Annotated in this window: 50 protein-coding genes (2 of these 50 cut by a window edge); 16 read left to right on the forward strand and 34 right to left on the reverse strand. The window is 51.0% G+C overall.

Annotation, left to right across the window (positions count from 1 at the left end):
* On the forward strand, positions 1-1,254 hold the 3' portion of the coding sequence (locus tag JWZ98_RS01315) for a YifB family Mg chelatase-like AAA ATPase (protein ID WP_205452722.1). 255 nt of this gene lie to the left of the window's left edge; the window shows 1,254 of its 1,509 coding nt (coding positions 256-1,509); the start codon falls outside the window, past its left edge; the stop codon is at positions 1,252-1,254.
* Positions 1,255-1,273: 19 nt separating this feature from the next.
* Here the strand turns inward: JWZ98_RS01315 and JWZ98_RS01320 are convergent, their stop codons facing one another.
* The 4 genes from JWZ98_RS01320 to JWZ98_RS01335 form a co-directional block, all read right to left on the reverse strand.
* Positions 1,274-2,557 carry a TolC family protein gene (locus JWZ98_RS01320; RefSeq protein WP_205452723.1) on the reverse strand — a complete coding sequence of 428 codons (1,284 nt, stop codon included), beginning with the start codon at positions 2,555-2,557 and terminating at the stop codon, positions 1,274-1,276.
* Complete coding sequence (locus tag JWZ98_RS01325; protein WP_205452724.1) at positions 2,554-5,661, reverse strand: CusA/CzcA family heavy metal efflux RND transporter; 3,108 nt, start codon at positions 5,659-5,661, stop codon at positions 2,554-2,556. The genes JWZ98_RS01320 and JWZ98_RS01325 overlap by 4 nt, the downstream gene beginning before the upstream one ends.
* A gap of 12 nt (positions 5,662-5,673) precedes the next feature.
* On the reverse strand, positions 5,674-6,813 hold the full coding sequence (locus tag JWZ98_RS01330; RefSeq protein WP_205452725.1) for an efflux RND transporter periplasmic adaptor subunit: 1,140 nt from the start codon (positions 6,811-6,813) through the stop codon (positions 5,674-5,676).
* A 546-nt stretch (positions 6,814-7,359) separates the two neighbouring features.
* Positions 7,360-7,962: a peroxiredoxin C gene (locus tag JWZ98_RS01335; RefSeq protein ID WP_205454368.1), complete on the reverse strand. Its 603-nt coding sequence runs from the start codon at positions 7,960-7,962 to the stop codon at positions 7,360-7,362.
* 251 nt (positions 7,963-8,213) lie between these two features.
* Between JWZ98_RS01335 and JWZ98_RS01340 the strand changes: the two genes are divergently transcribed.
* Complete coding sequence (locus tag JWZ98_RS01340; RefSeq protein ID WP_020484362.1) at positions 8,214-8,726, forward strand: hypothetical protein; 513 nt, start codon at positions 8,214-8,216, stop codon at positions 8,724-8,726.
* A gap of 16 nt (positions 8,727-8,742) precedes the next feature.
* Here the strand turns inward: JWZ98_RS01340 and nadC are convergent, their stop codons facing one another.
* Positions 8,743-9,570 (reverse strand): carboxylating nicotinate-nucleotide diphosphorylase, encoded by an 828-nt coding sequence (nadC, locus tag JWZ98_RS01345; protein ID WP_205452726.1) that lies wholly within the window; start codon positions 9,568-9,570, stop codon positions 8,743-8,745.
* A gap of 151 nt (positions 9,571-9,721) precedes the next feature.
* Between nadC and ampD the strand changes: the two genes are divergently transcribed.
* On the forward strand, positions 9,722-10,273 hold the full coding sequence (ampD, locus tag JWZ98_RS01350) for a 1,6-anhydro-N-acetylmuramyl-L-alanine amidase AmpD (protein WP_205452727.1): 552 nt from the start codon (positions 9,722-9,724) through the stop codon (positions 10,271-10,273).
* A 63-nt stretch (positions 10,274-10,336) separates the two neighbouring features.
* On the opposite strand, the gene JWZ98_RS01355 is transcribed toward ampD, so the two are convergent.
* The 12 genes from JWZ98_RS01355 to JWZ98_RS23335 form a co-directional block, all read right to left on the reverse strand.
* A complete protein-coding gene (locus tag JWZ98_RS01355; protein ID WP_205452730.1) occupies positions 10,337-12,268 on the reverse strand; it encodes a dynamin family protein in 1,932 nt (643 codons plus the stop codon).
* Between the two features lie 102 nt (positions 12,269-12,370).
* Positions 12,371-13,009: an orotate phosphoribosyltransferase gene (pyrE, locus tag JWZ98_RS01360; protein ID WP_205452731.1), complete on the reverse strand. Its 639-nt coding sequence runs from the start codon at positions 13,007-13,009 to the stop codon at positions 12,371-12,373.
* Between the two features lie 48 nt (positions 13,010-13,057).
* Positions 13,058-14,233 carry a radical SAM family heme chaperone HemW gene (gene hemW, locus JWZ98_RS01365; RefSeq protein ID WP_240348171.1) on the reverse strand — a complete coding sequence of 392 codons (1,176 nt, stop codon included), beginning with the start codon at positions 14,231-14,233 and terminating at the stop codon, positions 13,058-13,060.
* The gene (locus JWZ98_RS01370) at positions 14,200-14,640 is read right to left on the reverse strand and encodes a VOC family protein (protein ID WP_205452732.1); all 441 of its coding nucleotides are present in this window, start codon (positions 14,638-14,640) and stop codon (positions 14,200-14,202) included. The genes hemW and JWZ98_RS01370 overlap by 34 nt, the downstream gene beginning before the upstream one ends.
* Before the next feature lie 276 nt (positions 14,641-14,916).
* Positions 14,917-15,747, reverse strand: coding sequence for a protein-glutamate O-methyltransferase CheR (locus tag JWZ98_RS01375; protein ID WP_205452733.1), 831 nt, complete (start codon positions 15,745-15,747; stop codon positions 14,917-14,919).
* A gap of 66 nt (positions 15,748-15,813) precedes the next feature.
* Positions 15,814-16,380: a chemotaxis protein CheW gene (locus tag JWZ98_RS01380; protein ID WP_033158168.1), complete on the reverse strand. Its 567-nt coding sequence runs from the start codon at positions 16,378-16,380 to the stop codon at positions 15,814-15,816.
* Positions 16,381-16,389: 9 nt separating this feature from the next.
* Positions 16,390-20,193, reverse strand: a complete 3,804-nt coding sequence (locus JWZ98_RS01385; RefSeq protein ID WP_205452738.1) for a methyl-accepting chemotaxis protein — start codon at positions 20,191-20,193, stop codon at positions 16,390-16,392.
* 296 nt (positions 20,194-20,489) lie between these two features.
* Entirely contained in the window at positions 20,490-25,427 is a 4,938-nt protein-coding gene (locus JWZ98_RS23095; protein ID WP_240348172.1) for a methyl-accepting chemotaxis protein, read from the reverse strand.
* A 43-nt stretch (positions 25,428-25,470) separates the two neighbouring features.
* Complete coding sequence (locus tag JWZ98_RS01405; protein WP_205452741.1) at positions 25,471-27,645, reverse strand: chemotaxis protein CheA; 2,175 nt, start codon at positions 27,643-27,645, stop codon at positions 25,471-25,473.
* 12 nt (positions 27,646-27,657) lie between these two features.
* Positions 27,658-27,945, reverse strand: coding sequence for an STAS domain-containing protein (locus JWZ98_RS01410; protein WP_033158482.1), 288 nt, complete (start codon positions 27,943-27,945; stop codon positions 27,658-27,660).
* A gap of 80 nt (positions 27,946-28,025) precedes the next feature.
* A complete protein-coding gene (locus JWZ98_RS01415) occupies positions 28,026-28,394 on the reverse strand; it encodes a response regulator (protein WP_020484376.1) in 369 nt (122 codons plus the stop codon).
* Between the two features lie 12 nt (positions 28,395-28,406).
* Positions 28,407-29,489 carry a methyl-accepting chemotaxis protein gene (locus JWZ98_RS23335; protein ID WP_275899159.1) on the reverse strand — a complete coding sequence of 361 codons (1,083 nt, stop codon included), beginning with the start codon at positions 29,487-29,489 and terminating at the stop codon, positions 28,407-28,409.
* A gap of 264 nt (positions 29,490-29,753) precedes the next feature.
* Here JWZ98_RS23335 and JWZ98_RS01425 point away from each other — a divergent pair, with 264 nt between their 5' ends.
* Positions 29,754-30,089: an ASCH domain-containing protein gene (locus JWZ98_RS01425; protein WP_205452743.1), complete on the forward strand. Its 336-nt coding sequence runs from the start codon at positions 29,754-29,756 to the stop codon at positions 30,087-30,089.
* Here JWZ98_RS01425 and JWZ98_RS01430 read toward each other — a convergent pair.
* The 5 genes from JWZ98_RS01430 to nth form a co-directional block, all read right to left on the reverse strand.
* A complete protein-coding gene (locus tag JWZ98_RS01430; protein ID WP_033158485.1) occupies positions 30,067-30,825 on the reverse strand; it encodes a putative DNA-binding domain-containing protein in 759 nt (252 codons plus the stop codon). The two genes, JWZ98_RS01425 and JWZ98_RS01430, sit on opposite strands and share 23 nt — an antisense overlap.
* Positions 30,825-31,676, reverse strand: a complete 852-nt coding sequence (locus JWZ98_RS01435) for a DUF692 domain-containing protein (protein WP_205452745.1) — start codon at positions 31,674-31,676, stop codon at positions 30,825-30,827. Before JWZ98_RS01435 ends, JWZ98_RS01430 begins: the two co-directional genes overlap by 1 nt.
* Before the next feature lie 3 nt (positions 31,677-31,679).
* The gene (locus JWZ98_RS01440) at positions 31,680-32,261 is read right to left on the reverse strand and encodes a DedA family protein (RefSeq protein ID WP_101051455.1); all 582 of its coding nucleotides are present in this window, start codon (positions 32,259-32,261) and stop codon (positions 31,680-31,682) included.
* 29 nt (positions 32,262-32,290) lie between these two features.
* Entirely contained in the window at positions 32,291-32,872 is a 582-nt protein-coding gene (locus JWZ98_RS01445; protein WP_205452747.1) for a hypothetical protein, read from the reverse strand.
* 106 nt (positions 32,873-32,978) lie between these two features.
* On the reverse strand, positions 32,979-33,614 hold the full coding sequence (gene nth / locus JWZ98_RS01450) for an endonuclease III (protein WP_205454371.1): 636 nt from the start codon (positions 33,612-33,614) through the stop codon (positions 32,979-32,981).
* Positions 33,615-33,825: 211 nt separating this feature from the next.
* On the opposite strand from nth, the gene smbP reads away from it, so the two are divergent.
* Entirely contained in the window at positions 33,826-34,161 is a 336-nt protein-coding gene (smbP, locus tag JWZ98_RS01455) for a small metal-binding protein SmbP (protein WP_205452749.1), read from the forward strand.
* Between the two features lie 77 nt (positions 34,162-34,238).
* On the opposite strand, the gene JWZ98_RS01460 is transcribed toward smbP, so the two are convergent.
* Positions 34,239-35,072 carry a thymidylate synthase gene (locus JWZ98_RS01460; protein WP_205452751.1) on the reverse strand — a complete coding sequence of 278 codons (834 nt, stop codon included), beginning with the start codon at positions 35,070-35,072 and terminating at the stop codon, positions 34,239-34,241.
* Between the two features lie 186 nt (positions 35,073-35,258).
* On the opposite strand from JWZ98_RS01460, the gene JWZ98_RS01465 reads away from it, so the two are divergent.
* From JWZ98_RS01465 to JWZ98_RS01480, 4 genes are all read left to right on the forward strand, one after another.
* Positions 35,259-35,474 carry a hypothetical protein gene (locus JWZ98_RS01465; protein WP_205452752.1) on the forward strand — a complete coding sequence of 72 codons (216 nt, stop codon included), beginning with the start codon at positions 35,259-35,261 and terminating at the stop codon, positions 35,472-35,474.
* Positions 35,475-35,600: 126 nt separating this feature from the next.
* Positions 35,601-36,191: a DUF4124 domain-containing protein gene (locus JWZ98_RS01470; RefSeq protein WP_205452754.1), complete on the forward strand. Its 591-nt coding sequence runs from the start codon at positions 35,601-35,603 to the stop codon at positions 36,189-36,191.
* Positions 36,188-37,021 carry an SDR family oxidoreductase gene (locus JWZ98_RS01475; RefSeq protein ID WP_205452756.1) on the forward strand — a complete coding sequence of 278 codons (834 nt, stop codon included), beginning with the start codon at positions 36,188-36,190 and terminating at the stop codon, positions 37,019-37,021. The genes JWZ98_RS01470 and JWZ98_RS01475 overlap by 4 nt, the downstream gene beginning before the upstream one ends.
* Positions 36,988-37,572: a hypothetical protein gene (locus JWZ98_RS01480; RefSeq protein ID WP_240348174.1), complete on the forward strand. Its 585-nt coding sequence runs from the start codon at positions 36,988-36,990 to the stop codon at positions 37,570-37,572. The genes JWZ98_RS01475 and JWZ98_RS01480 overlap by 34 nt, the downstream gene beginning before the upstream one ends.
* Before the next feature lie 75 nt (positions 37,573-37,647).
* Here the strand turns inward: JWZ98_RS01480 and JWZ98_RS01485 are convergent, their stop codons facing one another.
* Positions 37,648-38,469: a hypothetical protein gene (locus JWZ98_RS01485; RefSeq protein ID WP_205452758.1), complete on the reverse strand. Its 822-nt coding sequence runs from the start codon at positions 38,467-38,469 to the stop codon at positions 37,648-37,650.
* 109 nt (positions 38,470-38,578) lie between these two features.
* Here JWZ98_RS01485 and JWZ98_RS01490 point away from each other — a divergent pair, with 109 nt between their 5' ends.
* Entirely contained in the window at positions 38,579-39,016 is a 438-nt protein-coding gene (locus JWZ98_RS01490) for an Rsd/AlgQ family anti-sigma factor (protein ID WP_205454372.1), read from the forward strand.
* A gap of 34 nt (positions 39,017-39,050) precedes the next feature.
* On the opposite strand, the gene JWZ98_RS01495 is transcribed toward JWZ98_RS01490, so the two are convergent.
* Together JWZ98_RS01495 and JWZ98_RS01500 are read right to left on the reverse strand one after the other, a co-directional pair.
* Positions 39,051-41,687 (reverse strand): UPF0182 family protein, encoded by a 2,637-nt coding sequence (locus tag JWZ98_RS01495; protein ID WP_205452759.1) that lies wholly within the window; start codon positions 41,685-41,687, stop codon positions 39,051-39,053.
* A 462-nt stretch (positions 41,688-42,149) separates the two neighbouring features.
* Positions 42,150-43,880: a multicopper oxidase domain-containing protein gene (locus JWZ98_RS01500; protein ID WP_033158601.1), complete on the reverse strand. Its 1,731-nt coding sequence runs from the start codon at positions 43,878-43,880 to the stop codon at positions 42,150-42,152.
* Between the two features lie 255 nt (positions 43,881-44,135).
* Here JWZ98_RS01500 and JWZ98_RS01505 point away from each other — a divergent pair, with 255 nt between their 5' ends.
* Both JWZ98_RS01505 and JWZ98_RS01510 read left to right on the forward strand, forming a co-directional pair.
* Positions 44,136-45,836, forward strand: a complete 1,701-nt coding sequence (locus JWZ98_RS01505; RefSeq protein WP_033158499.1) for an exo-beta-1,3-glucanase — start codon at positions 44,136-44,138, stop codon at positions 45,834-45,836.
* Between the two features lie 237 nt (positions 45,837-46,073).
* Complete coding sequence (locus JWZ98_RS01510) at positions 46,074-46,760, forward strand: hypothetical protein (RefSeq protein ID WP_033158500.1); 687 nt, start codon at positions 46,074-46,076, stop codon at positions 46,758-46,760.
* Positions 46,761-46,886: 126 nt separating this feature from the next.
* Here JWZ98_RS01510 and JWZ98_RS01515 read toward each other — a convergent pair whose 3' ends face one another.
* The 4 genes from JWZ98_RS01515 to JWZ98_RS01530 all read right to left on the reverse strand — a co-directional run bounded on the left by JWZ98_RS01515 (position 46,887) and on the right by JWZ98_RS01530 (position 51,503).
* Positions 46,887-48,197 (reverse strand): GGDEF domain-containing protein, encoded by a 1,311-nt coding sequence (locus JWZ98_RS01515; protein WP_033158501.1) that lies wholly within the window; start codon positions 48,195-48,197, stop codon positions 46,887-46,889.
* 13 nt (positions 48,198-48,210) lie between these two features.
* Positions 48,211-49,737, reverse strand: coding sequence for a GGDEF domain-containing protein (locus JWZ98_RS01520; protein ID WP_205452762.1), 1,527 nt, complete (start codon positions 49,735-49,737; stop codon positions 48,211-48,213).
* Positions 49,738-49,862: 125 nt separating this feature from the next.
* Positions 49,863-50,468, reverse strand: coding sequence for a thiol:disulfide interchange protein DsbA/DsbL (locus JWZ98_RS01525; protein WP_033158503.1), 606 nt, complete (start codon positions 50,466-50,468; stop codon positions 49,863-49,865).
* 351 nt (positions 50,469-50,819) lie between these two features.
* A complete protein-coding gene (locus tag JWZ98_RS01530; protein ID WP_205452763.1) occupies positions 50,820-51,503 on the reverse strand; it encodes a c-type cytochrome in 684 nt (227 codons plus the stop codon).
* Positions 51,504-51,614: 111 nt separating this feature from the next.
* Here JWZ98_RS01530 and yihA point away from each other — a divergent pair, with 111 nt between their 5' ends.
* From yihA to JWZ98_RS01550, 4 genes are all read left to right on the forward strand, one after another.
* The gene (yihA, locus tag JWZ98_RS01535; RefSeq protein WP_033158506.1) at positions 51,615-52,235 is read left to right on the forward strand and encodes a ribosome biogenesis GTP-binding protein YihA/YsxC; all 621 of its coding nucleotides are present in this window, start codon (positions 51,615-51,617) and stop codon (positions 52,233-52,235) included.
* A 318-nt stretch (positions 52,236-52,553) separates the two neighbouring features.
* Positions 52,554-52,937 (forward strand): hypothetical protein, encoded by a 384-nt coding sequence (locus JWZ98_RS01540; protein WP_033158507.1) that lies wholly within the window; start codon positions 52,554-52,556, stop codon positions 52,935-52,937.
* Positions 52,937-53,332, forward strand: coding sequence for a glycine zipper family protein (locus tag JWZ98_RS01545; protein WP_205452765.1), 396 nt, complete (start codon positions 52,937-52,939; stop codon positions 53,330-53,332). Before JWZ98_RS01540 ends, JWZ98_RS01545 begins: the two co-directional genes overlap by 1 nt.
* Before the next feature lie 103 nt (positions 53,333-53,435).
* Complete coding sequence (locus tag JWZ98_RS01550) at positions 53,436-53,951, forward strand: septal ring lytic transglycosylase RlpA family protein (protein WP_205452767.1); 516 nt, start codon at positions 53,436-53,438, stop codon at positions 53,949-53,951.
* A gap of 71 nt (positions 53,952-54,022) precedes the next feature.
* On the opposite strand, the gene JWZ98_RS01555 is transcribed toward JWZ98_RS01550, so the two are convergent.
* The 4 genes from JWZ98_RS01555 to JWZ98_RS01570 all read right to left on the reverse strand — a co-directional run.
* Positions 54,023-55,492: a methyl-accepting chemotaxis protein gene (locus JWZ98_RS01555; RefSeq protein ID WP_205452769.1), complete on the reverse strand. Its 1,470-nt coding sequence runs from the start codon at positions 55,490-55,492 to the stop codon at positions 54,023-54,025.
* A gap of 3 nt (positions 55,493-55,495) precedes the next feature.
* Complete coding sequence (locus JWZ98_RS01560) at positions 55,496-56,035, reverse strand: PAS domain-containing protein (RefSeq protein WP_171696795.1); 540 nt, start codon at positions 56,033-56,035, stop codon at positions 55,496-55,498.
* A 157-nt stretch (positions 56,036-56,192) separates the two neighbouring features.
* On the reverse strand, positions 56,193-56,987 hold the full coding sequence (locus JWZ98_RS01565) for a response regulator (RefSeq protein WP_033158512.1): 795 nt from the start codon (positions 56,985-56,987) through the stop codon (positions 56,193-56,195).
* Positions 56,988-56,990: 3 nt separating this feature from the next.
* Positions 56,991-57,671: the final stretch of an HDOD domain-containing protein gene (locus JWZ98_RS01570; protein WP_205452771.1), read on the reverse strand. The gene runs 762 nt beyond the window's last position; 681 of the gene's 1,443 nt are visible here — the last part of the coding sequence; the start codon falls outside the window, past its right edge; the stop codon is at positions 56,991-56,993.

Genomic DNA, 57,671 nt, shown 5'->3' on the forward strand with positions numbered 1-57,671 from the left:
GCCTTGGGCATCCTGGCCGCCTCCGGGCAAATCCCCAAGGATGCCTTGCACGAGTACGAATGCATCGGCGAGTTATCGCTAGGTGGTGAGTTGCGGCCGATTCCCGGCGCGTTGCCGGTAGCGATTCATTGCCGCAATGCTTTTAGGCAACTGATTCTGCCTGCTGGTTGCGCGGCGGAGGCGTCGTTGATCAAAGATGCGCAACTGCTGCCGGCCAGGACACTGCTGGAAGTCTGTGCCCACTTGGCCGGCCGGCAAGCCATCGCGCCACCTGACGTTCATCTCAGCTTCGAGCAAGCGGTTCACACGGTCGATTTTGCCGACGTGCACGGCCAATTTCACGTCAAACGGGCCATGGAAATCGCCGCAGCCGGGAAGCATAATTTACTGATGCTGGGCCCGCCCGGCACCGGCAAATCGATGTTGGCGGCACGTTTGCCGACCATTCTACCGGAGCTCAGCGAGCAGCAAGCCCAGGAAACCGCCGCGCTGGCCTCGATCAGCGACCACGGCCTGGACGTCAGCCGTTGGCGGCAGCCGCCCTATAGAGCGCCGCACCATACCGCCTCAGCTGCGGCCTTGGTTGGCGGTGGTAGCAACCCAAAACCTGGCGAAATATCCTTGTCGCACAACGGTGCGCTATTTTTGGACGAACTGCCGGAGTTCGATAGAAAGGTCCTGGAAGTGCTGCGCGAACCCTTGGAAACCGGCCATATCACGATTTCGCGTGCCAACCGCCAAGCCGATTTTCCGGCCAGTTTTCAGTTGATCGCGGCGATGAATCCGTGTCCCTGCGGCTATTTAGGCGATGCTTCCGGCCGTTGCCGCTGCACCTCCGAACAAGTGGCCCGCTATCGCGCTAGGGTCTCCGGGCCTTTGCTGGACAGGATAGACATGCATATGGAAGTGCCGCGCGTTGCGCTGGAGGTACTGAGGAAAGGCTCGGCGGCGGGTGAAGAAACCAGCGAAACGATTCGGCAGCGCGTCGTCGCAGCCCGCGACTTTGCTTACCGCCGCCAAGGCAAAGCCAATGCTGCGTTAAACGCCGCCGAGGTGAAGGGTATCTGCACCTTGTCCGAAGCCGGTCATCAGTTGTTGGAACAAGCGCTGGAAAAATTCGGCCTGTCGCACCGGGCTTACCACCGTATTTTGAAACTGGCGCGCACGATTGCCGATCTGGCGAATTCAAAGAATATCGAAATCTCCCACCTCAGCGAAGCCATCGGCTATCGCAAGCTAGATAGAACCCGATAAGCGTGCAAAACCGGCCGCGTCATGCCGGGTTTTCGAAATAAACCGCCAACAAGCCCGAGGCATTCATGACATCCAATTCCGCTTCGATTTCATTTTGAATCAACTCCAGATGATTCAACTTGATTTCGGTGCGGGTGCGCGATGAATCCAATAACTCAATCAGACCGGTTTGCCCCAAACGATAGGCATCTTCGGCCATTTGCTTTAAAGTGGGTAACGGCGCCACCACTTCTTTTTCGGCCTTTGCCAGCGTCGCCCGCCGTCTTGCCAGCACATCGACCGCACGTTCCAGTTCTTGACGAGTGGCCGCCATCAGCAATTCGCGCTTTAATTGACTGGCATGCACTTCGGCAGCGGCACGGGCCATACCGCCTTGGCCGCGATCAAAAATCGGCAGATCGACCGATACGCCGGCAAAAGTGGTGTTGCCATACGGTTTATCGGTGAAAGCGGTGCCGAACATCAGCGACGGCACCGGCCAGCGTTCCCGCTCAGCTTTTTCCAAACCAGAGTCTGCCGCGATCATTTCCCGGCGCGCCGTTTCCAGGTCGGGATTATTGTGCTCGGCTTGTTGCCATAATTTATCCATGTCCGCCGACACGCCAATCGGCTCCAGCGTACCGCTGGCTTGTGGCTTCCAATTGGGGAAGCCCAGCAAACTCGCCAGTTCGCCAGTGGTGCTGGTCAGATTGGTTTGGGCATTTTCCAGACGGGTATTCAGGCTCTGCACTTCTTGAGTGATGCGCAGCACATCGTATTGGCTGGCGGTACCGGCGTTTTGTTTGCCGGAGATGATGGTTTGCAAGCGCTCCAATTCCAGCCGGGCTTCATCCAACACCGATACCCGCTGCTGGTTGGCTAGTAATTGCGCAAACAGCCGCCAGGATTCGCGAATCAATTGGTTGTAATCCACCTCGACGCGAGCCGCCGCAACATCGACCTGCCGTTCGGCGCTATCCTTGCGCGCGCCGCGCTGTCCAGCCAGCAGCATCGGTACTTCAACGGTGATGTTTTGCTGTGACGGACCGTCGAACTGGGTATTGCGGCGCCCGCCAGCCTGATCGAAGCGGCCGTAACTGATTTTGGGATTGGGCAATACATCGGCCGCGACCACCTCCGCTTCGGCTGCTTCGATTTGGCTACGGGCCAACGCGTATCTGGGGCTTTTCTCCCGAACGATGTGCAGCAAATCCCGAATCGTCACCGTTTCCGGCAAGGCTTGGCTTGCTGGTTCAGGCTCGGCAACACAAATGGGGCTGGCTAATAAAGAAATCAGCAAAATCAGGCTGGCTTTGGGATTCATACTTGGCTATCCAATAGTTCGTCGGCTTCTTCGGGCGTGAGGATTTGTTTGCTGGTCACGAAGGAATAAATCACTGGCAAAATAAACATCGCCACCAAAAAGGTGGTCAACATCCCGCCGACGATCACCACCGCAAACGGCCGTTGGGTTTCGCTGCCGATGCTGGTGGACAAGGCCATCGGCAACAAACCCAGCAATGCCAACAGCGAGGCCATCAATACCGGGCGCAAACGTTGCGTTGCGCCTTCTTTGACTGCCGCCAATAACTCCATGCCGCCGCGGCACATTTCCTCGGTCGCGCTTAGCACCAGCAAGCCCATCAGACAGACTTGGCCCAATAAGGCAATAAAGCCAATGGCCGCACTCACCGACAACGGAATATGGGTCAGCAGCAACGCAAACACGCCACCGGTCATTGCAAACGGCGTGGCAATCAAAATTGCGGCCGCGCTACGACCCGATTGCAAAGCGCTGTACAACAATCCCAATACGATCAATACCGCAATCGGCACTACCACGCCCAAGCGGGCCATCGCCCGCTGCTGATTTTCGAACTCGCCGCCCCAGTTCAGGAAATGGTCTTCCGGTACTTTGATGTTGGCAGCGACCAGCTCCATGGTTTCGTGCACCACCGAGCCCAAATCACGGCCTTCCACGTTAAATTTCAAGGCCATGTAACGGCTATTGGCTTCGCGTTCGATGGAAGTGCGGCCTTGGGCAATATCGATGGTGGTCAAATCCCGTAAGGGAATGTAAGCGCCGGAAGGATTGACGACATTCATGTTGCCGATTTTTTCGATGTCGCCGCGCTCGTTCTCCGGCAAGATCAAGCGTATCGGCACCGGCCGCTCCCCTTGCCACAATTCGGAGACTATCCGGCCTGCCATGCCGATTTCAATAGTGTCTTGCACCCTGTCCACATCAAAACTATTACGGGCCAGGGCGGCGCGATCCAGCTTGATCTGTAATTGCGGCACCCGCGATTCGCGGTAAAGATCCAAATCGATGACGCCATCGACCTTGGCGAGCAGAAGTTTGATATCTTCCAGCGTGGTGCGCATTTTTTCCAGATCGGGGCCGTAGATTTTTAACACCACTTTACCGCGCACCCCGCTGACCGCTTCCTCGACGTTGTCCTTGATCGGTTGCGAGAAATTAAAACGCACGCCCGGTATTTCTTCCAGCGAGGTCCTCATCGCATCGACCAGTTTTTCCTTATGCCAGCCTGGCCGCCATTGCTCATGGTGCTTGAGATGCACGAAGGTTTCGCTCATGTTGACGCCTTCGTTGTCGGTACCGTCCTCGGAACGGCCTTGCTGGCTCAAAATACCCAGCACCTCTGGAAACTTCATCAAGCGCTGACGCATATCCAATAGAATTTCCTGACCCTTATCCAGCGAAATACTCGGCGGCATTTCCACAAATACATGGATGTCGCCTTCGTCCAACTCCGGCAGAAATTCGGTGCCCAGTCCGGCACTGGCCAAGCCGCCGGCAAACAGCAAGACGCCGGCAAAGATTAAAGCCATCAGTCGCTTACCCAGTACCTGCGCCAATAAACGGGAATATCCATCCCGCAAGCGTTCCAAAAACTTGGGTTCTGCGACCAAGGCATGTTTGGGTTGAATGAAGGTGGCGCATAAGGCCGGCACCAACAGCAGCGCAAAGATCAAGCCGCCGGACAGGGCAAAGCTATAGGTCATCGCCAAAGGCCGAAATATCCGGCCCTCTACGCGCTCCAGCGTAAACACCGGAATCAACGCGGCGATGATAATCAACATCGCAAAAAAAGCCGGCTTGGCCACATCCACTGCGGCATCGGCAATCAGGTGCAGCATTTCCCGCCGCGACTGCGGTTTGCGATGCTGGGCCTGGTGCATGACATTTTCCATTAGCACCACAGCGCCATCGAGAATGATGCCGAAATCGATAGCACCCATCGAAATCAAATTGGCCGGCATGCCGAGCTGGTACAAGCCTAAGAACCCCACCAATAACGACAAAGGGATCACTGTCGCGACAATTAACGAGCCGCGAATACTGCGCAGAAATAACCAGACCACGCCTACCACCAGCGCAAAGCCGTGCAACAAGTTGTCGAACACGGTATGCAACGTGCTACTAACCAGCTCAGACCTATCCAGAAACGGCACGATTTTCATCCCAACCGGCAAAATGCCGCCATTTAATTCCGCGACTTTCTCGTGCAAGGCATCCAACACTCGCGACGGGTTCTGGCCGCGCCGCAGCAGTACGATACCTTCCACCACGTCTTTGTGTTCGTCCAAACCCACCGTGCCACGCCGTGGCGTGTAGGATTGCACCAGGCGGCCGACATCGCCGACGGTGACGGGCGTACCTTCGTGATTTTTCAATACAATTTTTTTGATATCGTCCGCGGTCACCAGGTTGCCTACGCCGCGCACCACCATTTCCTGATCTCCATAACTCAAAAATCCGGCGCCGACATTTTTGTTGGACTTTTCCACGGCCAGGCCGATGTCTTCCAGCGTCAAGCCTACCGACTCGACGCGAGTCGGATCGATTTGGATATGAAATTCCTTGTAGTAACCGCCGAAGGTCAGTACATCCGCAACCCCTGGCACTTGGCGCAATTTTCGCGACACGTTCCATTCCATTTCCGAACGCAGTTCGTAGAGCGAATGCCGGTCGCTGGTCAGGGTAAATTTATAGATTTCGCCCAAAGGCGTGTAGTCCGGCGCCAATACCGGCGTGACGCTGCTGGGTAATTCCGCGCCGGAGATGCGCTGAGATATTTCGGTACGGGAATGAAAACTGTCGATGTGGTCTTCAAAAGTGATGGTCACCAAAGACAAGCCGAACAGGCTTTGGCTGCGCATCTGCAGCATATTCGGCGTGCCGTTCAATACCCTTTCCAAGGGCACAGTGACTTGTCGCTCGACTTCTTCCGGGGCATAGCCGGGCATCAAGGTAATGACGGTCACCTGGGTATTGGTCACATCCGGGTAGGCTTCTATAGGTGTTTCCATAAATGCATGGATACCGAAAATAGCGATGATCACCGCCACGGTAATCACGACCAGACGGCGGTGAACGCAATGTTCAATCAAGGGGCGCAGCATTAGTCCCCCCGATTACAGCAGCATGGATGCGGAGGAATCGAGCAGCAACGCGCCGGAAACCACCACTTTTTCGCCATCTTTAAGCCCATCCAGCACCGGCACCTGGCCGTCGCGTGCCTGTCCGATGAGTACCTGGCGCGGTTCGTAACGGCCATCGCCAGTTTGTACATAAACCATGGTGTGGGTTTTGTCTCGAATCACTACCGCCGTGGTAGGCAGAACGATACGATGCGGGCCGGCGGCCTCAATCAGGCCTTTGGCAAACATACCCGGTTTTAACACTAGATTGGGGTTGTCGAATTCGATATACACCGCGCCCCGGCGCAAATCGGATTGCATCGCCGCGCTGACCGCCACTACCCGGCCGGTTACCGGTTCGGACAAGGCGCTGATCTGTAATGTCGCTTTGGCACCTTTTTGGATCAGCGGCAAATCGTTATCGAATACATCGGCAACGATCCACAAGGACTGCGGCTCGCCGATTTCGATGATGGTTTCGCCGGCTGCCAACGCCGAACCCACTGAGGACTTAATTTGCAAAACCACACCATCTTCTGAGACACGAAGTATCACGGCCTGATCGGTGCCATCCCCTATCATCTGCAAGGCTTGTTGGCTGCGCTGATAGTCGGCACGCGCTTCGCGCAATTGCACATCGGTTTCCGCGCGCTCCACTGCTAGGCCCACACCGCTTTTTTGCATGATGTCCTGGCGACGCATACGGTCTTCGGCACGTTGCAGCTCGGCTTTCGATTCTGCAACCTCGGCTCGCATCTTGGCGGCGTCAGCGCTTTCCAGAACGGCAATCGGTGTGCCTGCTTTGACGCGGTCACCGACCTGTACATTGATTTTTTTCAGCCGTCCGGCCACCACCGCGCTCACCGCGGATAAGGCTTTGGTTCTAAATTCGACATGCGACGGCGCTTGCACCATCGCCGAGAAATTTTGCGGCGTGACCGTGGCCACGCTGATATAAGGCCTTGATTCGGCAGGAATTGAAATCAACCCAACATGTTGGTCATTGTCTGTTGTCTTAAGTTCTTCAGCAGACGTGTTGGAGGCTTTTTGATTTGCCGGGTGCTTGTCGGTTGGGGCGGAGCAACCGATTAAAAAGCTTGCTACGAGTATCGAAACTATGAAATTGATGCGCATGAATTATTATTTTTATGTGGATGCCATTTTTACGGTGAAGGCCGGAAAGTTGCACAATGTTCAAAAGAACGATCTCCCTTAAGTAAATGGGGGTTAACTACCGCCTACATAATATCGTATCAATATTACTGTGCCTTGTGCTCTGCATTTTTGTAAATCCGTTCTTGTTGCGCTTAGCCAAGTGGAGCGCAAACGTTCGTCAATCATTGTTTGATCAGTTGTAGAACAAAGCGTGGGACTTAAATCCGGAAAGAACTTTCCAAACTTGTTTGTCGTCAGCGAGAAACATGCCATTTACACCAGCGCGCACTCACTCAGTCACAATAGCCAAGGGGGAGGGTTAAGACCAATGATTTGGTTCAAAAAACCCGTTTAGTGGGCTATTTAAACCGTAGCGGTAACGGATATAAAAAATGCCGAGTGGCGATTAATGGAATTAGCGCCACACTGAATTCGCAGTCATGGGGCGAGAAACAGAGAAAATTCAGGCAATAAAAAAGGCGCATTGTCTAGACAATGCGCCTTGTCTCAGAGTAAAGCTAATGCTTACAGTTTGTCAGCATTTTTGCTCAGATATTCAGCCACGCCCGCTGGGTTGGCATTCATACCCGCATCACCTTTGTTCCAACCGGCTGGGCAAACTTCGCCATGCTCTTCGTGGAATTGCAGCGCGTCAACCATGCGCAGCATTTCGTCAAAGTTACGACCCAGTGGCAAGTCGTTGACAACTTGATGGCGGACGACACCGGCTTTGTCGATCAAGAAACTACCGCGGAAAGCTACGCCACCAGCGGACTCTACGTCGTAATCTTGGGCAATAGTGTGTTTCAGGTCGGCAGCCAGAGTATAACGGACAGGGCCGATACCGCCTTGGTTGACAGGCGTGTTACGCCAAGCGTTGTGGGTAAAGTGTGAGTCAATAGAAACACCAATCACTTCAACGCCGCGGTTTTTAAATTCGTCGATCCGATGATCCAAGGCAATCAATTCGCTCGGGCAAACGAATGTAAAATCCAATGGATAAAAGAAAAGTACTGCGTATTTGCCGCTAGTGGCCGCTGAGAAACTGAATGAATCAACAATTTGGCCATCGCCTAATACCGCAGGAACTGTAAAGTCAGGGGCTTGCTTACCTACTAAAACGCTCATCAATTTTCTCCAAAATTTTTTATAAAACAAAAGGTTAAGAGCATGTTTGCGCCTCTGCGAGAAGGCTGGCGCTTATTCTACACGAATTTAGTTGGTATTTGCCCAATAATCCCCTTAAATTCCGCTTGCAAGACGGCTGATTTCGCGCTAATTTGTAATCCATAGCTTACACAATTAACAGGCGGTCTGCGTGCTTCGCGATGCTTAAATTCACTATGCAGACCTTTGGTGAATTTTTTAGGGTACGTCAAATGGCAAAAGTAAAACACATTACAGAACCCGATACTTTCGGTTTTCAAGTTCGTATTGTTCGGCGTGGCAAGGAGAGCAGCCGTTATTTTTCTCACAAGCTCTGGGGCAGCAAAACCAAGTCGCTGAAAGCCGCGATTACTTGGCGCGATCAGATGCTGGTGGTATTAAAAGGCAGCAAGACTCGCTTCCTGAAACCACCCAAAAACAAAACGACTACCGGCGTAACCGGTGTGTCCAGAACCATCAAGTTCGATCACCGCAAAGACAAAAGCTATCTTTGCTACACGGTGTTTTGGGTGAAAGATGGAAAGTCCCGGAATAAAACCTTCCAAGTGGGCAATGTAGACACGGTAACCGCCGACGACGAATTGCATGCCTTTCGCACTGCGCGCCTATTTCGGAGCTGCTACGAGCATGCCATCGACCACGATGCGCCGTTCGACGACAGCAAATTCGCCAACTGGAAAAAACTACGCTTATACGAAAACGAGATGCTGAACGCTGTCAACTGAGCGTACCAGCATGAGCTTAATCGATGCGCATCTCAATGCGCATCGACAGATCGACTGCAGCAACATTCTTCGTTAACGCGCCTATCGAGATAAAGTCCACCCCGGTTTCGGCCACGGTTCGGATATTGTCCAAAGTAATATTGCCCGATGCTTCCAGTTCGAGTAGTCCCTGGTTTTGTTGTACCGCTGTGCGCATATCGGTGAGTGAAAAATTATCCAGCATGATGCGATCCGGCTGCGCGGCAAATGCTTGGGCAAACTCGTCAAGAGTTTCCACCTCCACTTCGACCGTCACATTCCCATAGTCTCTAGCCAGCTTGACTGCATTGGCAATTGAGCCTGCCGCGATAATATGGTTTTCCTTGATCAACATGGCGTCGAATAAACCGATGCGATGATTGAAACAACCTCCGCATTTGACTGCATATTTTTGCGCCAAACGTAAACCGGGTAGGGTTTTACGGGTATCCAACACCTTGCAGCCGGTACCCGCCACGGCATCCGCATAGCGGCGGGCGATGGTCGCCGTCGCGGATAAGGTTTGCAGCAGATTCAACGCCGTGCGCTCGCCCGTCAGCAAGGCCCGAGCGGGACCGCGCAACTTGCAAAGTACGGTGTTCGCTGCGACACGTTCGCCCTCATTGCATTGCCAATCGACCATTACCTGGGGGCTTAATTGTCGAAACACCTCATCGAACCAAGCTCTACCGCACAGCACTATGGGTTCGCGAGTTATCACTGCGGCATTGGCTTGAGTCTCGGCTGAAACGATGCTGGCGGTAATATCGCCGCTACCGATATCTTCAGCCAGATAAAGCGAGATTTCTGTGGAATTTGGTTGCATGGGCGTGTGATGGACGATGAACAGGGAGAGTAATTATAAACCGCATGCGGTGACAGCCGTGCCAAACTCTGACCAATGTGAGGCAAGTAAAAGTATAGGGGTGGTTGGCAAAGCTTATAAAATACCGCATCACTGACAAAGCTTGAAAATCATGATAATTCGCGATCACTACTTGACTAGCGCCTGCCAGGTCGCTTCGCCGAACTGCGACGACAGACCGGACCCCGAAGATGTTTCGCTATTGGTTATCCATTGCATCAGCCTGCCGCCTGAGCAATTCGCGGGCGACTATATCGACCAATTGTTTTGCAACTGCCTCGACCCAAACGACCATCCTTACTTCCAAGACATACACCAACTTAAGGTGTCCGCGCATTTACTGATTCGCCGGGATGGCAGCATTCGGCAATATGTGCCGTTCAATCGCAGGGCTTGGCATGCAGGCGTGTCAAAATATCAAGACAGGGAACGTTGTAACGATTTTTCTATTGGCATTGAACTCGAGGGAGCCATCAATGTGGCTTACACTGACGCGCAATATCAGTGCCTTAACGATGTGTGTAGAGCACTACTGGCAAATTATCCGAAACTGTCGAGCCAGCGTATTGCCGGTCATAGCGATATTGCCCCAGGCCGAAAAACCGACCCCGGGCCATTTTTTGACTGGTGCCGCTTTAACGAATTGCTGAGTTCTAGCGCTTAAAGTCCTGCGGGGCAAACAACAAAAGGGTTGCCGTAACCTGCGACAACGGAGCAAAAATCGGCACTAATCGGTTTTAATTTCAAGATGCACGGCTTTAAGTATCTCTAGCAACTCTTGATACTGGACTTGTAGTGGTCCCAATTCGCCCTCCAACTGCGCAATGCTTTCATTGACATTACCTTTGGATTCATTGATCTTCCTGAGCATGATCAAGCGGCTTTCGATTTGCTTTTTGTGATCTTTGATCTGGTGCATAAGCGGCGACAGTACGCTATTACTCCAGGTAACCGCATCCCGTTGGGCTTGCTGCAGAATATTCCTTGCTTTGGCTATCAACGTACCATAGAGCTTGTTAACCACTATGCTTTGCTCAGTCATCGTGGTTTTAGCGCTATTGCGAAACGCTTCGCCTTCTTCAAAAATCTGCTCCAGCTCAAACTGGTGTTGTTTTATAGAAAACAACTGTGGCTCGATTTCCTTAAAACCGTATTCATCCTGAAACTTCTTATGAATCGCTTTAATCAAGCGCCGGGTTTCTTCGGTCATATCCACCGAGTCTTGCAGCAGATCCCGCAACTCGTCAAACAACCTACGCATATTCTGTTTCATGCCGTAAGTCGTCAGGCTTTTGCTCATGTCCTCCTTGGTACGGCGGATAATGTCGTCGATTTTTTCTTTGGCAAACGAATCGATCAACATCTTGGCCTGCACCGCAAACACTTTACGGCTGGCCTGAAAGTTTTCAATATTAGCCATATAGGCATTTTGCCGGTCGCGGGTTTCGGCCATCAATTTGCCGGTCAATTCCTGGTTCTCGAAATCGACTTGTTTGAATTCGTCGAGCTGCTTTTGGGCGTTAGCGATTTTTGATTCCATCAACTTGACCGACTCGCTGACCAAAAACCCGATTTCTTTATCGACAACACCCTTCAGAATATCGCGGCGCTGATCGAGAATGTCGTCCGACAGATAGCTTTCCAACAGATTGAGACGGCTTTTTTGCAGTAAACCATCGTCGCCCTTCACCTTGGCCAGTAAAGCTTGCTTCGCGGAGACCGGGAAAATAACTTCCTTCTCCAGATTCAGAATCATGGCACAGGTGTCGATTTGCTTTTGGATCGAAGCTTCGTAGCCAGTCTCGCCGGCCAAATCGTCCCACATCGAGTCGATTTTATTCATCACCACGGCTAAGCCCTGGCGGCGATTACCTCTGGAGCTACAAACGTGGCTTTTCCACATTTCCAGGTCGCTTTTGGTCACGCCGGTATCGGCCGCCAACACGAAAATAATGGCTTGAGCGCTGGGCAACATGCTCAAGGTTAACTCCGGCTCGGTACCCAACGCATTTAGGCCCGGCGTATCCAGAATGCACAAACCTTCTTTTAACAAAGGATGCGGAAAGCTAATCATCGCATGTCGCCAACATGGCACTTCCACGGTTTCCGGATTGATAATGCCTTGCTCGGCCGCTTCGCGTTCGTTCCACAAGCCCAGTTTATCGGCCATTTCCCGAGAAACCTTCTTCGTGGCAACCAACTCTCTAAACGCTTCCTGCATTTGCGTAGGCGATTCGCAATTCAGCTCGATTTGTGTCCAACGATCTGGATTGCGCTTGTAATCCATCAAGGATATATCTTCCAAGCGGCTCTCAATGTTGAGCAGCCTAATGTAACTGCCGCCTTTTTCATCCCAGAATAGCTCGGTGGGCGACATCGTGGTCCGGCCCGGCGAAGACGGCAACAAGCGCACGCCGGTTTCCGCAAAAAACAGCGAGTTGATCAGTTCGGTTTTACCTCGGGAAAACTCCGCTACAAACGCCAAGGTGACGCGATCATTTTGCAAGCCTTGCAATATATTCAGCAAGGTATCTGTGCTTTGCGGGTCACTGAAGCGATAACGGTTACGCCAGTCCCGATACAATTCGATACCCTGAATCAGTTGTTCGCGCCACTGCGTGTATTCGTGCAACTGTTCTTTAAATTCCAGATTTCTCATGGCTCGCCTTTGTTCCGACTGTACTCAATATAAGGGGCAAATTGTAACGGCTAAGTGTAGACCAATAATCCATAAGCAAAAGCCTCGGGCACGCATGGATACTCAAATTCCGTACTGCTGTCGATAGGCTTGAATAATGGCTAACTTATCCGCCGAACCGCTCTGTTGGGAAATAAATTCGATGATATCCGCCAAGCAGATTATCGCCAGCACCGGAATACCGAATTGTGCCGACACTTCCTGCACGGCCGACAATTCGTTCTGACCTTTTTCTTGGCGGTCCAGCGCTATCACGACACCCGCGACCGTCGCGCCGGCGGCACTGATGATTTCCACTGATTCACGCACCGACGTACCTGCGGTAATCACATCATCCAGAATCCAGACTTTGCCTTGCAAGGGCGCGCCGACCAATACGCCGCCCTCGCCATGATCCTTGGCTTCTTTGCGGTTAAACGCAAACGGAATATCGCGTTGCAAGCGGGAATAGGCAATCGAGGTGGTGCTGACCAACGGGATGCCTTTATAGGCCGGTCCGTACAATACATCTACCTCGACACCGGCGCTAATCAGCGTCTGCGCATAAAATTGCCCCAATTTATCCAACTGAGCGCCGCTGTTGAATAGGCCGGTATTAAAGAAATAAGGACTGACACGTCCGGACTTTAAATGAAATTCGCCAAACTTTAATACGCCGCAATCCAAAGCGTACTGGATAAACTGTTTTTGGTAATCGAGCATCGTGGAGTGTTACAAATCTAAAATGAAAGCAATTATACCCGTGCGTATTTAATCGATGAATTTTTCTAGGACCACGTCCAGAAAATCCCAACCTTTTTCGCTACAGCGATAGACCAAGCCATCCCGACACAACAGGCCTTCAGCCACACAGCGCGATAAATTAGGCTCCAAGCTGTCTGCCGCCAATCCGGTGGTCAGTTCAAAATCCTTCAGGCTAAAACCGGCTTTTAGTCGCAACTGGTTCATCAGAAACTCTAACGGCAATTGTGCGACCTCAATCGCTTCGTATTGTGATCGACCGGGTTGCGATAAATACTGTTCCGGGCTTCTCGGCTTAACCGTGCGCATAATCTTATCCGGCAAGGCAAGGCTGATTTTGCCGTGCGCGCCAGCGCCTATCCCCAGATAATCGCCAAATTGCCAGTAATTGCGATTATGCCGGGATTGCTTGCCGGGTTTTGCATACGCAGACACTTCGTACTGCTGAAAGCCGTTCTCCGCCAATAGCCGCTGACAGCGCTTTTGAGCGGCAAATATCAGGTCGTCTTCCGGCAATTTCGGCGGAAACTTATAAAAATATGTATTGGGTTCCAGCGTCAGTTGGTAAAAGGAAATATGGGTTGGGGCCAAGCTGATTGCTGTTTCCACATCATCTAAGGCCTCGCGCTCGCTCTGATTCGGCAAACCAAACATCAAATCCAGATTGAAATTATCGAACCCGGCCGTAACGGCAATTTCCACCGCGGCCTTGGCTTCGGCGGCGGAATGCACCCGCCCTAATGTCCGCAAATGCCGGTCCTGAAAGCTTTGAATGCCTATCGACAGGCGATTAATCCCCAATGCCCGAAACTCATGAAATTTTGCGCTTTCGAAGGTGCCGGGATTGGCTTCCAAAGTGATTTCGCAATGTTCGGCAACAGGCACTGACTGCCTGACACCGGCCAACAAACGACCTAAGGCTTCCGGCGAAAACAGGCTGGGCGTGCCGCCCCCCATAAATATACTGTTGATAATCCGCTGCCCGCCCAGCAATTCCAGATCAGCGCGCAGGTCGGTCAGCAAGGCGTCGATATAAGCCTGTTCGGGAATCGGGTGTTTAACGGCGTGGGAGTTGAAGTCGCAATACGGGCACTTCTGGATGCACCACGGAAAATGGATATAAAGACTCAGCGGTAACAATTCGGCAGACCTTACCACACGCCAACATTGGGCATGGAGGCCCACGGCTCTTGCGGCGGCAATGCCTGGCCTTTTTGTAACAATTCGATAGAAATTTGGTCGGGTGAGCGCAGAAATGCCATATGACCATCACGCGGCGGCCGGTTAATCGTGATCCCTTTCGCCATTAAGTCTTGGCATACCGCATAAATGTCGTCTACTTCGAAGGCTAAATGTCCAAAATTACGGCCACCGCCGTAGTCCTCGCTATCCCAGTTGTAAGTCAGCTCCAGCAATGGCGCGTCAACCGCTACAGCGGTTTGCCGGTCGCCAGGTGCAGCCAGATACACCAAGGTAAAACGTCCGGTTTCGCTTTCCATGCGCCGCACTTCAAGCAAACCTAGCTTATTGCAATAAAAATCCAGCGATTCGGTAAGATCCTTTACCCGAACCATCGTGTGTAAATAACGCATATTGGTCGCCCCAGAAAATAAAAGCGCGATTATGAACGAGTCGGTGGCGGAGAATAAAGTTTCCTGATCAATAATTGGACTCAGCTAAACCAAGAAAGTCCGTCATGCCCGCCATCCAGTGCTATGGAGCAGGCAAACTTCGTTCTAACCATTTGTCCGGGATTGCGATATGAGCTGCCGAGATGACGATTTTAAGTATGAGGGAGGGACACACTTGAAGCAGTTTGCTAAGCAGGTAGTTAGACACGAATGCCCGATTAGCTTGCTACAGCCCAATTACTCCAAAGCTTTGCGATACACCGACGGCATGATGGTTTGCAGTTCGGTTTTCATACCACTTAACGACTCAGAATGGCTAATGAAAAAATAGCCGCCGGGCCGCAGGTATTTCACAATTTTGTCCAGCAGGCGTTGCTTGGTTTCCATATCAAAATAAATCATTACGTTACGTAAAAAAATCACGTCGAAGGTACCCAGGTCCGGCAACGTTCCTATCAAATTGGCATATTCGAACTTAACGTGGCTGCGCAGTTCAGGAGCAACCAGCAAAAAACCGTCATATTGACCTGTCCCTTTAAGGCAATACTTTTTCAGCAAGATTTGGGGAATTTTTTCGGCGGCATTGCTGGGGTACAAACCACGCCGGGCTTTTTCCAGAATTCGTGTGGAAATATCGGTCCCGACAATATCCCATTGCCGGGATCTCAAATATTCTGCCAACAGCATTGCCAGCGTGTAAGCTTCCTCACCGCTGGAGCTGGCCGCGCTCCAAACTCGAAACGGCTTGGCTGCCGAGTGTTGCGGTAAAATTTTTTCAACTACAAAATCGAAATGCTTGGATTCGCGGAAAAAATAGGTTTCATTGGTGGTTAGCAAATCGATAGCCATCGTCGTTTCATTTTCGAACCCCGGCTTACCGAATTGCCGAAAATACTCGCCATAGCTATCGATGCCATGATGACGCAAACGCTTCTCCAAACGTCCCATTACCATAGCCTGCTTACTATCGTTTAGGACAATGCCGGCGTGCTTGTAAAGATAGTCCCTGATCCAGGCAAACTCTTGCTTATGCAATATCGGCGCGCCGACACGATGGATTGACGACACTCTATACTCCTATTTGTGGGTTAGCCAACATGTCGATAAATTTAAACGCCTCAAGTCTTGGAACGATCAAGCGTTGATTGTATCCGGCAATGCTTGACGGTCTTGGCGAACTTTACTCAAAGCCGCCATTTCATCCACCGAAAGTACCTTGCTGACGTTCAACAAAATAACAAAGCGGCCATTCCGTTTGGCCATCCCGTTAATAAAGTCAGGCCGAATCCCCGCCCCAAAACTGGGCGGCGGCTCTATATCCTGTTCACCGATTTCAACCACTTCGTTGACGGCGTCCACGATAATCCCCAAATCCTGGGATACGCCATCTTCAGTTTCGCTGGCGGTTTCGACAATAACGATACCGGTGCGCTTGGCCACAGGCGTCGATCCCTTGCCAAAGCGCGCCAGCAAATCCACCACCGGCACCACGCTACCGCGCAGATTAATCACGCCGCGCACAAACACCGGCATCATGGGGACTTCGGTAAGATTGCCGTAATCGATGATTTCCTTACTACTCAAAATGCCCAGTGCGTAAAGTTCTCCCCCAAGCGTAAAGGTTAGGTATTGACCCGCCAGCGCAGTCTGTTTGCTCTGCGCGGCGGGTAGCTTTTCTTGAGTTGTTGCAAGTCCTGTCATGGCCCGCTCCTAGAAACGTTCGAACTGGTTTAAATCGAAGTCATGATCAATATTCGCACTTGCCTGAGCGACGGGCTTGATTTTGATAGCCTTTTTTGCTGATTTGACTTCAGCTGTGATCGTCGCTTTTCGACCGCCATTGTCGAGTCTAAAAAAGCTCATCAGCGATTGCAGTTGTTCAGCCTGGCTGGTCATTTCTTCCGCAGTAGCCGCCAACTGTTCGCTGGCGGACGCATTCTGCTGAGTAATCTGATTCATCTGGTTCATGGCATTGTTAACTTGGCTGACACCGGCGGATTGTTCTTGGGAGGCGGCGGCAATCTCCTGCACCAAGTCGGAGGTTCTGGCTATGCTGGGTACGATTTCATCCAGCAGCTTGCCCGCACTTTCCGCAGTCTCGACGCTGTTTTCCGCTAACTCGCCAATCTCCTGCGCCGCCACTTGGCTGCGCTCGGCCAGCTTGCGCACTTCTGCCGCCACCACCGCAAAGCCTTTGCCGTGATCGCCGGCGCGCGCCGCTTCGATGGCCGCGTTCAGGGCCAACATGTTGGTCTGGTAGGCGATGTCGTCGATGATGCCGATTTTTTTGGCAATCTCGCGCATGGCGTCAACGGTCTGTTTCACCGCTTCACCGCCTTGGCTGGCTTCGGTAGCGGCTTTGCTGGCCATGCCGTCGGTGACTTTGGCATTGTCGGCATTCTGGTTGATGCTGGCCGCCATTTCCTCGATGCTGGCGCTGGTGATCTCGACACTGCCTGCCTGTTCGCTGGCAGCTTGCGACAGCGATTGCGAAGTGGAACTGATCTGCTCGGAGGCATTACCCAGCTGATCCGCGGCGGAAATCACCTCGGCAATGGTTTGGGAGAGTTTGGCGACGGTGTTGTTCACGGTGTCTTTAAATTCACCCAACTGGCCTTGGTAGTTACCGGTCACGTTGCGGGTTAGGTCGCCTTGTTCAACCAACGCCAGTACTTCGACCGCTTCATTCAGCGGCAAGATCACCCCATCCAGGGTGTCGTTGACGCCTTCGACGATTTTGCGGAAATCGCCTTGGTGTTTGCTGGCGTCGGCACGGGTTTGCAGGCGCCCCTCAACCGCAGCGGTGGCCAGCATATTGGCGTCGGCCACCAGCGTATTGACCGCATCGATACAGGTGTTGAGGTTGTTTTTAATGGTGTTGAAATCACCGTTGTAGGTGTCGGTGATTTTGGCGGGAATGTGGCCTTTGGAAATGTTATCGACATAGTCAGCCGCCACATTCAACGGGCCGATCACCGCATTCAGGGTCAGATTCACGCCCTCGACAATCTTACGGAAGTCGCCTTGGTGCTTAGTGGCATCCGCGCGGGTGGCCAAACGCCCTTCGACGGCAGCGGTCGATAACATATTGGCATCGGCCACCAAGGCGTTCACCGCATCAATACAGGTGTTCAGATTGTTTTTGATGACATTGAAATCACCGTTGTAGGTGTCGGTGATTTTGGCGGGGATCGCGCCTTTAGAGATGTTGTCCACGTACTCGGCCGCCACGTTCAAGGGTCCGATCACCGCATCCAGGGTGTTATTGACGCCTTGGACGATTTTCCGGTAGTCACCTTGGTATTGGCTGGCGTCGGCGCGGGTGGCTAAGCGGCCTTCGATAGCGGCTTTTTCCAAGGCCACCGCTTCGGCCACCATGCTGGAAATCGCATCGATACAGTTGTTCAGGTTGTTTTTGATGGTGTTGAAGTCGCCGTTATAGTGGTCGGTGATTTTCGCCGGAATCGCCCCGCGCGAGATGTTGTCCACGTACTCGGCGGCCACGTTCAAGGGCCCGATTACCGCATCCAGCGTGCTGTTGACCCCTTCGACGATTTTGCGGAAATCGCCTTGGTGCTTAGTGGCATCCGCGCGGGTGGCCAAACGCCCTTCGACGGCAGCGGTCGATAACATATTGGCATCGGCCACCAGGGCGTTCACCGCATCAATACAGGTGTTCAGATTGTTTTTGATGACATTGAAATCACCGTTGTAGGTGTCGGTGATTTTTGCCGGAATCGCCCCGCGAGAGATGTTGTCCACATACTCGGCCGCGACGTTGAGCGGGCCGATCACGGCGTCCAGCGTGTTGTTGACGCCTTCGACAATCTTGCGGTAATCGCCTTGGTATTGGCTGGCGTCGGCGCGGGTGGCTAAGCGGCCTTCGATGGCCGCTTTTTCCAGCGCAGCGGCTTCGGCCACCATGCTGCTAATCGCGTCGATACAGTTGTTCAGGTTGTTTTTGATGGTGTTGAAATCACCGTTGTAGTGGTCGGTGATTTTCGCCGGAATCGCCCCGCGCGAGATGTTATCCACGTAATCGGCCGCGACGTTCAAGGGTCCGATCACCGCATCCAGGGTGTTGTTGACGCCTTCGACAATCTTGCGGTAATCGCCTTGGTATTGGCTGGCGTCGGCGCGGGTGGCTAAGCGGCCTTCGATGGCGGCTTTTTCCAGCGCAGCGGCTTCGGCCACCATGTTGGAAATCGCGTCGATGCAGTTGTTCAGATTGTTTTTGATGGTGTTGAAATCACCGTTGTAGGTGTCGGTGATTTTGGTGGGGATCGCGCCTTTAGAGATGTTGTCCACGTACTCGGCCGCCACATTCAAAGGTCCGATCACCGCATCCAGGGTGTTGTTGACGCCTTCGACAATTTTGCGGAAGTCGCCTTGGTGTTTCGTGGCATCCGCGCGGGTTGACAGGCGGCCTTCGACGGCTGCTTGCGACAGCATGGCGGCATCATTTACTAAAGCCTTGATGTTATCGCGAACTAAATCTATGGTTTCATTGATAAATCGCTTTTTGCCAGGCAATTTTTCAACATCGGCTTCGAGATTACCTTTGCCAAACTCCATGAAACACTTTATGGCCATTTTTTTCACAGCAATATGACCGTTAACCATGTCGTTAACGCCTTTGGCGACGGTCTTGAAACTACCGTGGAATTTTTGTTGATCAACCACTACATCAATATCGCCTTTTTCATGTTCAGCGGCCATATGATCCATCTCGGCTAACAGCGCTTTGATGTTATCGCTCAACTGCTTCATATTGGCCATAACACTGCTGTTATCGCCGGCTTTGAGTTGAATAACGGTGGTCAAATCCCCTTGCGAGATTTTATAAGCCAAATCCGCAACAAAATCCGGTTCGCCACCCAATTGCCGTGTCAGGGTTCGGGCAATGAAAAAACCCAAGGTGCCGATAGCCAGTATCGTTAGCGCTGTAATAATGACGGAAATGGTAATGGCGCTGGACTGAATCGAAACTGCTTCGTTCGATGAGTTTTTACCCAGACGCTGGTTATATTCACTATGATTTTTGAACGCATCCAACAGCTTATCAATCACAGGCTGATTGCCCATCATCACAGTTCGGGCTTCGGCATTTTTATTCTGCCTGGATAAATCACGAATTTTGAGCCGTAATTTGTCGTATTCCGCCAAACTAGCTTTATCGTCCTGTAACAGTTTTTTGTCCTCATCATCGGCCAAAAGCTTTTCATAGTTGCTCAAAAGCTTATCGATATTCGCGCGTTTTTCGTCGATTTCTTGCTCGACGCCGGCCATGGCCGTATCGTCGGTTTCCGTTAAATGCTGCCAGACGTGCGCGCGGACTCCGGATATCTCCCCAACAATATCGTTAAGCAACAACACGCTAGGCAAGGTATTGATAGTATTGAAGTTGGTGGCGGTATACACTTTGTCGATCTGCACATAGTTGAAGCCGGCCAAACCAGCCAAACCCAACACAGCGGAACCGATTAATAACAACAAACGTTGTGTGACTGTCATTTTTTTAACCCTCATGCAATTTAAAATTTTGATTCGCTCACGCGCTCCGTAAGTACCGCATCCTCTAAAAGCGCGGACTTCAAGTCGCCACGCTGCCAACTTCCCTTTTAGTCGCCAGTAGATTATTAACCAGGCCTTTAAACTCCCTGATTCCGTGATTCCCGCGTAAGCTGAAGTCCAGCGTGAAAACTGGGTTTGCGCTTACACGGGAGCGACGATATTTGAGGGCAGGGTTAATAAAAGTTGATACCAGCTTTTTCTAGCTCATAAAAAACCAGCTTGAGATGGCTCCGATTTTATAAATGTGCTTGTTTTTTTAATGTCACAATGGCAACACTGACTTGGCTGGAGGCCAATGCAAACGCGCTGCCCGCATCTAACAAGGACTCGGCGGTTTCATATTGGCCACTATTAATCACCTCGGCCACTTTTCCGGCTTCGCGATGAAACTGCGCATGTTTATGCAGACAGTCCTGAAAACCGGACAAATGTTTGTATTGCTTTTGACCGCCACCGTGCAACCATTTACCCAACTTGCAGCAATCGTCCCGACCAATGGTGACGGCATCCATGTGCTCGTGTTGGCTGATACCCCGGCGCAGTTTCACCTTCCACTCGCTGTGCGCTTGAATGGCTGCATCCAAATCGATAGTGTCATCCTCTGCGGCTTTCGCGCTTGTCGGCTTTGCACTTTCTGACCGACGCGATGTTGCCTGGGTCGTAGACCGACTAACACCATGTCCGGAAGAGGTGATTTTGAAAAAACTCATCAATGTTTGCAGTTGTTCAGTTTGCCCCATCATTTCTTCCGCAGTTGCCGCCAATTGTTCGCTGGCCGAAGCATTTTGCTGGGTAATCTGGTTCATCTGGTTCATCGCATTGTTGACTTGGCTGACACCGGCCGATTGCTCTTGCGACGCGGCGGCAATCTCCTGGACCAAATCGGAGGTTCTGGCTATGCTGGGGACGATTTCATCCAACAGTTTGCCGGCCGATTCGGCTGTTTCCACGCTGGTTTCCGCTAATTCGCCGATTTCCTGCGCGGCCACTTGGCTGCGCTCGGCCAGCTTGCGGACTTCCGCCGCCACCACCGCGAAGCCTTTGCCGTGATCGCCGGCCCGCGCCGCTTCGATCGCCGCATTCAGTGCCAACATGTTGGTCTGATAGGCAATGTCGTCGATGATGCCGATTTTCTTGGCGATCTCGCGCATGGCGTCAACGGTCTGCTTAACGGCTTCACCGCCTTGGCTGGCTTCGGTAGCGGCTTTGCTGGCCATGCCGTCGGTGACTTTGGCGTTGTCGGCATTCTGGTTGATGCTGGCCGCCATTTCCTCGATGCTGGCGCTGGTGATCTCGACACTGCCCGCCTGTTCGCTGGCGGCTTGCGACAGCGATTGGGAGGTGGAACTGATCTGCTCGGAGGCATTACCCAGCTGATCCGCTGCCGAAATAACCTCGGAAATGGTTTGGGAGAGTTTGGCGACGGTGTTATTCACGGTGTCTTTAAATTCACCCAACTGGCCTTTGTAGTTACCTGTCACGTTGCGGGTCAAATCGCCTTGTTCAACCAACGCCAGCACTTCGACGGCTTCATTCAGCGGCAAGATCACGCCATCCAGGGTGTCATTGACGCCTTCGACGATTTTGCGGAAGTCGCCTTGGTGCTTACTGGCGTCGGCACGCGTTTGCAGACGGCCTTCGACGGCGGCGGTGGCCAGCATGTTGGCGTCGGCCACCAGCGTATTGACCGCATCGATACAGGTGTTGAGGTTGTTTTTAATCGTGTTGAAATCGCCGTTGTAGCTATCGGTGATTTTGGCCGGAATGTGTCCTTTGGAAATGTTATCGACATAGTCAGCCGCTACATTCAACGGGCCTATGACCGCATTCAGGGTCAGGTTCACGCCCTCGACAATCTTGCGAAAATCGCCTTGGTGTTTAGTGGCATCGGCTCTAGTTGCCAGATGGCCTTCTACGGCGGCGGTCGAGAGCATATTGGCGTCGGCGACCAGGGCGTTCACCGCGTCGATGCAGGTGTTCAGATTGTTTTTGATGGTGTTGAAATCACCGTTGTAGGTGTCGGTGATTTTTGCCGGAATCGCCCCGCGAGAGATGTTGTCCACATACTCGGCCGCGACGTTGAGCGGGCCGATCACGGCGTCCAGGGTGTTGTTGACGCCTTCGACAATCTTGCGGTAATCGCCTTGGTATTGGCTGGCGTCGGCGCGGGTGGCTAAGCGGCCTTCGATGGCCGCTTTTTCCAGCGCAGCGGCTTCCGCCACCATGCTGCTAATCGCGTCGATACAGTTGTTCAGATTGTTTTTGATGGTGTTGAAATCCCCGTTGTAGTGGTCGGTGATTTTCGCCGGAATCGCCCCGCGAGAGATGTTGTCCACGTAATCGGCGGCGACGTTCAAGGGTCCGATCACCGCATCCAGGGTGCTGTTGACCCCTTCGACGATTTTTCGGAAATCGCCTTGGTGTTGGCTGGCATCCGCTCGGGTGGCCAAGCGACCTTCGACGGCGGCAGTAGACAATCGGTTGGCGTCGGCCACCAGGGCGTTCACCGCATCGATACAGGTATTCAGGTTGTTTTTGATGGTGTTGAAATCACCGTTGTAGGTGTCGGTGATTTTGGCCGGAATCGCCCCGCGAGAGATGTTGTCCACATACTCGGCCGCGACGTTGAGCGGGCCGATCACGGCGTCCAGCGTGTTGTTGACGCCTTCGACAATCTTGCGGTAATCGCCTTGATACTGGCTGGCGTCGGCGCGGGTGGCTAAGCGGCCTTCGATGGCGGCTTTTTCCAGCGCAGCGGCTTCGGCGACCATGCTGGAAATCGCATCGATACAGTTGTTCAGATTGTTTTTGATGGTGTTGAAATCACCATTGTAGGTGTCGGTGATTTTCGCCGGAATCGCCCCGCGCGAGATGTTGTCGACGTACTCGGCGGCGACGTTGAGCGGCCCGATCACCGCGTCCAGGGTGTTGTTGACGCCTTGGACGATTTTCCGATAGTCGCCTTGGTATTGGCTGGCGTCGGCACGGGTAGCCAGACGGCCTTCAATCGCCGCTTTTTCCAGATTCGTGGCTTCGGCCACCATGTTGGAAATCGCGTCGATACAGTTGTTCAGATTGTTTTTGATGGTGTTGAAATCACCGTTGTAGGTGTCGGTGATTTTGGCGGGGATCGCGCCTTTGGAGATGTTATCCACGTACTCGGCCGCGACATTCAGAGGGCCGATCACGGCATCCAGGGTGTTGTTGACGCCTTCGACAATCTTGCGGTAATCGCCTTGGTATTGGCTGGCGTCGGCACGGGTGGCTAAGCGGCCTTCGATGGCGGCTTTTTCCAAGGCAGCGGCTTCGGCGACCATGCTGCTGATCGCATCGATACAGTTGTTCAGATTGTTTTTGATGGTGTTGAAATCGCCATTGTAGGTGTCGGTGATTTTCGCCGGAATCGCGCCTTTAGAGATGTTGTCCACGTACTCGGCAGCCACGTTCAAAGGACCGATCACGGCTTCCAGCGTGTCGTTAACACCTACGACGATTTTCCGATAATCACCCTGGTGTTTAGTCGCATCTGCACGGGTGGAGAGCTGTCCTTCTACAGCAGCGTGGGACAGCATGACGGCATCGGCAATCAAGGATTGCACGGAGAATACTGCGGCTTTGACACCCTCATTCAGTTGATTGAATTCTAAGCCGTAGTTATGGCTATCGTTTTGCGGCATTTGGCCGCGCCCGAACAAGGTCATGGCATGAATCATGGCATTGACAGGGCGGAGCACCCCCATGACGATGTACCAACTCATCGCCAGGAAACCCAACAAGAATAAGGACACGACTATCATCGTAGTATTGATAGTGCCGCCTAATCGCGCCAAACGGGCATCCAAACCGGCATATAGCAACTTGCTAAATCCGCCTGCTAACGAGAAGTTTTGTTGGATAGCCTGCGTCAAGCTGTTGAAATAATCGCTGCCGGCAAGCTCAAGTTGCCCGCGTTGTAAAATTTCCGTTTCAGTCAAGGTCAGTGCTTGCTTGGCTAAGGCGGTGGCTTTTTGCAAATCCGTGCGGAGTGCGGGGTTCATGCTGCCGATTTTGGGGATATTCTCGTCGATCATCGCCAGGGTTTCTTCAGCATTCGCGATTAATGCTCGCAGGTAAGCGGCTTCTGCAACAGTCACGGCTTTTCGCTGCAAAATCGGCGAACCCACGCCTCTGAGCATACCCAATTGTTCGGACAGCTCAGGAAATAAACTGATTGCCAACAATTGGGCGTAATAGGTATCGGCTTCCGGATCCAATCCTAGCCCCGATGCATCAGCCACTTTGCGGTTAAAAGCGTGCAATTGACTAATGAATTCGCCATGCTTTGCAAGATTGGTTTGTGCATCAAATTTGCTAGCCGAAGCCGCCAGCTCTTGCCATTTTTCCCTAAGCGCTTGCCAGGCCAAAGTCAGCTTTAATTCTGCCAACCGTCCGTCCAATGCGGAGATACCGGCGATTTGCTGATTGACTTCGTTGCGTTTCGCCTCCCGGCGGCTCGCTTCCTGTGTGTTGCCGGCGATTACCATCGCGTTCAAGCCACGGTGCTCTACCACCAGTTGCATCAGTTTGATGGTTTCCGTAGCGTAATCGACACCTTGTTTTTCCTTTAATGCGAAATCCTTGTCTGCGATATTGTCATTTATCAAAAAGTAGGTTGGCACTGCGAACATAGCAATAGCCAGAACCACTAAGGCAACAAACTTTTGCCAGAGCTTAATTTTGCTAAATACGCTAGAAATCTTTCCCTCTTTAAAGGGGTTTTTAACGCGACCGGCTTTGATATCGGCATATAGCGCGGACGCCGCATCAACTTCGCTGCGTGCTGGCTTGAAGCGGATAGACCGGTAACCAATCATCTGGCCTTCGTTGTAAATTGGCGCGACATTGGCTTCCACCCAATAGAAATCGCCATTTTTGGAACGGTTTTTTACCAATCCGCGCCAAGTACAGCCGGACTCTATGGTTCGCCACATCCATTCATAGGCCTCTTCCGGCATATCCGGGTGGCGCACAATGTTGTGCGGCTGCCCCAGCAGTTCCGATTCCGTGAAGCCACTCAGTTTGATGAAAGCCGGGCTGACGCTGGTGATATAGCCGTTCAAATCGGTGGTAGAGGTGAGAATGTCTTCTTCGGAAAAGTGTAATTCGACGTCAGTAACGGGTTGATTATTTCTCATGGCTATTTTCCATAGTATGTAATTGGCTTTTTTCCAATTGGGCTCAAGCCTGGGCCAAGTGCATATTGCCCTGAAGCTTGTGTTCAAAGGCGCTCACCAATACGGGTACATCCAAAATTAACGCCACTTCGCCACTGCCCAAGATCGTGGATCCTCCCAGCCCTTCCACATGTCCGAATAACTTGCCAAGCGGCTTGATCACTGTCTGAAACTCGCCGATTAAGCGATCAACGACCAGCCCGGTTTTGACACCCGCTGCATGTACCACGACGACATTAGGTCTGCGCGGTTGATCTCCGCTGATGTTGAACAGATCGCGCAAGCGGATAAAAGGCAGCACTTCGCCGCGCAAATCCATGTAATCCCTGTCAATCAAATCGCCGGACAACTCCAGACACTCGACAACCCGGTCAAGAGGAATCACGTATGACGATTTACCTACACCCACCAAAAACCCATCAATGATGGCTAATGTCAGTGGTAAACGAATGCGGATAGTGGAACCTTGACCCGGCCTACTTTCAACTTCGATGTCGCCGCGTAAATCGGTCACGTTTCGTTTGACCACATCCATGCCCACACCGCGCCCGGACAGATTGGAAATTTGGCTGGCGGTTGAAAAGCCGGGTTCGAAAATCAAGCTATAAATTTCATGGTCGCTTAGTTTGGCGTCGGCTTGCACCAAACCTTTTTCGATGGCTTTTGCCAAAATTCGATCACGATCCAGACCACCGCCATCATCGCTAACTTCTATGGCGATGCTGCCCGACTCGTGGTAGGCGTTTAATCTGAGTTCGCCGCGACTGGGTTTGCCGCGCGCGGCGCGGACTTCGGCAGACTCGATGCCGTGGTCCATGGCGTTGCGGACCAAGTGCATCAGCGGATCGCCGATTTTTTCGACAACCGATTTATCCACTTCTGTGTCGCCGCCGGTAATGACCAAGGCAATATCTTTGCCCAGTTCTTTGCCGACATCGCGCACCACTCGCTGGAAGCGGCTGAATGTGGCGCCTATCGCCACCATCCGCAGTTGCAATGCACCGTCGCGCACTTCTTCGACCAAGCGCATCATTTCGCTGGTGGCTTCCAATAACGCGGAATCGCTGGTTTGTAAGGCACGCAGATTGACACCCGCACCCGAAATAACCAGTTCGCCTATCACATCGATGAGTTTGTCCAAGCGCTCGGCGTCTACCCGTATGGTTTGGTTTTCTCGGGCCTTGTTGTCTTTAATCTGCTGCTGCTTTTCCAGTGCCGCATTCACCAACGGCTGCTGTACCACTTGTTGATCGACCAAGATTTCGCCGAGGCGGGTATTCGGTTGCGGGACTTGCGCCTGCTGCGCGTTGAGGCCTTCTTGTAGTTCACGTTGGGTAATGACCCCGCTTTTCAGCAATAGCTCGCCGAGTTGGGCATTGTCTTCGCCCAGCGAATTGATCAGTTCGACGTAGTAGGGGATTTTGTCTTCCAGCGGCAAAATGTGGATGTAACTGCCTTCGCGAACAAAATCGAACACGCTTTCGATAGCGGCTTTGTCTGCGTCGCTTTTTAGGACAATTTCAAAACCCAGATAACTGCTCTCGGGATCCATGTTTTCGGCGTCCGGCATCGCATGACTGAAAGTAGTCAGCGACATAATCTCGCCTAGCGTTGCCAAATAGCGGATGAAAGACAAGGGATCCATACCGTCGCGTAGACAGTTTTCGCCGAATTGAATAAACAAATGCCAATTGCCGCTGTCGATTACGCCGCCACCGCTGGCTTCGAGCGGTTCGCCAGCTTGCTGCACAGTCGTCATCGCCTGCTTGGGCTCAGGCTTCAAAAAAGACTCCAAGCCATCCAGTAATTGTCGTTCGGCATTGGTCATCGCCGGGTTGGCGTTTACTTCACCGTCGGCCACTGCTTGAATCAGCTCAATCATATGGTCGCAGCAAGGTAGCAGAATGGCGACCAGTTCCGGCGAAACGCTCAACTTTCCGTCGCGCAAGGTATCAAGCACGCTTTCCACCACGTGGGTGAAGGCAACGATATGATCCAGACCGAACAATCCCGCCGACCCCTTAATGGTATGTGCGGCTCGGAAAATGGCGTTAATCCGTTCGGATGGCTCCTGATCGTCTTCCAGTCCGAGTAAGCCGTCTTCCATGTCTTGCAATAACTCCAGACTTTCAATCACAAAAGTCTTCAGAGCATCCCGCATTTGATCATCAAAACTCATTTCGCATACTCCTTAGTTTTGGGTCAGTACGACCTGATCGCCAAAAGTACCCGTCAGATTCGCTAGTTCCAGCACATCCAACACGGCTTTGCTGTGCATCACGAAACGCAAGCTCTTACCCAAATGCGCGGCTTCGCGTTTAATTAGAATCAACAACTGTAGGCCGGCAGTATCGATTTCGGTGACGTTGGCAAGATTGATCTCCAAATCATCCCCAGCCGTTAGAAACATCAGCAGATTGGATTTCTGATCTGCCGCGTTGTAGATGGTTAATTCGTCTTTAATGGTTAGGCTGGGCATGGACGATCTCGCTAGACATAGACAGAGGTACTTAGATGAATCGGCGGAAACGGGATGAACGACCGCTGTTCATATTCCGATCAAGGCAAAATTAACTTGGAAACGGCCGCTAACATTTGCGCCGGCTGAAACGGTTTGACCACCCAGGCTTTGGCGCCCGCAGCTTGGCCCTCTTGCTTTTTGCCTTCCTGGGATTCGGTGGTCAGCATAATGACCGGGGTAAATTTATAGGCCGGTAACTGTTTAAGTTCCTTCACGAAGGTAATGCCGTCCATATTCGGCATATTGACATCGGATATGATGAGGTGAATTTTCTGGCCGTTGAGCTTACTTAGCCCATCCTTGCCGTCGCACGCTTCTATTACTTCATAACCGGCGCCTTTCAGCGCAATACCTACTACCTGACGGACCGACGCCGCATCGTCTACTACCAATATCGTTTTTGCCATATGCTTAATATCCTAGAAAAAAGTAATCTCTTGTGTTTGTGGTTCAACGGCTCGATTGCCATGACCATGGGCGTGGTGTTCGGATTCCATGGTGTAGGTGCTGGTCAAGCCGCTTAAAATGTGGTCCGCATCTATCGGCCGCAACGCAAATACACCGCCGGCATGACTGCGGTTGAGCTGTTTGGGGAAATCGGCAATGCTGTCTTTGACGTGTTCCAGAATTTGGCCGATCCGGTCTTGAAATTGAAAATGCACCAAGGATTCGTCTATCTCACCTTTTATGGCCTGCGCCGAATGGCTTAAGTTGCTTGAATAGCCCTGCAATTTGGTAAACACGTCATGCAGGTTATCCATTACCGATTGAATATTGCCGTTACAAGCGGAGACCGCTTCGGCCTCGTTTTGCGCGCTTTTTTCCACCGCTAGCAAGGCGGTTTGAATAGCAGAGCTAACTTGCTCGACTTTGGAGCCGATCTGCTTACCGGTTTCACCGGACAAGTTGGATAGCTTTCTAACCTCGTCCGCCACCACGGCAAAACCGCGGCCTGCTTCGCCGGCCCGAGCCGCTTCGATAGCGGCGTTTAAGGCAATCAGATTGGTTTGTTCGGCAATCCGCGCCACTTCCTTAGCCATCTGCTTCAATTCATCAATAAAGCCCGCCAAGGAGCGAATTTTCTGCAAAACCGCCAAATTTTCCTGCAATGCCGCATCCATGGAGCTCACCACTTTTTGCAAATTGGTGTTGCTGTTTACGAATACTTCTTCGCCGTTGCCACCGAGAGTGGAATGGGAGGATCTTAAAGCCGCTTCCAGATTATTGGTAATCCCGGCAAAGCGTTGAGTCAACAACGTAATCGCCTGCTCGATTTGTTGCCGGGTCGAATCGATTTGTGCTGCCCATACCGGCGTGACTTGCTCGGCAAACCGATCCAGACCGGAAATATATTTTTCTATTTCGGCTACCGATAAGGCGGGGGCCTTGTCAGTCAAGGTATTTTGCGTAGCGGCAACACAGCGTTTTTTGGTCACCCAAGCGGCTATTCCTGCCGACATCAATGCAACGCAAATCATTACCGCAAATTGGAATATAGACATTTTGGCGTAATCTCCCTGGTTTTTTTATGATTTCGCAGCCCTCTGCCGCCGATCATTTCGGTTCAGTGGCCTGGAAATTCAATGTGGAAAAAAGTATAGGCAGGAAAATTCGGTTTATCTAGAAAGCTACCGACAAAATGTAGGGTTAGTCCCACAACTTATGATTAATTTGCGAAACTGCTAACGGAAGTCGCTTGCAATGCGTGTTTAAGGCTTTTAAAGTGCCAAGCTGTTTTATCCCGTACTACAAGGACATCCGCTTTCATGACTGAATATCCCGAAAAATCTTGCAGCATCGACCGTTTGGTTCGACACCCCAAATTAGTGGTGGCAACGCTGGCCGGCGACAAAACCCAGCAACGCCGCGACGGTTTATATGCCTACCCCGGCGAAACCTTTGTATTGGAAGACGTCGTATTTGAAGTAACTAGCGTGGAGCGCCAAAGAATAGGCGATATGAGCGACGCGGACGCCCGGGCGGAGGGTTATCCGAATCTGGCAATGTATAAGGATTTAATATTGAAAATGCACAGCGGCATGGAGTGGAACGAGGACGGACTAGTCTGGGTGCATAGCTTTAAGCGGCAACAGCCGGAATAAGAATACCTTTCTCGGCCAGCTCCCGCAGCATCGGCGGGCCGGCGGCCATTAAGGCTTGGCTATCCAGTTGCGGGAATTCCGTGGCAACCGCTTGCAAGCACTGCTCGCCGGTCATCGGCCCTTCATCCTGCAAAATTTGCAGCAAGCGTATGGTCAAACCGGTGGTTTTCAGAAAATGCACGCAGTCGAGATTGTCGCGGTAAACGATCAAGCAAGTGGTTTGCTCTGGCGGCTCTAGCGGCAAAAAGCCGGGGCCTATTGCCTGTACCGGATAACGGTAAAGCAACGGCCAGGCCAAGGGCGATAACGCGATGCTGCGCGGCAACAACTTATCCAGAAAATCGCTGTCACCCAATATTGGTGTGTCCTTGGCAATCGACAAAGCCATTTCCACCCATTCGTAATGTGCCAATTCCAACAGAAATGGATAATCGTCCGGATTATTTCGTTCGTTTTGTAAATACGCTAAAAACTCTTCGGCAATTTCCGAGAAATAGGGTGTTTCGCAGCGATGCCGGGTAAAAAAATCCTGAGTGATTTCCTGCCATTGCGCATCATTCAGGATGGCTCGCAATACCGGAAAATTACTGGCAATAAAACTGTCGATATTGTTGAAAAACAATTCCCGATACATCGCCATACGCCGCGGCTCGACATCTGCCGGCGGCGGATTGTTTTGCGGATCGCGAATATACGCGGCAAACTGGCTTTGGGTAGCCTGAAAATCGGCAGCCATCAGGCTACCTGTTTTTGCCGACCAGCCGCATAGTGCTGCTGAATGGCTTGGATGGTATCGACTTCCTGGCTTAATTCAAGCAAGGAGGGAATGTTGAAATCCCGCTCCAGCAGAGTCGGGAACACGCCGAAAAGCTCGTAAGCCTTGCCCAACAAAGCCCAGACCGGATCGATCACCGGCGCGCCGTGGGTATCGACCAGAAAATCCTCTGCTTCCACATAATGGCCGGCTATGTGCGCGTATGCGATGCGTTCGGCAGGCATGGCCCGCAGAAAGGTCTCGGCATCGTAACTATGATTGACACTGTTAACGTAGATATTGTTGATGTCGATCAGCACATCGCAGTCGGCTTCGGTAACTACCGCGTTGAAAAAATCGATTTCGGCCATTTCCTGGCCCGGCGAGGCGTAATAAGAAATGTTTTCGATGGCCATGCGCTGTTCCAGAATGTCCTGCACCCTGCGAATACGCGCGGCAACATGCTTGACGGCATCTTCGGTGAACGGCATCGGCATCAAGTCGTATAAATGCCCGCCATGGCTGCAATAGCTAAGGTGTTCGCTGTAGAATTTGATCCCGTGCTCGCGCATGAACACTTTCAAATCTTGCACGAATTGCTCATCCAGCGGATCGCTGCTACCTATCGACAGCGACAGGCCATGACAGACAAAATCAAAACGCTCGGTCATGGCGCGAAACTGTTTGCCGAACTTGCCACCGATGGTCATCCAGTTTTCCGGCGCCACTTCGTAAAAGCCGACATGGGCCAGCGGCGACTCGACAATCTCGCTCAAAAACGAACGCCGTAAGCCTAAGCCGGCACCGTGAACGAGATTGCGAACGCTATCCATGACTTACTCTTCCGGTGCGTCCGGTGTTTCCGGTTTGTGGGTAGAGCGCCAGAATAAGGCTAAACCAATCGCCACCAATACGCCCAGGATATACATTTCGTATTTTTTGACCTGACCCATGATGGACTCGGCAAATTGGCCGAAGGTGTAGCCCAGATAACCGACCGCTATCGCCCAAATCCCGGCGCCGAGAAAATTCAGCAAGAAAAACTTCAAGGGATGAATCTTGCTGGCCCCGATCACAAACGGCGTGACGTTACGTACGCCGTAGAGAAAGCGAAAGCCCAAAATTACCGGGATCTGATGTTTGTGCAGCAAATCGAAAACCTTGTCGGTTTTGCTATGCCAAAGCGGACGTTTCTCCAGAAAGGCGATGCCTTTCCAACGGCCCAGATAGAAAAAGGTCTGGTCGCCGGCAAAGGTACCCAAAAACGCCGTCAGCATCACCCATTCTAATTGCAAATAGCCGCCATGCGCCAAAAAGCCGGCGATGACCAGAATGGTTTCACCTTCCAGATACGTACCGATAAACAAGGCTAGATAGCCGTAATCGATAACCAGCTGCTGTAAATCATTAAAATCCATAGTGTCGGTCTATTGGCGATGAGTCGAAATTAATGGCTGGCTGCTTTGTCTGCATCCATTTTGCTCCCGCAACTACCTTCTTCGTTTTTCATCATGGCACCGCAGCTATGTTCGCCGGCTTTTTTGTCACCACCCATCATGGCACCGCAACTGCCTTCTTCGGCTTTTTTAGACTTGTCGGTACCGTGATCCATGCCGCCCATGCTGCCCATACTCATCATGCCGCCGCCGGTCATCATGCCCATGCCGCAAGCGCCTTCTTTACCCTTCATCATCGCGCCGCAAGCGCTTTCCATGCCTTTTTTCATTTTGCCACCGCTCATCATGCCGCCGCACATGCCTTCGCCGCATGAGCCTTCGGTTTTTTTCGCTTCAGCTTTTTTGGTCTCACTTTTTTTGATGCCATTGCCGTCCATTGCATTAGAGCCACACGCGCCCTGACTGATTTTGCCGTTTGAATGCTCTGCATGCGACGTCGCAACTTGCATATAGCCGCTAGACAACTCGGAAACGGCGAATGGGTTGGCATCGGCCTGCGCGTTGACAGCCATGCCGGACAAAAGCGCACCGCCCATCGCAGCGGCCAGCGGAGATTTATTAAATTTTTTCATGCGTTTATCCTCTCGTTTAATTTTTATTTATGGTGCTCCGGCACATTACTACCGGGGCTTACGACTGATGCGTAATCCTTATGGCTCTACTCTGATTATTGCATATTCAGTCTAAATTCTTTGCCTTAAATTCACAGACATCGGCGATGCAGCAAGCTCCGCAACGCGGCTTCCTGGCCACACAAATATATCGGCCGTGTAGAATCAGCAGATGGTGCGCGTCTTTCTTGTATTGCTTGGGCACGGTTTTTTCCAATTTGCGCTCCACTTCCAGGACATTTTTGCCCGGCGCCAGGCCGATGCGATTGGCGACCCGGAAAATATGCGTATCTACGGCGATGGTCGGCTCCCCAAATGCGGTGTTTAAAATCACATTCGCCGTTTTGCGGCCCACCCCGGCCAGCGCCTCCAGTGCTTCCCGCTGACGCGGCACTTCTCCGCCATGCTGTTCCAGTAGAGTCTGACAAAGTTTTATGACATTTGCCGCCTTGCTGTTGAATAAGCCGATGGTTTTGATGTGCTCCTTCAAACCATCTTCCCCCAAGGCCAGGATCGCCTGCGGTGTATTCGCCACGGGAAACAACTTGGCAGTCGCCTTGTTGACGCCCTTATCGGTCGCTTGTGCCGACAGCACCACCGCCACCAATAATTCGAACGGGGTAGTGAAATTCAGTTCGGTGGTCGGATTCGGCGTGGCTTCGGCCAAGCGCAGGAATATCAGTAGGCGTTTTTCGTTATTCATGCTCAAAAAAGAATTCAAAGCCAAGCTTTCCAGGATTCTCCCTGCTTGCAAGGCAAATATTGGTGGCGTCGTCATTTGTCCGCTAAAGGAACTAAGTAACGAGTCAACTAAATTGTCGCATTTAATTTGGAACCAAACTCGCGCGCATCAAGTCACTAGCTAGCACTCAGAATGGGTGCGGAAAACCACAACAATTCAATTCGGGGGAATTATGAAAACATTTACTGCCATTACCATTAGTGCATTACTGCTCGCGAGTGCCGGTGTATTCGCCGAAGAACATGCTACCGAAGCCTTGAAGCATGCCGAACAGGCTGTCACCCACGGCAAAGCCGGCCATAGCCCCGTCTTGGTTGAGCATGCCGAAGCGGCCTTAACCCATGCCAAGAAAGGTGCTGAAGTCGCCAAGGGCGACTCTAAAACGCATCTCGATGCCGGGGTAAAATCCCTGGAAAGCGCAATTGAACACGGCAAAATGGGCCATGCCGATGTCGCTACAAAAGCCGCCGAAGAAGCCGTTGACCATATCAAGGCGGGCAACAAGTAGATTCTTAACCGCTAATCGATAGATCCATTTGCGATCAAATAGGTAGAGACGCAAATTCAGCGTCTCTATCTACTTCCCTAAACTGAAACCGCACCGGCGATATGTCGATGTGCCTGATAACCCAGCAGTTCAAAGTCGGCAAATTCATACGAGAATAGCGATTCCGGCCGGCGTTTTAATTGCAGCCGCGGCGGCGCCAAGGGCTGCCGGCTAAGTTGCAATGCAACTTGCTCAAAATGGTTGCGATAGATATGCACGTCACCGAACGACATGATTAACTCACCGACTTCTAAGTCGCATTGCTGTGCCAGCATATGCGTTAACAAGGCCACACTGGCTTGATTGTAAGGCACCCCTAAAAAGCAATCGGCACTGCGCTGCGTCATCATGCAGGACAATTTGCCGTTAGCGACATAGAACTGATACAACACATGGCACGGTGGCAGGGCCATTCGCCCGGCGGCGGCATTCTCGCGCGGACCAACGGTTTCATCCGGCAAACATGCCACATTCCAGCCGCTGACGATGTGTCGGCGCGAATCCGGTTTATTTTTTAAACCGTCCAACAAAATCTGCATCTGATCGTAACTCTCGCCATTCGGCCCCAGCCAGTTACGCCATTGCGCACCATATACAGGCCCCAGCTCGCCGTCTGGCGTGGCCCACTCATCCCAAATCGTTACGCCGTGATCGTTCAAATATTGGATATTGGTATCGCCGCGTAAAAACCACAACAATTCATACGCAATGGATTTGAAATGTAGCTTCTTGGTCGTCAGCAATGGAAAGCCGTCAGCCAAGTTGTAACGCATCTGCCGCCCGAACACTGACCGAGTACCGGTGCCGGTGCGGTCACTTTTGTCGATGCCGTTATTCATGATGTCGGCGAGAAGATCCAGGTAGGGTTGCATAGCGCTCTTAGGTCGAAAATTGGCGGGCAGTATAACTTGCCGGCTTGATGAATACGACTGTCATGGCGGTGTTTCATGAGTCGTGATGGAGGCAGCCGAGAGCTTAAGAGGTGCGGCAAAATGGCTGGTCGATCACCGTGAGAAGAGGTGCGCGGCTACCACCCAGCAAGCTACACGGTTTTGTAAATGCCGGATAAGCTCACGGCGCTGTATGCCTTTAGCCGTCTGCGTGTTCAGTTTGAGATAAGGGGTGGCTTTATCGCCCAAGGATTTCGAGAAAAAGCAGCGGGTATTTCGCTCAAGTGCTTTCGCGGCGAACATGGCTGCCTCTGCGTTGTAAGCGGCTGGATATTGCTGAAAAGACTGATACACTTCGCCGTCGAGCTCACTTCCGGAAATTAATAGCCGGCAAAAACCACCGATTTTTTGCGCGATGCCAGGCTGGGGCTGGGCAATAGAAAAAATTTATTTACACTGATCGCGAGCTGAGTAATAGTTTTGTTTCGGCGTTTAATCAACAGGAATCCAATGAAAAATCTGTTCTTCGTTTTTGCCCTGTGCCTGTCCGCGGATAGTTGGGCTGGGGTATTTAAATGCACTGATGCCACCGGCCACACGAATTATCAATCGTCACCCTGCACGGTGGAGCACAAAGCGGTGCAGATGAATACCAAAACCGGCAGCAGTGTTGATTTAAATGCGCTGGAAAGGCAGCAAGCCGCAGAAGCCGAATTAAAAAAACAACAGTCTGCGCAGGAACAGGCCGAGCAACAGGCCAAACTCGACGCCATCGCCAAAAATAAACAAGATGCCCGAGTTCAGAGTGAAATGACACAGACGCTAATTAAGCAAAACCCCATGCAGTTTTCCGCATTCGCCATCCCACCCTACGACCCGGAAAAACTACCCGCGCAAGTCAAACCCTTCGAAACGCGCCTGCCGGAGGTCGAAAAATTCCGCAGGCTGGCCGCACAAAAAGCCTTAGCCAGCGGAGAATGTCAGCGAATTGAAACCGATGAGCTCACTGGGAAGAGCAAACCGGACCAGCTAAATTTTCTGATTAATTGCAGCAGCGGCAAAACCTTTTTGTTCAACGAGGCTGATCTCGTTCAACCATGATTGTCGGCAAAACGCTGCTTATCACCGGCTGCTCTTCCGGCATCGGTTATCACACTGCGCTGTTTTTGCAGCAGCGCGGCCATCGGGTGATTTGCTCCGCGCGTAAGCCTGAGGATGTAGAGCGTTTGCGTGGTGACGGCTTCGAATGTCTGCAACTTGATTTGGCGGATTCGCCGAGCATTCGCCAAGCGGTGATCGAGTTAATAGAGCTGACCGACGGCAAGATCGATGCACTGTTCAATAACGGCGCCTTCGGCCAGCCCGGCGCCATGGAAGATTTGAGCAGGGATGTGCTGCGCCACCAATTCGAAACCAATCTGTTCGGCACCCACGAATTGACCAATCTGCTATTACCGCTGATGCGCAAACAGGGCCATGGCCGGGTGATCTATAACAGCTCGGTACTGGGGTTCGTGGCGATGAAGTTTCGCGGCGCGTATAACGCCAGCAAATTTGCATTGGAAGGCTTGGCGGATACCTTGCGCCTGGAATTGCGTGGTACCGGGATTCATATCGTGTTGATCGAACCGGGACCGATAGCAAGCCGTTTCCGGGAAAATGCCTTTGCTTTATATCAAAAGCATATCGATGCCGAGCATAGTTTTCACAAAGAAACTTATAAAGCGATGGAGGCAAGGCTACAAAAACCCGGCCCGGCGGCACCTTTCACGTTACCGGCTAGTGCAGTCGCTGAAAAAGTGGCGCATGCATTGGAGTCGAATCGGCCGAAAATTCGCTACCGGGTGACGGTACCCACGCATTTGTTTGCCTGGTTGAAACGGCTGCTGCCCAGCGCATGGCTGGACAAGCTGCTAGTCAGCGTCGAATAAGGCCGCAGCGGCATTTTTTTGCCACCGAAAAAACCATAAAAACCGCTATAAACAGGCTAGCAAACGGAATGAACTGTGCTATTATCCCGGCCCAACATGTAGTGGTTAAAGCGGTTGGGTTAGCAGCTATATGTTCTTATAAAAATAACTGTGAGGTTCAATACATGAAAATTTTAAAAAGTGCTGTTATCGCGTTCTCTTTAGCTGCTGCCATGGGTTCTTTTTCAACAGCTGCCGTTGCTGAATCTGATCCAGGTAGAACTGCTTACAAACCTACCGATGTAATCAATGAAGTTGTAGCGCGTATTACAGCTGCCGAGGCAGCAATCAACAATGGTGCTGAAGATGCTGCCGTTGTCGATTTGATCCAAAAAGCGGCTGGTTTTATCAAAGAACTGAACGCAAACGACAAGGTTGCCAGATATGCCGATAAAGCTAGAGGCCATTTGAAAGCAGCCATTACTGCCGCTAAAGCCGCTAACTTGCAAGAAGCCAAACAACATTTAGCTGCCGGCAAAGAAGGCGTTGAAGCTTTGAAAAAAATGCTTTAATTCTGTCCCGGGGTGTCTTTCGGGGCACCCCGTATTTTTTCATTCCTCCCCGTTCATTGCCATCTCCGGCAATAGCTACAAATAATACTGATGCTTCTCTAGCTGGGTTTCCAACCAAGCTAATAACGCCCTCGCATTTTCAAATTTTGTCCCAGCTAAATTGAACATGGTCGCGTGGTTTAATGCTTGCCAACGATTCACCAGTGTGTGCAATTTAGCGGCGTTGGTCGCCGTGAAATGAAACTGTTCAAGCAGCTGTTTGTATAGCTCACTTTCCGATGTTGGCAGCGATCCTCTGAGTTTAGTCAGCACGGTGATCATATCTTCGACGTTAGCAATACGCGCCTGCACCCAAGCCATCACCGACTCCTCATTGATTTTCTCCAGTGCCGATTCGGCATTATCCGAAACCACTTTTAAACAGTGAATCAATTCGCTGGAACTGAATTTAACGGCTATTTCGTAAAACGCCGCAGCCTCCATATCGCGTAGATTCTCGTCGTTGTACTCGACATCGGCTCGGGATAGAGTAATTAGCGGCAGGGTGGGGCAAGGGGCATCGAAAGCCAGTTGCGGATAAAAACGGCGTTGGGTTTCGGCGTCGGTGATTTTATCGGCCAAAAAGCAACTGCCTAGCGCCTGGTGACGATGTCCGGCGATGCCGAAATTGAGCAGGATAGGTTGGGTTGCCTCGGGAAATTGCGCCAGCGTATAAGCCACCGCGCCAGCCATGGCGATTTTGCCTACACCGCTAATCACCAAAACGATGTCGGCGTTTTTGTAAATCGCAAAGGGCTGCTTTTGTGGTAGTTTTTTTAGTCGCCATGCCTGAATTAACGGTTTGGCTTCACAGGGCAAAGCGACAAAGATAAAAGTTGATGGTGCAAAGTCAATCACAGTTTTTAAGAAAAATTCCCTTATATTTTAATCAATTGTTGAATATTCATGATAATTCACATAAATTTAAGATTCGTCAATTTTCAAAGGGAGACGTGCCGTGACTGAAATGAATTCCGTAGCTAACAACACCAGTTCAAATAACTTGCACCTGGTGACAGCATTGCAGGAAGAGCGCTCTGCCGTCTGGGCTTTGTATTGTCAACTCGCCGAAATGAAGCCATTCTCCAGCGAGAACGCAATCAGGCCAATGTTGTCTGAGTTTTCGCAACTGCTGATAGATTACATATCCCTTGGTCACTTCAGCATCTACGAACATTTAATAGCCGAAAAGCAGCATCAAACTTCAGCGTTGTCTCACGCGGAAAAGATATATCCGGCATTCTCCAGCATTACCGCGTCGGCCGTTACTTTCAGCGACACTTACGACGATGGCAGGCGTAAATTTAATACCGCGAATTTGGCTCAGGATTTATCCAGGCTTGGCGAACGGCTGGCGGAACGCATGGAGCTGGAAGACCGGCTGTGCTCCATGCTGCTGCATTGATGCCCAGATATTGCCCCTGAAAAGCTCCGATAGCCTATTTGCTTTCAGCTGCCGAAACGCCTGAAACAGGCCCTGCTGCGCCCTTAATAAACAAATCCTTCAAACGACTGAAGGCCGCCTGCAGGGTTTTGTCCATCACCACCTGATTGCCTATCGAAACAATTACTCGCGCCAGCTCAGGCATCTTGGTTTTGGTCGCCAGCATATAAATAGGCTGTACATATAAAATCGAATTACCCATCGTCAATATCACCATCCGGCCTTTTTTAACTTCCGAGCCTTGTTGATTCCATAGGGTAAACTGCGAGGCGATTTCCGGGTTTTGATCGATCAGCGCATTGACTTGCGAAGGTCCGTTAACCTGCACGGCCTTAGGAAATTTGAAAATAGTGATACCCGGCTTGTAAGTGTGGTCGCAGCTTTTATCGTCAACTGTACCGGCAATGCCAACCATACTTAAATTGTCCCTGTGGATCGGGGTCATCGGATTAATCATCACAAATTCCTCCAGATCGTTACAACGATCAAAGTCCATCGTAATGAAATACGGTAATACCGGCTGGCCATCCACGGAAGCGAACTGCCAGGTTTCTGCCTGTTCATAAAACAACTCTGGGCTGTTTTGATGATATTTAGCGTAAATTTTCATCTGCATATAGTACAAGTCGCGCGGATAACGCAGATGCTGCATTAGCTCGTCGGGCATTTCCCGCAAATTTTTGAAAACGCCGGGATACGCGCGGTTGTAAGCGTTGATGATCGGATCTTTTGGGTCGGAAATATAGTAATCGACGCTACCGTCATAGGCATCGACCACAATTTTGACCGAATTACGGATGTAATTGAACTTGTGCTGGCCGTCCAGATAATCGTCGGCTGCCGGTTTGGAGACAGGGTAATAATTGGATAAGGTATAGGCGTCCTGTATCCAATAGAAGCGATCCTTGTCAACAACCAAATACGGATCTTTATCCAGGTGTAAAAACGGTGTCAGCGCGGTAATTCGCTCGTCGATATTACGACGCAACAATAACTTGCTTTGCGCGGATATGTTTGGCGAGAAGAATATTTTTTCGTCTTTCAGGTAAAACGCGAACAACATTTTTCTGAACAGCGACGGAATCGGTATGCCGGAGATACCCTGATAATCCAGCGATTCGCCTGGCGCAGAGCCGGAAATATCGGTCACAGCCAAGTTGTTCGGTACTATCGCGTAGCGATATTTTTCCTGGCCGTAATAAATGTCGGGGTACTTCACGGAAAACCCGACATCCGAGGTCATGTTCAAATCGCGCAAGTACCAAACGATAGGAATGCCGGCATCCTGAGCGGCTGGAGATATGACCGCGCCGTATCCATGGGTGTAGCGCAAATGGGTGTTCTCCCAGTTTTGCGCCTCCTTGGGTAATTTATCGATATTGACTTCACGGGCTGCCAGATTGACCTGTTGATGATGTCCGTTAATAAAATAACGGTCTTCATCGACAGTCGGAAAGCCGTAATAAGGCCGAATGCCTTGTAACTGCATATAGCTGTCGATCAGAAATTCGCGATCCCAAACCGGAATGTTTTCGAAATGTTTTTTGGTCGACCAGGCTTCAATATCTTTGGTGGCGTCAAGATTGACCTGGAAATCGACGGTTTTAATATTGTTTAAATCGAATGCCGCCATGGTGGCATCAATGTTATGCCGAATCGAATCACCTTCGGTGCGGGTAAAATTAGGCTTGACGATAAATTTTTCAATCAACTCAGGTAGGGTGTGAGAGCCTTGCAGGCCCCAAACAGCCAAAAAACCCAACGAGGCAACGATAATAGGCGTTTTACTACGATGTCTCTCCGACAGCGCGTAAAAAACTACCGATATGGCAATCGCCAAAAAGAACAAGACTTCAAGCCAAATCATCGGCAACTTGTAACGCAATTCGACAAAACCGGGGCCAAAAAACACCGGTTCGTTACCCCCGGAATATAACAAGGCGAAGCGTTCCAGTAAAAATCCCCAGACCACAAACAGCACTACGAATGCAAACAGCACCGTCAAATGGATCTTCGCACCCAGTGGAAATTCCTTGCTTTGATTGGGGACAAATTCATGCTCCATCCAATACAGCACGCCGGTCGCCAAAAACACAATAACCGCTGTGGTTAACAACTCCTTCTGAATCAGCATGTAAATCGGATAGGAAAACATGTAGAAGCTCACGTCGTTGCCATATACCGGATCGACGATGCCCGATGCGCTGCCAAAGAAAAACAGCAGCGCCTGCTCCCATTGCAAATAGAACGGCACGGCAATGACTACGGCGAGTAGCAGTGAAATGGGGGTGTAGATACGAGCCGAACCACTCATGAACACATCGGCAAAGCGTTGAAAACGCCGACGCTTGGAATCGTCCATCAATATTTCATCGGGCGGGTTCAGGCCCAGGTAGCGAGAGGCAATCCAGAAGTGAAATAAAAAAACAGCAAAGAAAAACGCAGTAACCGCACCGGAGAAAATAAATCGGTAGAGTAATTTCAACCAAAAGTAAGCTTCGAATTCCAGCGAACGGAACCACCATAGATCCACGAAAAAATCGAGAAACACGAAGTAGAACGCGACATATAGCACAATAGCAGTTGCGAGGGTCGCTAAAGTGATCGCCGGCAACAGTTTCCAGTTACGCATAATTTCCTCTTTACTTAGATATCCGAGCGCCTACTTACGGAACACGTCGCCAAACATGGTCGGCAATGTTCCCTTAACATCAATGGCTGAGCATTCTAACACCCAAATCCGGATTGTGATTGTCCGGCATATTGTCTGGTTGTTGGCTGGATTACCGAGTTGTTTGTCGCGGCGAAAAGAGGCGAGTTCAATGCGCTACGAAATAGCTGATTGCCTCCGTCAAATGACAGGAAGGGCTGCTTGCCAACTGACGTCAACGGCAGTAGGTCGCAAATTTTTGCCGGATTTTAGATGGCGCAGGATTGTGCGCAATTCGCTTTGGTCATAACAATACAAGATTGCTTTGCATCACCGTCATAACTCAAGACACGATGCGTCAGTTTCACGCGAGCCTATAGCAAAACGCCGCTGTCGAGGCTTTAGCACGACAGCGGCGTTGGTCTGATGCAGAGCAGTTAGCGCTTACTTTTTGAACATCGCCATGATCCGCTGGCGATTGGCAAAGCCGACATAACTCAAGCCGCCTAGTATCAAGCCATACAGCAATTGCCCAATAAAAGACGGCTGATTTCCGGCTGCTTCCGCTTTCGCAGCGGCGTCGCCCGTATTCAGCGGGGGAGGCGGTGGCGGCACAAAAGCTACTTGCTTTTTATTACTGATATCCGGCAAACCTAAGCTCTTCCAGGCATCGTAATCTTGCCAGGCCGGGTATTTACCTTGCCAGAATTCTCTGGTGAAGTAAGGCGCCAGGCTCATGCCATGGACTTTGGGGATGCCTTTCTCGTCGGAAAAACCTTTGTAAACCACTAAGCTGATGTCACCACCCTCGCCGATACCGTTAGTAGTGAAGGATTTTTCGACGTGGTCGTGAAACATCCAGACGCCTTGACCAAAACTGTTCAAGCCATCGTCAACACCGCTTAATTCCAGATCGATACGCTGGGCGGGTACCATGCCATGTACGTCGCGTTTGATATAGGAGTTCGGGCCGTTATCGACACCATCGTAATGCGTCACCATAGGCTTGTGGCCATGAATATGCATCGCAAAGGCTTCCTCGTGACCGTTCAATATCCGCAGCTTCACCTTTTTATTTTCTTCCATCAGGATCAGTGATTCCCGCAATGTGTAAGGGAATGAACGACCATTCAGCATGAAATAATCGGGACTAGCGTCGGTAATGTCGTATTCCTGGTTCATGCGCCTGGCAACGATCCGCGGATCATTGGCGGATCGCACCATTTCATGCAATTCCTTATCTACCGATTGATAGTGCAGATCGTACTCGGCCGCATATTTTTCTTTGACCGCCACCGATGGATGGCGAACCTGTCCGTTGCCGACGTTGAAAACCTGTACCCAGTTGTTGGGGCGATTTTCCTCGACCACAAACATACCTTGCAAACCCATCGGAATATGAGTGTGTGGCTGTACGTGGCAGTGGTAATACATGGTGCCGGGTTGGCGCGGTTTGATCACATAGGTTTTGCTCTGGCCGGGCAACACATCCATCTGGCCGGTTTGACCGACACCATCGTTGCCTTCGCCGCTATGATCCATGTAAGGATGATCCACTCCATGCAAGTGGATTGAGTGTGGAAAGTAATGGCTGTTTTCCAGCACCAACCACACAATATCGCCTTGTTCGACCCGGATAGTTGGCGATGGCGCGCGCAATAAAGGATTGGCCACCGGCTCGTACAAGCTCAAGGTAGACATATCCCGAGTTTTCGGTGCGTATACCCAGAAAGTCGGTTGAATGCCGGGGGCAATGTCAAAGGTGGTGGTGGGGTCTTTCATGTCCGGAGAATGGCCGTTCAATTCGGCAATTTCCAGCTTGATAATATAGTGGTCGGGGTCGCCGTCGCCGTCCATATCTTCGCCGAGCGTAATGGCATCGGCAGCGAGTTGTGTCTCCATTAAGGTAGACATTGAAATATTATTGGTGCCTTTAACAAAAGCAGCGATTTCAGCAGGATTATCGGGGTTACACATCCGTGATTCTTGTATTTCGACTCCGTCGATCACTTGCGCATCACGCCACTTGGCATCGGTAAATTCGGAACAAACTTCCTCTGCCGCACCCATCTTGACGCTATTGGTCGCCGGTAGTTTGTCTACCGCCGCCACAGCCCATTGCGACGCCGGAAGCAGCATGGCGCCACACAGAATGGGGATAACCTTTTTATGCATACAAAACCTCATAAAACAGACGAATTGACGGAAGCCTTAATAAGGTTTCCGAATATCAGAAAAGCCAGATACTGTAACCAGAACCCATGGGTAAAGTACAGTAAATATTTAATGAACTCGCGACAATCCTGACCGTTATTACTTAGCTGCCAAACGATGTAATTCTGGAAGGCGGCTAATGCCTTATAATTCCATGACGAGCGATTATTGCCAGTCAATCAGCCTCATTTTTGCAACAGACCACTCAGTCAGATTATGCCCAGCATCAGAGTATTGCTTTGTTTGATTTTCATTTTTTTAGTTCACGGCAGTTTCGCCTGGTTGAACAATCAGCCACAAGACGCTGGCACGGACGTGCCCTCCGGCAAGTTGATGAGCCTGTCCTTTGCGCCGTTTCGGGAGGGCTTTAGTCCGCTGGAAGAAAAATTCCCGTTGCCGGAACATATCGATGAAGACTTGCGTCTGCTGGCAGACAAAACGGAATGCATCCGCACTTACTCCAGCCTTGGCGGCCAGCAACCCACTCCGGCGTTAGCTCGCAAACACGGATTGAAGATGATCCAGGGCGCCTGGCTGGGTTACGGTTACAAAGACAACAGTAATGAAGTTAATGCGTTGATCAAATCGGCCAATGAAAACCCCGACGTGGTGAAACGAGTGATCGTCGGCAACGAAGTGCTATTGCGCGGCGATATGGATGTCGACAGGCTAATCGGCTACATCCGCGAGGTGAAGAAAGCGGTCAAGCAACCCGTGTCTTATGCCGACGTGTGGTCGATGTATATGAAGTACCCCAAACTGATCAACGAAGTGGACTTCATCACCATTCACATCCTGCCGTATTGGGAAGATGAACCCATTTCGGTGGAGAATGCCTCGCAGCATCTGGAAAAAATTGTCAAACAGGTGGAAGACGAAGCCCGTGGCATCGCGCCCGGCAAACCTATATTGATAGGAGAGTCCGGTTGGCCCAGCGCCGGCAGACAGCGCGGCATGGCCATTCCCGGCGTCGTCAACGAAGCCAAATTCATTCGCGGCATGATCCAGGTCGCCAATCGCCACGGCTTTGATTACAACATCGTCGAAGCCTTTAACCAACCTTGGAAAAGTGAACTGGAAGGCGTGGTGGGGGCCAACTGGGGCTTGTTTTCTGCGGACCGCGAACCGGTATTTCCGTTGACCGGCCCGGTCAACGAAGCACCCAATTGGCCGATCCGCTTTGCCGTCGCCACGCTGATCTGGCTGTTGGCAATCGCGAGGTATTCCAAAAAGCTGGAGCAAGCCTCGCTGATCCGCATGTTGGCGTTTTTCACCCTGGCGCAAGTCTTCAGCGTTTGCCTGGTGACATTGGCCGATTTTCTCTGGTACACCAGTTACAGCACTTGGCAAAGGCTTTATACCGTAGCCCTGGTGATCGCGAATACGATTCTCGGCGCGCTGCTGCTTGAACGTGGTAGCGATATTTTGATCGATAAACCAGGCAGCATTAAGTTGGCCAATAGCTTGAGAGCCGGTTATCTAATCTTTATATTGCTGGCGCTTTATAAAACCTACGGACTAGCCATGAATGGGCGCTATTTGAGCTTTCCGATCGAGCAGTTTGCCATTCCGGCTTTTGGGGTGTTCGGTTTGATTGCTTGCCTATGGCTAAAGGAGCGTAAATTCAATGGCCGAGTTTTGGCGTTTGACAGTCTAATTGGTGGGAACTTGCAAAGCCGCCGTGATCGATTCTTGGCTTATTTACTGAGTTTTGGCGCTATCGCGCTGATATTCGGGGAAGCCAAAGCCTTTATGGATGGCCGGGATTTCATTCAAGCTCACCCTGGCTTTTCAGAAGGCCTACCCTTTGCGCTGAGCTACACCTTGTACAACCAACAATTGCTTGGCTGGCTGGCTTGTTTGCTTATGCTGTCCTTGCCGTTCTGGACTAAGCATCGCAGTAAACAGGACGCTTAAGTTTTACGTTAACGGGTATGACGCCGTAATACCTGTTTTTCAACCCGAAAAGTCGTTGTTATATTGAGTGACAGTTTGCCGCGCGTCAATTTGTCACATTTTCAAAACGCGCTTCCAGCATTAAACTGTATGCAACTCTTATGTATGCGCTCCCTCTCCTAAAGGGTAAAGAGTTTTAATATCCTTCCTCAATGCGGCCCTTGGGCCGCATCTTTTTTCTGGATGAGGTTGCTGTCTATGGAACGAAACTACTATTCAACTACGTCAACTTTCGTGCACCCTAACGAACTCAATTGGCGCACAGCTTTTCATGAAGCCGGTCATGCCGCGGCTATCCATCTTGGCAATCGCCAAAAACAATTACCTCCGGTATTTTTTGAAATACATGTCAAACGGCCCGTTAACGCTTACGACGATTTTTTTGCGAAAGTCGTAGACGGTAACTTAATCCAAAACTTGCCGATTGCTGTCGTGGAAAGCTTTAACGACTTATCCGACGATAATCAGCAGCACGCCTGTCAACGCGCTTACGAAGCGGATGTTGTCAACTTATTGGTTGGGCCTTTGGCGGAAGCCAAATACGTGTCCATTCGCGATGACGAAGTTTTTAATATCAATCTAATAAGTTTCAATGCCTTACATAACTACGGCGGCTGCAGCGATCTGGAAAAGGCGCTCAGTTACCTGGATCACTTCATCGCGTCAAAAAGTCAGCGGGAAGAGAAAATGCAGGAATTGTTGCTTCAGGCTTTTCGCTTTATCGACAATCGCCGCCACTGGAAATGTATCCTTAATTTAGCCCACTATATCCTGGACAGTCAGCAGGAAATCATCTCCTGCGATGAGGCAATAGGCATATTCGACCGTTGCCTGACAGCCAATACACCGTTCAGATCGGTTAGCTATCCATTTTTATTTGGCTGAGAGTAAGCGAACAGATTGCTCCGTTGTGGGGAGTGCGTTTGTAGAGGCGATGCTAAAAGACTAACTTTTTGCGCTAGATAGTAAGTGTTCTAAAAGAGCCGCCAAAAAAGTGGGGACTCGTAAAGATTATCGTTCGAACACCGTACAGCGATTGCGCCCACCTTGTTTGGACTGATAGAGCGCCTGATCGGCTCGCACGAACACATCGTCATGCATGTCGCCGTCTATAAACTCACTGATACCGCAGCTCAGAGTTAGATTGATATTTTCGCCGTTAGAATTAAATCCGCAGCTTTTAATCATCTTGCGGGTGTTTTCCGCCATTTCCAGCGCCTGAAGTGCACTAGTGTTGGGCATCAGCATGACAAATTCCTCGCCGCCGTAACGGGCAACGAAGTCCGTTTCCCGGCAGTTGTTCAACAATAGCTGAGCCACCAAAGCCAGGGTTTTATCGCCGGACTTGTGGCCGTAGGTGTCATTGATTTGCTTGAAAAAATCAATATCCCAAATGATCAGCGCTAGCGGCGCTTTATAACGCTTCCAACGTTTCAATTCCATTTCCGCACGATTGTTATATGCCAGACGATTCGGTAATCCGGTCAAGGAATCGCTTAGGGCTTTGTCGTGCTCTATTTTAAGTTTAACGCGCAGGGTCTCGGTCTCAGTTTCCAGCTCCTGTAATTTTTGCGTCATTGAGTCAATTTTTTCTTGCGCATCCCGCTGCCTTTCATCCTCTATTTGTTTATGCTCAAGTAACCGCTCCAGCAAACGATCAAGATGCTCGGCTGTCTGGTTCTTCAGCAAATCGAGTTCTTCAGCCGCCTGTGTCGAGTCCTTTAGATTACCGACTTGCCTGTGAATTTCGGTGTTCATAATCTCGCGATCATCAATCAACGCGCGATTAGCTTGCCCGGCGGTTTCTACGTCTTGGCCGAGCTCGTCCAGTCTCTCGCTTAAATCGCCGAGAAATACATCGATACCTTTCTGCTCGGAGGCGCTGTAATCCTTGATGTTCAGCAACAATGTAATCGCTGAGTCGATGACTTTCTTATACGAATCCTCGCTGAGATTAGCTCTGACCCGTTGCTTTAATAGCGACGTCTGCTGCTGAAAACGTAAAGGCACCTCAGTTTCGCCAAGCAGTTCATCCAAACGCTCCAGCAAATAGTTGTGTTGTGACTCAGTAGCATCGTCTTCCCCGACGCTCACATTCTGCTTGGCTTGCTTGGAAATGTGTAACAAAGTTTTAGAAACCGCTTGCAACTCAGGCAGTAGTTCCTGCGCATTCGCGCCGCTGCGCAATTTTGCACCTATTGCCAGAAGATGGGGCTCCAACAACTTGTGGCTGCCTTGGCAAAAAATCAGCAGCTGAATAACGAGCTTGTATAAAAACTTTTCGTTATCGAGCGGTGCGGAATAAGGGTTAGCAGTTGCCATGAATCAGACTTGGTTACACGACAACGCAGCGGTTACGGCCGGTTTGTTTGGCGCGGTACAAACCTGAGTCGGCTCGATTGAAAATCGATTCGTTAGTGTCGCCATCGATAAATTGGCTCATTCCGCAGGATAAGGTGATCGACACTTTGTTGCCATTGGCATTGAAGCTACTGTTTTCCAGGGTTTTTCGAAGCTTTTCCGCGATCACCAAGGCGGATTTGGCATCAGCGCCGGGTAATATCATCACAAACTCCTCGCCGCCGAAACGCGCCACGAAATCGGTTTCCCGGCAGTGTTTGAGTAATAATTCGGCTATCACAATCAGGGCCTTATCCCCGCTTTTATGGCCATAAGTGTCGTTGATGCTCTTAAACAGATCCACGTCCCAAACCATTAGTGTCATCGGCGATTTATGCCGTCGGCAACGCGCCATCTCATCCGCCAATCGATCCTCGAACGCCAACCGATTGGGTAGATTAGTCAACGGATCGCGGGTCGCTCGATGTTGGGCCAGATCCAGTTTCGAGCGCAACTCAGAGGACTCGGACTCCATTTCCCGCAGCCTTTGCGACAGGATCTGCATGTCCCGTTGGGTTTTATCGCGTTCCTGCTGTTCCTGGAGATTGTGTGCTTGGATCTGTTGCGTGATAGTGGTTAATCGACTGCTGACAATTTGCTTCAGCGGCTCAAGCTGCGTCGCGTTCTCCGACTTTTCGCGTAGCTCCATAATTTGCTCGGATACGGCCTGATCCAGCAGATTGCGCTTTTTAACCCTTATTTCGTTGGCGGCGTTAACGCCGGTCGCTTTTACACCTAACTCGGTTAATTGCTCGGTCAATTTCGACAAAAATGCCGCCATCTCCTGCTGTTCGGATTCCAAATGTTTTTTTATCGCCAACAGCAATGCAACCGTATCGTCAAAAATAGGCCCTAAGGCTTGATCGGCATGCAGCCGGTTTTTGATCTTTTCGGCGTCTTCGGCAAAAACCAACGGAATTTCCGCATTGTCCAACAAACGAACCAGTTGAATATTGATGGCTTTAGCATCCGCTCCGGTTAGCTCCAAGGCCAAGTCCATGTTGGTAAGCGGCTTGTTGCCCTCTATAAGCTCCAACAGTGCCAGATAAAAGGCCTGATTGTTACTGAACAGGCGGTTTTCGTATTTTTCGCGAATCTCATCAAGCTGATCCGAGTGTTGGGGATATTGTTTGCCAAGAAACTCGAACAGCAATGAAGCGTCCATGAGCGAAGGCTCAGGCGATTCTTCCAGCATTATCAGCGCATTAGAAAAAGCCGATAGCTCTTTCTGCAATTGCTGACTTTGCAGGCCGCTTTTTAATAAATTGCGAATACGGTTTAAGTGAGGATCAAGTTGCCGATTCAGGCCTTTTACGGCCAGCGCAAAACGGACGATGGTTTTGCATAACAACTCTTCGTTGGCTTTGTATTGTTTTTCAGTGTGTTCCTGGTCGTCCAACAGCTTGAGGTATTTTTCCTTCCATCTGTCCGGCCCCTCATCCTTGTTTTTAAAAAAAACCATGAAACGTGCCCTAATTCTTAAATTCTTAGTCGCTTGATTATAGACTATCGTTGAATTTGTGAAGAATATCCTACAATCAGCATTCGCCCCTCACGTCCTTGTGCGGCAATTCATTAGTGGGGTGTTTATTTTTTCTGGCTCTCTTGTGCGATCAATTGGTTGACTACGGTCAACATGTTGGCTTGAGATTTGGCCGATTGAGCGGTGACTTTGTATTTGCCGTTGACAATCAGCGCAGGTACGCCACTGATACCGTAACGAGGACCGGTAGATTCGGCTTGACGCAGCTTGGCATCGACCAAAAATGAGTTAAAAGCACTGCGAAAATCCTCGTCCTTAACGCCATGATCTGCAAAAAACTTAGCCAGTTCGTCTTCGCTGACTAATTTTTGCTTCTTGTTCTGAATCGCATCGAACAGATCGGCGTGGACTTTATCCAAAATGCCTAAAGCTTCGGCCGTAAAATAGGCCTTGGCATGCTTGCCCCACAGATCGCTGAATACCGCCGGCTGACGGATAAACTCAACATTGGCGGGTTTGGTTTTCAGCCATTCCACCATAGACGGCTCCAGGCTATAGCAATGCGGGCAGCCGTACCAAAAAAACTCGATCACTTCGATCTTGTCCGGATTTTGTACCGGCTGTGCCGGCGTTATGGCTTCGTAACCGCCTTCTGCATTTACCAGCGAAGAAAAGCCCAACAGTCCCAACAATGCGATTATTTTTAACATCAACGTTCTCCGTAATAATGTATTCCCGATAAAAAACCATGTTTACACGCAGATGCGTAAACAATTTGACAAAAAAATCGAACGTATTCGCCCAGTCAATGACTGGTCCGCGCCTCGTCAGCCCTCACTCCGTAACATTCAAGCAAACGCAGTTCTGTAATCTAACCCAATCTGTTGCGGAGCTGACCTTGTCCAGTTTTCAAGGCATCGCTTCGGCGCCGGCCTTCAGGAAGAGAGCTTTCAGAACGAGGAAGGCAGGTTGCGACAAGAACGAGGAAGAGAATTTAATCCTTGTGAGTCAAGGACTGGTCAAATTCCGGCAGAGCAGCAACTCCGCCGGATAACGAAGGCTTATTTCATCGTGGAGATGTAATAAGCAACCGCTTTAATATCCTCGTCAGTCATTTTGGTGGCGATCATGTGCATCATGTTCTCCCGGTTGTTGCTGCGGGCACCGGTTTTGAAATCAGTCAGACTTTTAATCAGATAATCGGCGTGCTGCGAATGCAGGGACGGGAATGAGGCCGGTTTATTGCCTTCAGCATAAGGGCCGTGGCATGCCACGCATGCCGACACTTCGCGACTGATATTGCCGTTACGGTATAAGTCGCTACCTTGCGTAATTAAGGCATCCAGTGCGGCTTTTTCTTGCTCAGGGGTTTTTGCGGGCGCATCGTCGTCGTCATTCGCCGGCAGTTTGGGCGCCGGATTGGTGGAAATTTTGTTGCTGGCATAATAACTGGCAAGCTCTTGAATTGTTTGCTCGTCAAGGCCCGCCGCCAATGGCGCCATCATCGGGGCCAAGCGCGCGCCGCTCTTGAACGCTTGTAATTGCTTAACCAAATAAGTTTGATGCTGTCCCGCCAATTTCGGGAACGCCGGCATCGTGCTGTTACCGTCTTCGCCGTGGCAGCCCGCGCAACTGGCGGCTTTGGTTTTTCCGGCGCTGGCGCTGGCATTACCTTGCGCGTTCACTTGGCCGGCGGCAGTTACCAACAACAAAGAGATGGAAACAGTCAGCAATTTTTTTATCATTATGGGCCCCTGCTCAGGAAGGTTGATTCGATATAAAGCAAGCTGATGTCAGCCGCCGGACGTTATAATGCCTGGATTCTAACCGATTTATAAACACTAAGCGAGACTGTGATGAATCCCATCTACCACCAAGCCAAGTTCATCAACAGCGCTCCCAAACTGAAGGACGCGCCGCCCGACCAAGGCATGGAAATCGCTTTCGCCGGCCGCTCCAACGCCGGTAAATCCAGTGCAATCAATACGCTGGTGCAACAAAATGCCTTGGCCCGCGTCAGTAAAACCCCCGGCCGTACCCAATTGCTGAATTTTTTTGAAATAGACGCCCAACGCAAACTGGTCGACCTGCCCGGTTATGGTTACGCCAAAGTGCCGGAAGCCATCAAAAAAGATTGGCGGCAGATGATGGAAAGCTACTTACACGACCGCCAAGCCCTGTGCGGCATCGTCCAGGTCATGGACATTCGTCACCCACTCACCGATTTCGATTGGCAAATGGTCGAGTGGTGTGAGCATCGCAAATTGCCCTTGCACATTCTGTTGACCAAATCCGACAAACTGAAATTCGGCGCGGCCAAGACTACGTTATTGCAGGTGCAACGGGATTTGAGTCAGGCTGATATTGTGGTGACTTTGCAATTGTTTTCCGCATTGAACAAAGTCGGCATTGACGATGTGCACCAGGTTTTGGATGAGTGGTTTGGGTTTAGGAAGATGGTGGTGTCGGAAGAGTAGGCTTCGCTGTTCTGACGAGAAACCCAAAGGTATGTTCGGTAGACTTTCAACTTCAAACGTAAGTTGAAACGGTCCAAAAACAACGCTAAGTATTTTACAACCCACCGCGAATGCAGTTTCGCCCGTTCTGTTTAATGACGAATCAGGGCCGTCAAGGTCGGTCAAGGATATGCCCAGATAATTGCTGATTTCGTTGCTTAACGGGCTAATCAGCGCGGCGAGATTCTTAATCCGATCATAATCTGCCCTTAATTCTGTTTTAAGCCAGTCTCCCTAGAATTTGCCGCAACTGAATAATTTCCCAACAAGGAGTCATATATGTTCAGAGTGACAAAAATCATGTTGATCGGTTTGTTGTTTTCGTCAGCGGCTTTGGCCGATGACGATTGGGGCGAGCATCGTCATCATCGGCACCACCATCACGGTCACGGTTATGGACGCGAGTATTACCCTGCTTACCCTGTGGAGCGGGTGTATGTGCCCGAGCGAGTAGTGGAATATGTGCCCATGCAACAGCGCTATTACGCGCCACCGCCACCCCCGCCCGTCAGATATGGTGGGTACGACCAACGTTCTCCGCAAGGCTTGGTTGGCGGTTTGGTGGGTAGTGCGATGGGTTATGAGATGGGCCGCGGTGACCCATTGGCGGCCGGTATCGGTGCTGCCGCCGGTTCGTGGATTGGCAATGGGATGAATAGATAATGAAGAAGCTAACAGTTTGTTCAGTCACCGCCGCGTGTCTGTTGTTATCGGCTTGCGCTTCGCAAACCGGCTGGACGCCAACCGTCGATGCTTACAATAACCCAAATTCTTACCGCTTGAATCAGGATATGCATGAGTGCCAGCAATTGGCATCGCAAGCCTCCGGAGGCACTGCGAAAGAAGCCGCGATAGGCGCCGGCGTTGGCGGCCTGATTGGCGCGGCCGGTGGCGCCGCTTTGGGCGCAGTGCTCGGCAGCCCTGGAAAAGGCGCGGCTATCGGTGCAGCTGCCGGCGGTATCGGTGGTGCATCCAAACAAGGTATTCAATCCGAAGACCGCTATAAAAACGCCTACAACAACTGCTTACGCCAACGCGGCCATCGAGTAGTTAACTGAGCAATCCGTCAGGACAATCCGGCTCGACAATCTCGTCTGAATTTTTCAACTCTATCCATTGAAGACTGCTTGTTTAAGCAGTCTTCCTCGCGGAGAAACAGTTATGTTTTTAAACACGGTATCGGTTTTTTCAAGCCGATTTAGCCTCAACGTGCGGCAATGGCATACAGTTATGCCGCTGATGTTTATTAGTCTACTTAGTGCCTGTTCCAGTGTGCCGACGCTGCAACGGACTGACGATCAAGCTGTGCTGACCGGTACGACTAAGACCACTTACAGCAAATCCTATAAAGTCAAAGGTAAAACTTATTCCCCGCTGCACAGCGCGCTAGGGTACAAAGCACAGGGATTGGCTTCCTGGTATGGCGCAGAATCCGGTAATTTTACGGCCAATGGCGACCGCTTCGATCCGCGCGGCATGACGGCGGCGCATAAAACGCTGCCGATTCCCTCTAAAGTTCGGGTTACCAATCTGCGTAACGGCCGTTTTGTGGATGTGGTGATCAACGACAGGGGGCCATTCAAGGCTAATCGACTTATCGATCTGTCCCAGGGCGCGGCGGAACAGATCGGTATGCACGGATTAGCGGAAGTGACGGTGGAATATTTGGGAAGTTAGGCAGCTCAGTGCATGTTGCTGCGCTTTGCACCGAAGCGACTTGCGCTACGGCGATTCTGTAAAGCGGTGGACTATATGTTTTTATGCCTTTCTTCCACCATCGCGTCGATATACTGCATCACCTCGGCGCTGGCGGCCTCGGCCAGTTGCATTTGCCGAATGATCTCATCCAGCATGCCTGGATCATCCACCCATTTGGATCGAGAGACTTCATAAGCCTTTTGCGTCGTCCTATGCACCTCGGCGTGCGGCTGATTCAATTTGGCGTAAGCGCCGGTCGAGCGGAATTTTTCATAGCCCAGTCCTTCGTAATACCATTTTCCTAACCGGCAATTATGGTTGTCTACCATGATGGCTTGGTGATGCGGACACTCGCTGAAGGTTTCTATCGCCACATAGCCGTTTTGTTTGTAAACCACATGATCCAGTTTGGCCAGGACGCCGAAGGATTTGTCTTTTGCATAAGAAATGTAATCGACCGAAATTTTTGCCGACTGCGAGAGATTGGAAAACTGCTGGCGGAAGGAGTTGACCTGAGCCAGTATCTCTTGTGACAGCGATGACGAACTTTCTGCCTCGATTTGCATTTGTTCGACTCGCTTATTAAACGATTTCAATGTTCTGGAGACTTCCAAAGCGGCGTTCTTGGTATGCTCGGAGAGATTTTTGACTTCGTCCGCGACTACCGCGAAGCCCCGTCCATGCTCGCCGGCGCGTGCCGCTTCTATGGAGGCGTTTAAGGCCAGCAGGTTGGTTTGATCGGCAATTCCGGTAATCATTGATAAGGATTCAGTAATTTTTTTGCTGTCGTTAATCAGCGCACCGATCACATCCGACACCGAATGTACATTGGCATTGATGTCGGACAGAGAGTTGCTGATGGTTTCCACTGCCGATAGGCTGGCGTTGGCGTTTTCACCCGTTTCCACAGCAATATTTTCTACTTTCTGCATTTGCTCGGTGATATTGAGCAAGTCGCTCTGATTGCCTTTCAGATTGTTGAGCAGATTGTTGGTGTTGAGCGCATGCAGACCGGCCGATAAACGCCGCTTGATCGTCAATTTGTCGTTTTCATCCATTAATTTGATGGCGTCGTTCATATTCTTCGCCGATTTTTTCAGTATGCCTGGAAACCCGTCAACCAAGGCATAACGGTCATAATTGCCTTCGGCTGCGTGCTGGAAACAGGAGTTCATTTCTTTGAAGTAAGACTCCATGATGTCCAAGGTCTCATTGAGCTCCCAGGCTATTTTGCCGACTTCGCCCATGCCTCGCGTTTTGGTGACGCGATGATAGAGTTGGCCTTGATTAGTGTGTCTCAGCACTTCTTCTATACGCTCTAATACCAGCAGGCATTGTTTGCCGGCGTGCCAGGCATCCAGAGCTATCACCGGCAACGGCAGCAGCAAGCCAAGCATGAGCCAGGAAAAGCCATGCGTGATAAGCGTGTAGACGAATGCCGCAACAGTAAAAAATATAACGGCTGCCACCGCATAATTCAGCTTGGTTCTTAAAAACGGAATATTGGCATTTGAATTCATGGCTTACACTCCGTTGGGCTTGTAAAGGCTTAGCACCAGGCTGTTGTAATTTTTAGCGCCGGATTGCTGAACCACGTCAAATAGGTATTCCAGCGATTTATCCGGGGCATCTTTGACTGAATGGCGTTTCTCGATGGCCAACATTTCCTGATAAATCGGTATGATGACCCCCAGTGCGTTACGGGGCGGATTACGGCGCACCGAATAGTAACCCTGCAATTTACCGTCCTTGTCATAATCCGGCGTAATGTTGGCAAATACCCAATAAAATCCGCCATCCCGGCATAGATTTTTGGCAAACCCGAAAAACTCATCACCGGCTTTTAAGGTATTCCACATAAATCTAAACACGCCGCGCGGCATATCCGGGTGTCTGATGATGTTGTGTTGTATGCCCAGCAATTGGTGTTCCGGATAGCCGGCGATTTCCATAAAAATGCGATTAGCGTAAGTGATCCGCCCAGAGGTGTCGGTCTTGGAAACGATAAAATCATCGTCCGCGAGTTTTTTTTCGTTATTGTTAGGCGTGATAGTCGGCTTCATATTCCGTACCTTAATTTGGGGCTATTGGTGGTCATTCCTGGCATATTTTGCGCGAAAACCGGATGAGCTTGATGGTGGCCGCATCGGACATTGATTCGATCCGCAATTCTCATAGCCGTGCATATTGTGGGGTATTCGCTCGCCACACAAGATTAGCTCAATTGAGCAAATTAATCAGAAGGCGCTTGATTGAAGTGGCTTCGAAGGGCTTGTCTAGTATGGCGGAGACTTCGGATTTTTCGATCGCCGCCAGGCGGCTTTCATTTTGCTCGCTGGTGACCATCAAAATAGGTACCGAGCCGCGTTCGGAATGGTTGCGAATGTGATCGACCAGTTGTAGGCCATCCATCTGCGGCATGTTGTAGTCGGTGACTACGAGATCGAAATACTGCTGATTGAACATTTGCAGCCCTTGTTTGCCGTCATGAGCGGTCACAATTTGCCCAACGCCAATATTTTCGAAAACCCGGGTCAAGTATTTCAACGAGAATTCGCTGTCGTCCACCAGCAGCACGCTTAGGTCCTCTATGTCCAGATGGGTGAGGTTAAGTTTTTCCGGGCGAACATACTCCAGCGTGGAATGCAGGGCGGTTTCCAGGGCCTGACGGGTAAACGGCTTGGGTAATATGGCGATGGCGCCGGCCTGGCGGATCGGTTCCAGATATTTGATATTGGTCTCGCTGGAAATCAGCAAAAAAGCCATTTCGTAGGATTCGTCGTGTTTGCGAAGCGAGGTTACCAACTCCACGCCGGTCATGTCGGGCAAATACATCGAGCTGATAATCAGATCGGGCCGGGAGTGCTGTAAACGCTCGAACAACTCCGCGCCGGTATTTAGGCAGGTAATGTCGTTGATATCGCAAGCATGTAAAAAATGGGAGATGATTTGCTGCTGAGTATGTGACGGTTCGACGAGAAAAACCTGAAGATTGGCAAGCTGATAGTCTGTCATGGATTAGTGGTTTTTCATGCAGTATAGGGTTAAGCCGATATGCGCTTGTTTGGCAAAATGCTTGGCTGCGGTGAAGTCCTCGCGCGTTAAGGGTAGTCCATGAATAGAATGGTCGCAATAAATGAGCCCCACGGTCTTTTTCTCCGCATAAACCGGGAAAACAAAGCACTCGTATTCGCCGATATGCTGGCGGATTTGCGGCGTGTAAAGCTCGCGATGCTGCTGGGGAAACAGCCAGACGCCTTCTTGCTGTTGCAAGGCGTGAAACAGTAAGTTCGCGGAGGCTTCGGAATTGTAAATACGGATTTTTTGGTCAAGCCCGATTTTATGCCAGCCTAAGGAAAATTTTTCGTTTAGCGTCTGTTTATCCGGACTGAGCAGCATGAACAAAGTTCTGTCCATTTCCACACCGCGATGTATGCCTTCCAGCACCATCTCAAACAGGCCGTTTAGATCGATTTGGCCGCTGATATGGCTGCTGATATCCTGCAAAATTTGAAATTGCAGCTGCTTCTTATCGGCCTTTTCCTCTTCAGCGTCTTCGAATTTGGCGATGATAGCTTCGGTGCTGATGAATTTGGAGGCGTCGTTAGCGCCGAATTGGCGAGCGATGTGCACCGCTTCCAAAGTGTTTTTGTCGATCTTGGCTTTTAGGGTTGCCGGCGGCAGGCCGGAAAATTCAGC

Source organism: Methylomonas sp. EFPC1 (assembly GCF_016925515.1).
GTDB classification, from domain to species: Bacteria; Pseudomonadota; Gammaproteobacteria; order Methylococcales; family Methylomonadaceae; genus Methylomonas; species Methylomonas defluvii.

Bases quoted from the DNA above. Each gene is read 5' to 3' on its own strand.
- JWZ98_RS01430 (WP_033158485.1), bottom strand. From the start codon at position 30,825: ATGGCTGCCGATTTTCAGGCTACCCAAAGCCAGTTTGCCGCGTATATT.
- JWZ98_RS01380 (WP_033158168.1), bottom strand. From the start codon at position 16,380: ATGACAGGACTTGCAACAACTCAAGAAAAGCTACCCGCCGCGCAGAGC.
- JWZ98_RS01560 (WP_171696795.1), bottom strand. From the start codon at position 56,035: ATGAAGCCGACTATCACGCCTAACAATAACGAAAAAAAACTCGCGGAC.
- yihA (WP_033158506.1), top strand. From the start codon at position 51,615: ATGAATCCCATCTACCACCAAGCCAAGTTCATCAACAGCGCTCCCAAA.
- JWZ98_RS01405 (WP_205452741.1), bottom strand. From the start codon at position 27,645: ATGAGTTTTGATGATCAAATGCGGGATGCTCTGAAGACTTTTGTGATT.
- JWZ98_RS01475 (WP_205452756.1), top strand. From the start codon at position 36,188: ATGATTGTCGGCAAAACGCTGCTTATCACCGGCTGCTCTTCCGGCATC.
- JWZ98_RS01440 (WP_101051455.1), bottom strand. From the start codon at position 32,261: ATGGATTTTAATGATTTACAGCAGCTGGTTATCGATTACGGCTATCTA.
- JWZ98_RS01520 (WP_205452762.1), bottom strand. From the start codon at position 49,737: ATGGTTTTTTTTAAAAACAAGGATGAGGGGCCGGACAGATGGAAGGAA.
- JWZ98_RS01355 (WP_205452730.1), bottom strand. From the start codon at position 12,268: ATGAGAAATCTGGAATTTAAAGAACAGTTGCACGAATACACGCAGTGG.
- nth (WP_205454371.1), bottom strand. From the start codon at position 33,614: ATGAATAACGAAAAACGCCTACTGATATTCCTGCGCTTGGCCGAAGCC.
- JWZ98_RS01495 (WP_205452759.1), bottom strand. From the start codon at position 41,687: ATGCGTAACTGGAAACTGTTGCCGGCGATCACTTTAGCGACCCTCGCA.
- JWZ98_RS01370 (WP_205452732.1), bottom strand. From the start codon at position 14,640: ATGCGTTATTTACACACGATGGTTCGGGTAAAGGATCTTACCGAATCG.
- JWZ98_RS01505 (WP_033158499.1), top strand. From the start codon at position 44,136: ATGCCCAGCATCAGAGTATTGCTTTGTTTGATTTTCATTTTTTTAGTT.
- JWZ98_RS01465 (WP_205452752.1), top strand. From the start codon at position 35,259: ATGCCGGATAAGCTCACGGCGCTGTATGCCTTTAGCCGTCTGCGTGTT.
- JWZ98_RS23335 (WP_275899159.1), bottom strand. From the start codon at position 29,489: ATGTCTATATTCCAATTTGCGGTAATGATTTGCGTTGCATTGATGTCG.
- JWZ98_RS01500 (WP_033158601.1), bottom strand. From the start codon at position 43,880: ATGCATAAAAAGGTTATCCCCATTCTGTGTGGCGCCATGCTGCTTCCG.
- JWZ98_RS01425 (WP_205452743.1), top strand. From the start codon at position 29,754: ATGACTGAATATCCCGAAAAATCTTGCAGCATCGACCGTTTGGTTCGA.
- JWZ98_RS01540 (WP_033158507.1), top strand. From the start codon at position 52,554: ATGTTCAGAGTGACAAAAATCATGTTGATCGGTTTGTTGTTTTCGTCA.
- smbP (WP_205452749.1), top strand. From the start codon at position 33,826: ATGAAAACATTTACTGCCATTACCATTAGTGCATTACTGCTCGCGAGT.
- JWZ98_RS01340 (WP_020484362.1), top strand. From the start codon at position 8,214: ATGGCAAAAGTAAAACACATTACAGAACCCGATACTTTCGGTTTTCAA.
- JWZ98_RS01555 (WP_205452769.1), bottom strand. From the start codon at position 55,492: ATGAATTCAAATGCCAATATTCCGTTTTTAAGAACCAAGCTGAATTAT.
- JWZ98_RS01530 (WP_205452763.1), bottom strand. From the start codon at position 51,503: ATGATAAAAAAATTGCTGACTGTTTCCATCTCTTTGTTGTTGGTAACT.
- JWZ98_RS01525 (WP_033158503.1), bottom strand. From the start codon at position 50,468: ATGTTAAAAATAATCGCATTGTTGGGACTGTTGGGCTTTTCTTCGCTG.
- JWZ98_RS01480 (WP_240348174.1), top strand. From the start codon at position 36,988: ATGGCTGGACAAGCTGCTAGTCAGCGTCGAATAAGGCCGCAGCGGCAT.
- JWZ98_RS01510 (WP_033158500.1), top strand. From the start codon at position 46,074: ATGGAACGAAACTACTATTCAACTACGTCAACTTTCGTGCACCCTAAC.
- JWZ98_RS23095 (WP_240348172.1), bottom strand. From the start codon at position 25,427: ATGAGAAATAATCAACCCGTTACTGACGTCGAATTACACTTTTCCGAA.
- JWZ98_RS01435 (WP_205452745.1), bottom strand. From the start codon at position 31,676: ATGGATAGCGTTCGCAATCTCGTTCACGGTGCCGGCTTAGGCTTACGG.
- nadC (WP_205452726.1), bottom strand. From the start codon at position 9,570: ATGCAACCAAATTCCACAGAAATCTCGCTTTATCTGGCTGAAGATATC.
- JWZ98_RS01415 (WP_020484376.1), bottom strand. From the start codon at position 28,394: ATGGCAAAAACGATATTGGTAGTAGACGATGCGGCGTCGGTCCGTCAG.
- JWZ98_RS01515 (WP_033158501.1), bottom strand. From the start codon at position 48,197: ATGGCAACTGCTAACCCTTATTCCGCACCGCTCGATAACGAAAAGTTT.
- JWZ98_RS01460 (WP_205452751.1), bottom strand. From the start codon at position 35,072: ATGCAACCCTACCTGGATCTTCTCGCCGACATCATGAATAACGGCATC.
- JWZ98_RS01325 (WP_205452724.1), bottom strand. From the start codon at position 5,661: ATGCTGCGCCCCTTGATTGAACATTGCGTTCACCGCCGTCTGGTCGTG.
- JWZ98_RS01545 (WP_205452765.1), top strand. From the start codon at position 52,937: ATGAAGAAGCTAACAGTTTGTTCAGTCACCGCCGCGTGTCTGTTGTTA.
- ampD (WP_205452727.1), top strand. From the start codon at position 9,722: ATGATAATTCGCGATCACTACTTGACTAGCGCCTGCCAGGTCGCTTCG.
- JWZ98_RS01445 (WP_205452747.1), bottom strand. From the start codon at position 32,872: ATGAAAAAATTTAATAAATCTCCGCTGGCCGCTGCGATGGGCGGTGCG.
- JWZ98_RS01335 (WP_205454368.1), bottom strand. From the start codon at position 7,962: ATGAGCGTTTTAGTAGGTAAGCAAGCCCCTGACTTTACAGTTCCTGCG.
- JWZ98_RS01410 (WP_033158482.1), bottom strand. From the start codon at position 27,945: ATGCCCAGCCTAACCATTAAAGACGAATTAACCATCTACAACGCGGCA.
- JWZ98_RS01470 (WP_205452754.1), top strand. From the start codon at position 35,601: ATGAAAAATCTGTTCTTCGTTTTTGCCCTGTGCCTGTCCGCGGATAGT.
- JWZ98_RS01490 (WP_205454372.1), top strand. From the start codon at position 38,579: ATGAATTCCGTAGCTAACAACACCAGTTCAAATAACTTGCACCTGGTG.
- JWZ98_RS01320 (WP_205452723.1), bottom strand. From the start codon at position 2,557: ATGAATCCCAAAGCCAGCCTGATTTTGCTGATTTCTTTATTAGCCAGC.
- JWZ98_RS01330 (WP_205452725.1), bottom strand. From the start codon at position 6,813: ATGCGCATCAATTTCATAGTTTCGATACTCGTAGCAAGCTTTTTAATC.
- JWZ98_RS01385 (WP_205452738.1), bottom strand. From the start codon at position 20,193: ATGACAGTCACACAACGTTTGTTGTTATTAATCGGTTCCGCTGTGTTG.
- JWZ98_RS01565 (WP_033158512.1), bottom strand. From the start codon at position 56,987: ATGACAGACTATCAGCTTGCCAATCTTCAGGTTTTTCTCGTCGAACCG.
- pyrE (WP_205452731.1), bottom strand. From the start codon at position 13,009: ATGCTCGATTACCAAAAACAGTTTATCCAGTACGCTTTGGATTGCGGC.
- JWZ98_RS01550 (WP_205452767.1), top strand. From the start codon at position 53,436: ATGTTTTTAAACACGGTATCGGTTTTTTCAAGCCGATTTAGCCTCAAC.